A 57,671-nucleotide genomic window follows, 5' to 3' on the forward strand; every position below is an offset into this window, starting at 1 on the left:
GGGCGTTACCGTGATCCCCTGCTTGAAGGAGACCGTTACGGGACCTGCCGCCGACACGTAGTCCTTCGGGCTGGCATAAGCGCCTTTGGTCCAAGTCTGCCCCTTGGCGGGATCCCCATAATAGCTGTCGCACTGATATGCCAATGCATGTACCTGTTCCGGCGTCATGCCGGTAAACCAATACGTTACCCACGGGTAAGACACGGAAGCGTCCATCGTTTCGCCGATAGCATCATAGAGCCAACGCATCTTTGCTACAAACTCCTGATAGGAGCCGCTTCGACGGACACTTGCAGGCTGCTCCCTGCCGGCGACGGAAACGTACCCGCCGGCATACAACTCGCCGTATGCTTTCGCCGCATCGGCAATGGCGCTGCGAATGGAAACCTTTTTGCCGGAACCGTCGTCAGCGCCGTAAGTCAAATCAAGTTTTGCCGCAGGGATTCCCGTTTTCAACACGTCTTCCATCTTTTCCGGCGCAACGGCAAAGGCCAGATGGTCAAGCTGCCAGATCATCAACTGTTCTTCAACGTCCATAACCGACGTCGTATTGTCAAAGTCGAAAACGGCATACGGACGGTTTTCTATGCGGTAATCAGGCGACGTATTCCCGTACGTTTTCAAAAACGCATTCAGTGCCGTTTTAACGCTCGGTTCAAGATGCGGGCTCGTTACTTCTTTCACCTTTACACTCGCCATAGCAACCGTATCCGCCGTCATCGCTTCAGGCGGCGCGGCCAGAACGGCAAAGCAGTTAAAGGCCATCAAAACGGAAACGGCGCAGACTGCCGCGGCAGCCTTGCAAAATACAGATTTGCGATTCATCGTAGCTGACATAAAAATCCCCTTTCTTTGTACGTAACTTTACTATTGAGTATATCGGCCATTCGTATAAAAAAAGGGATTTTTATGTCAGTTTTCTGTAAAATGAAACGACCTGCATCGCCGCTTCCTATCGGCCCGTCACCTTTGCCAAATAACCGGCGGCACGAATAATTCGCACAAAAGACGGCGGTATCTCCCGACGCCCCAACAACTGGCCGATGACCCTGCCCAGGATAACGCCCTTGTTGCTGTAAAGCCAGGCAAAATAATACACCTCCTGCTGAGCCGTGTTGCGGGGATTGACATTCCACAGCAGCCGCGGCGGGTAGTCGTGATAATTCAGATTAAGCTTGCGGCAGGCTTTTTTCAACATATCCGCCGTCGCTCTCGCATGCTCGCCGACAGCACTGTCGGTAATGGCATTGAGCAGTTTTCTTTTATCCTGCTGCAGCAAGGTCTTGACGATATCCATTTCAAAGCAGATCTCATCGGTAAAAAAAACGTATTTCTCCGCTTCCTTGTTTCCTTTAACATCGGCATCGTACAAGGACACCGTAGGTATTTTGAAATAGCGGAGCAGTTTTCTGATCTTGCTGATGGAACTTTCCCCTCTGGCATTGATCAGGCAAATGCCGTAATAATCGAAAGGAATCCCCAAGGTCTCGCCAAACAGCCGGAAACAGCCGTATTCGCTTTCTCCTTCCACGATGATGACGCTCCTTGAATAAAGCGCTTCTTTCACTTCCGGAAAATGCATGATCAGATGTTTTTCCAACTCGCCGTCAAAATGAAAGGTTGCGCCGCAGGCAGCCTGAACCGGCGAATGGGAGGCGCGGTAGAAACGGATGATATTCCGGTAGTCGTCAACCAGCGAATCCGTGGAATGGGTAACGACAAAGATCTGCCCGCGTAACCCGTCAATACCGAAAAGGCCTTTCAGCAATGCCGTAAAAACCTCGTCTTCATTATTCAGTATGCTCTTCAGATATTGCAGAACACCGCGCTGCATATACGGATGGAGATGCACTTCCGGTTCATCGAAGGAAACGAAGAGGGGTAAAAACCGACGGCCGCCGGCGTCTACGATAAGCGTATGTTCCAACGGCACGGCGCGGCTTTTCGCCATCATGTAAATCTGCGTAAGAAGCTTCAGCGCTACTAGAGAAATAAATTTGATATTGTCGGCCCGCGGCAGGTCTTCACGGCTGAAGAGATGGGAAAGGATGAAAATATCGATATAATAAGCGGAATCATAGGCTCCGACTTCTTCTTCATGTCTGATAAACTCTTTGATCTCCGGCGTCAAGGCGCCCAGATCCATTTGCCCATACGTACAGAGAAGCTCTTCCAGTTCTCGATAAACACGGGCCGGAACGTCATCTTCACAATCATGCGCCGGCTCATTGGAAACGTAACGAACACGGCGAATGCTGTCAATAGACAGTCGTTCTCCCGTCGACTCGTCATAAAGACGGGGAAAGAGTTCATCAACTCTTTTTTCAAGACGAATAATGATTTCCTGTCGATGATGCGCCGGCGAGTCGGCAAAGTATTCCGTCTCATTCTCCAAGAGTCGCAGGGAACAATAAATGACGATCGGTTTTGCCGCGTCGCGATAATCTTGTTCCGTAATTACCGCGCCGCCGCTGAGAAGTGACAAGAGCCGCAAAAATCCGCTCTTGCCGATGGCATTTTCTCCGACCAGATAATTTGCCCTTCGATGAAAAGTCATTTCCACATCTTCAAAATTGCGGTAATTTTTAATGCGCATGTATTGGATATACAAAAGATCACCTGCCTTCTTTGCCTCTTTATCTTAATGTATTCGACAAAAAAAGACGACTCCCTGCAAGAGGCGCCGTCTTTCACAAGGCGAAACAAAGCGTTTGTCAGTCCTCAGCGTTTACCCGGCCGTAGCGGTAAGCCAGGGCGGCCAATTTACCGGAATACGGTCTGTAAGCCATAGCCGATGCGAGTTGCCAGCACCAATTGCCGCCGACAATACCCGGCCTGTTCATACGAGCCTCGCTGCCGAGCGACAGTATATCCTGCAACGGCACAATGACCGTTTCGGCGCGCCGGCTGTAAAGGTATGCCAGAATCGCATCCATCAAAGCATCATCGGTAACGTCGGCGGCGCAGCCGAGAGCCTCCCGCAGACGCCGGCGACCGTTCTCATCCAAGTCATCATGATACCAACCCAAGGTCGTATTGTTGTCATGCGTTCCCGTGTAAGCCAGACAACGGGCTTCCGTATCGAAGCTGAACCGCCTGTCGGTCCGTTCCTTGCCATGGAAGTGGAGAACCCTCATTCCCGGCAAGGCCAATTCATTCTTCAACCGGCAGACATCGTCCGTAATGCTTCCCAAGTCTTCCGCAACCAACGGCAAGTCCCCGAGCCGCTGCCGTACGGCAGCAAAAAGATGTCCTCCCGGCCCTGTCCGCCATTTCCCGGCGGCAGCCGTTTTCGCACCGGCCGGAACCGACCAGTACGCGGCGAAACCGCGAAAATGATCGACGCGGATCTCGTCGACATCTGCCAAGGCCTTGGCAAAACGCCGCACCCACCATTCGTAGCCGTCAGCCGCCATCTTTTCGTAATCGTAGAGCGGATTGCCCCAAAGTTGTCCGTCGGCGCTGAAATAGTCGGGAGGTACGCCGGCAACGGCGGCGGGCCGGCCGTTTTCAGCAAGCTGAAAAAACTCTTGATGCGCCCAACAGTCGGCACTGTCATGGGCGACGAACATGGGCATATCACCTAGCACGACAATTCCTTTTTGCCGCGCATACCGATGGACATCGGCCCATTGTCTGTGGACTGCATATTGCAGCAGGCGTACGCGCGCGACGCCGGCATGCAGTTTACCGCTCCAGTATTTGACGGCGGCAGCCTGATGGCGGCGAATATCGTCCGGCCATTGCGTCCAGTCAGTTGTGCCGAAGTGATCGGCGACGGCGACAAAAACGGCGTAATCGTCAAGCCAATAGGCGTTGGCTTCACAGAACGTTTCCACGTCGCGCCGTTCCCCAGACAACGCCGAAAGGGCAGGCAAAGTCTGCAACAGCCCGTCTTTTGCCGCCTGCACGTCACCGCCGCCGGCGGCGCGTTCGTAAAAAGCAGCCAGATCCCGAGACGATATCCATCCCCAGTCCCGCAAGACCTCGAGGGAAATGAGCCGCTCGTTGACGGCAAAAGCCGAACGGCTGAAATACGGCGAATCGCCGTCAAGTGGCGGTGTCAGCGGCAGGATCTGCCATACCGATTGCTTGCCTGCTGCCAAAAAATCGACGAAAGCAAAGGCTTCCTGCCCCAACGTGCCGCTGCCGCATATTGCCGGAAGCGAAGTCGGCTGGAGCAGCACGCCGCAGCGTTTCCGCCGGCTCTCTTCTCCCCGGAGGATGACGGCGGACAGCGGCGCCAAGGTCAGGGTAAAGGCGCCGTTTACCGTTTCCACAATAAGATCGGCGCCCGTCAGTGATCGCAGCGTACCGCCGATCAGCCCGTCGGTATGAACCGTTACCGTGTGTTCTTCCCTCGTACTGCGATTGAGGGCAACGACACAAAGACCGTCAGCCGCAATATTACCGAACACATCTCTGCCGCCTTCAATGGCTCTGGCATAGACTAGCACATCGCCTGTTCCATATAGCGGCAAGTATCGGCCGGTCCGCAGGCAGGCAAGGTCGTTGCGCAGAGCCGTCAGCGTTTTTGTCCATGACAGCAGTTCCGCATCTTCCTGTCCCCAAGGATACGTCCGGCGGTTATCGGGATCTTTACCGCCCAAAAGACCGGCTTCATCACCGTAGTAAATGGACGGAACGCCGGGCAAGGTCATCTGCCAGGCCGACAGCAGGCGGAGCTTTTTCTTGGCCACCGCCGTATCGGTTTCCGTGCCGCCCAAGACGGAAAGGATGCGCTCCACGTCATGACTGCCGATGAGGTTCAGCATGGCGTAGGTGTGTTCGGGAGGATAGTTTTCCGTAAGGTGCATATATTGCGCCGCCGTTTCCGCAGCGTTGCGCACACCGTTTACGAAATCGATAAACATTCGCCGCAAGACATAGTTCATGGCGCTGTCGATATCATACCCGCAAAGGTACTCCCGTTGTTCCCCGTAGCTGATCTTATTCGACGCATCTTCCCAGACTTCGCCGATCAGCACCGCTTCCGGATCCGTTGCCTTCAACGTCTTGTAAAAATCACGCAAAAACGTCTCCGGCAATTCGTCGATAACATCGAGCCGCCAACCGCTGACGCCTTGACGGAGCCAATGTTTCAGCACGCTGTCGTCATTGCGGATAATAAAATCCAGGTAAGACGGTGCCGTCTCGTTAACGTTCGGCAGATCATCGACACCCCACCAGGATTCATATTCGTCGGGATAGTTCTTAAAGCGGTACCAGTCATAATACGGCGACGCCTGCGATTGAAACGCACCGACGCTTTCGTAGGTGCCGAAGCGGTTGAAATAGCGGCTATCGGCGCCGGTATGGCTGAAAACGCCGTCAAGAATAATGCGGATTCCCTTTGCGCCGGCGGCGGCGCAAAAGGCGGCAAATCCTTCATTGGTCCCCAAGAAAGGATCGATATTGTAATAATCGCCGGTACCGTAACGATGGTTGCTGGCACTTTCGAAAACGGGATTCAAATAAATCGCACCGATGCCCAGTTCTTGTAAATACGTGAGTTTTTCTTCCATTCCCGCCAGGTTGCCGCCGAAAAAATCATAATAAACGATGGCCCCCTTTTCATCCTTGCAGTAATAGGGGCGGTCATGCCAATCACTATGTATGACGGCGCCTTTTTTCCCTTGAAGTCGGACTGCAGGATCATGGCCGCGACAAAACCGATCGGGAAAGATCTGATAAACAATCGTGTTTTTAAACCAGTCGGGCGTTTTCATTTGCCGGTCATAAACGGTAATCTGATAAGACGGCGGCGGCTCCTTCCGAAGTTCGCCGACGCCGCCAAGATTATCGCGATTATTGCCGTAGTAGAAACGATCGCCGCCGGCTTCGATCACAAAATAATACCACAGGAGGCAACCTCGCTCCGGCACAGTCAGCATACAGCCATACCCGCTACCGTCAAAGGCCATCGGCACCAGCTTTTCACCGCCGTTACTCTGCCAAAGCCGCAGCGTCACCGTCGCCGTTTCACCGCCTTTTGCCTCCAGCCTGATACGCACCCTGCCTGCCGTCGGCACGGCGCCGAAAGGATGTCGGCAGCCGCTATTCCATGAATCATGATAAAAAAACGTATTCATAGCCATCTCCTCTTTGTAAAATCCCCTGCAGCAACAGGCCGTCGCGCAGGGGATTTTTCACAACTTCAATTTTCCGAAACCTTTTCATATAATGCGGCGTACGCGGCAGCTGAACGCTGCCAGCCGTAATCACTGGCAGCGGCATTTTTGACCAGCTGTTCCCAAATAACGGGCACCTCATAATAGCCTAACCCCTGCTTGGCCGTGCAGAGAAGTTCGTGGGCATTAAAGTTCAGAAACGACAACCCGTTTCCCTTCCCCGTATACTTATCGAAGGGAATGACCGTATCCTTCAGCCCGCCTGTCTCACGAACGATGGGAACGGTACCGTACTTCAAAGCAATAAGCTGGCTCAGGCCGCACGGTTCATAGCGCGACGGCATGAGAAAGAAGTCGGCGGCCGCATAGACTCGGTGAGCCAGCGCTTCATGGAAGAGGATGCGGACGGCCATCTTCGTCGGATGACGCTGCGCCGCCTGGCGAAAGGCATTTTCATAAGCGCTGTCACCGGTACCGACGAGAACGAATTGAATGTCTTCACTCAGCAGTTCATCAATGATACGCAAAACCAAATCCATTCCCTTATCTTCAATGAGCCTGGTGACGATGGCAAAAAGCGGCACATTCCGCTCCGGCAGACCGAGTTCCCGCTGCAGCCGCTGCTTGTTGCCGCGCTTGCCGCTTTGCAGCGTCGCCGGCGTATATTGCACGGGAATGAATTCGTCATTCTCCGGATTGTACATATCCTCATCAAGACCGTTGATAATCCCGGTCAGACGCGCCTTGCAAGTACGGATATAACTGTCAAGCCGTTCTCCGAAATAAGGATACGTGATTTCTTCGGCATACGTCGGGCTGACCGTCGTGATCTGGTCAGCATAGACCATGCCCGACTTCATGTAATTTACCGCGCCGTCACATTCCAGTTTGCCGCCGCTGAAAAGCGCATACGGCAGACCGATCACATCATTCATGACAAAGGGATCAAAGATCCCTTGATATTTCAAATTGTGGATGGTGTAAATAACCTTCATTTGCACATAAAAGGGATCGTGAATAAAATCTTCCTTCAAGAACGCACCCAGCAGCCCCGTATGCCAATCATTACAATGAACGACATCCGGCTTGAAGCCGATTTTCGGCAACATCGCCAACACGGCGCGACAAAAATAAGCGAATCGTTCAGCGTCGTCGCCGAATCCGTACAGCTTATCACGCTTGAAATATTGCTCATTATCAATAAAGTAAAATCTTACGCCGTCTTTCCTGATTTCTTCGACACCGTAATAAAGCTGACGCCACGCAAGATTGACTGTGCCTGTCGTGACTTCCTTCATTTCCTTCAGCCATGTTTCACCGATCTGACTGTACTTGGGAATAACGACGCGAACATCCATTCCCCTGGCAGCCAACGATTTGGGCAGCGCCCCCATTACGTCGGCAAGGCCGCCGGTCTTGACAAACGGCACGGCTTCTGATGCTGCAAGTAGTACTTTCATCATACGCTTTCTCCCCTCTGTACCTTGTCTGCGGCAGCATCTTTAGTGGGAATCTGCCGTTTTTCCCTTTTTCCCGCGGGCCGCAACATTTTTTTGCGAACTTGCGGTTTTTCCCCGCCGCCGGGGAGACGCGGACTTTGCCGCCTCCCCTTTTCCGACTTGCGTCTCTGTCGCCTTTCTCGATGTCCGCATGCGCCCTGACGCCGTTCGCTTCGTCCGCCCCCCGCCGCTAAGGGCTGCCTGCTCCTTTTTTTCTCCCCCGTCCTCCTTCAGCTTCAGATAAATCGTCGCCAAAGGCGGCAGCGTCAGTGCCAGCGATTGTTTCATGCCGTGCAGCGCAATGGGGTCCGTATCGAACGCACCTTTATTGAGGACATTGGACCCGCCGAAACGATCGGCGTCACTGTTAAAGACCTCGACATAGGTACCGGCCTGCGGCACGCCGATGCGATACGCCTGCCGCACAACAGGCGTAAAATTGCAGAGAACGACAGTCAGCCCCGCTTCGTCGCCGGCTCTGTAAAAAGCAACGGCGCTGTTATCGCAATCATCACAGCTGATCCAGGAAAATCCGTCCCAATCGCAATCCTCTTCCCATAGTTCACGGTTGTCCAAATAATAGGCGTTCAATTCCCGCACGTAATCGTGCATGCCTTTATGCATGGGATATTCCAAGAGATGCCAATCGAGACTGTCGTCATATTTCCATTCTATAAACTGCCCGTAATCGCTGCCCATAAAGAGAAGCTTTTTGCCAGGATGCGCCATCCAATACCCGTAGAATGCGCGAAGTCCGGCGAATTTTCGCCAATAATCTCCCGGCATTTTATCCAAAAGCGACTTCTTGCCGTGCACAACTTCATCATGGGACAAGGGCAGGATAAAATTTTCGGAAAAGGCATAGCAAAGAGAAAAAGTGATCAGGTTATGGTTTTCCTTGCGGAAAAGCGGATCGAGCGACATGTATTGCAGCATATCGTTCATCCAGCCCATATTCCACTTATAGTTAAATCCCAAACCACCTACTTCGACCGGTTTCGTGACCAGCGGCCAGGCGGAAGATTCCTCGGCAATCATCAACGCGTGCGGATATTCTTTAAATACGGCCGTATTCAACTGCCGCAGAAAAGCGACGGCTTCCAAATTCTCCCGACCGCCATACTTATTGGCCTGCCAGCCGCCGTCTTTATGACCGTAGTCCAAGTAAAGCATGTTGGCTACGGCATCGATGCGGAGACCGTCGATGTGAAATTGGGAAAACCAGAATAATGCGCTCGAAATCAGGAATGACCGCACTTCAGTCCGGCCGTAATCAAAATTCATCGTATCCCATTCCCGATTTTCCGCCAGCGTCTGATTGCCCGACTCATAGCAAGGTTCGCCGTCAAAATGCCGCAAGCCGTGTTCGTCACGGCAAAAATGGCCGGGAACCCAATCAAGAATAACGCCGATACCGCTGCGGTGGCAGGAATCGATGAGATACATCAGTTCTTCCGGAGTACCGTAACGGCTCGTCGCGGAAAAATACCCCGTCGCCTGATACCCCCAGGACCCGTCGTAGGGATATTCGCAGAGAGGCAGGATTTCAATATGTGTATAATGCATATTGCTGACGTAGGCGACCAGCTGTTCCGCCAGCTCACGGTACGTCAACATGCCGCCGTCCGCATTGCGGCGCCATGAACCGAGATGCACCTCGTACGTCAACATCGGCCGCTTGTATGAATCATACGTACTGCGGCTTTCAAGCCATTTTTTATCATGCCATGTATAATGAAGCTTGGTCAGTTTTGAAGCCGTATTCGGGCGCACCTCCGAAGCAAAGGCATAAGGGTCGCTCTTCAAAACAACTTGCCCGTCCTTCGTCGTCACGGCATATTTATAGATATCGCCTTCCTGAAGTCCTTCAAGATAAGCGATCCAAATACCGTTCCCCTGCTCACTGCGAACCATCGGCGATGCGGCCGGATCCCAGTTGTTAAAATCGCCGACAACGCTGACCTGCGCCGCATGCGGCGCCCAAAGAGCGAAACGAACGCACCCTTTGTGCTTCAAAACCGTAAAATGGGCGCCAAAGAGGCGATAACTGCTGTAATTCGTCCCTTGATGATAGAGATAGGTACTATACGCATCAACAGCACTGATTTTCATTGTCTGGTCTCCTTATGAATCAAACCTTCACACCCTGAATATGCCAAATGTCGGCGGCATATTGCCGAATCGTCCTGTCGCTGGAAAAATACCCCGATTGAGCGATGTTGACGGCGCTGGAATGCAGCCAGCTCCGTCGATTTTTGTACCGGCGCACGATCTCCCGTTGTCCGCCGCAATAGGCTTCAAAATCCTTAAGCACGAAATATTCGTCGTTTCGATCAAGAAGAGATTCGTAAAGCATACCGAAGATCTCATGGTCCCCGATGGAACCGTTAATAAGGGAATCCATCACCTTCCGTATGTTTTCATCGCTGCTGTACACTTCCCAAGACGAATATCCGCCATGAATATAGTAATTCATGACCGCGTCGGCCCGAAGTCCGAAAATGACGCAGTTCTCATCGCCGACACGACGGCGGATCTCTATATTGGCGCCATCCATCGTGCCCAAGGTAAGAGCGCCGTTCATCATGAATTTCATATTTCCCGTCCCCGACGCTTCTTTGCCGGCAGTGGAGATCTGTTCGCTCACATCGGCTGCCGGGAAAAGAATCTGCCCGAGAGAAACATTATAGTTTTCGAGAAACATGACGCGCAGCATCTTGCTGATGCGTCGGTCGTCATTGATCATACGGGACACGATGCTGATCAGGCGAATCGTCTGCTTGGCTTCATCGTAGCTGGCTGCAGCCTTACCGCCGAAGAAATAGGTCCGCGGCGCGATAACAAGAGACGGATCGTCTTTCAGACGACGGTAAAGATGCAGAATATGCAGAATATTCAAAAGCTGACGCTTATAGAGGTGAATCCGCTTGATCTGTACGTCAAAAATCGAATCGACATCGACAGATACCCCATATTGCTTCAACAAATAGCTGCCCAGAATACGCTTCCGCTCCCGTTTGACCCCGTCCAAACGCTCAAGGAAAGAAGCGTCGTTACAATAGGCCATCAACTCCTCCAGCCGTTCGGGGCTGCCGTGCCAATCCGTACCGATCGTATCATCAAGGAGCGCCGCCAGTTGCGGATTAGCCTGTATCAGCCAGCGGCGGTGGGAAATGCCGTTCGTCTTATTGCCGAAACGTGACGGAAAGCAAGTATAAAGTTGATGCAGCGTTGAATCCTTCAAAATCTGCGAGTGAATTTCGGCCACACCGTTCGTGCTGTGACTCCCCAAGACGGCCAAATGCGCCATGTGAACTTGACCGCCCCAGAGGACCGCCACATCACGCGCCTTTCCCTCATCGCCCGGGTAAAGAGTCCGAACCTTCTTCAGCCAGCGCTCGTTCAGTTCTTCAAGGATCAAATAGATGCGCGGCAACAGTGATTTGAACATGGGAATGGACCAACGTTCCAAGGCTTCCGGCAAAACGGTATGATTCGTATAGGCCACGGTGCGTACCGTAATCTGCCAGGCCTGATTCCACGAAAGCCCTTCTTCATCCATAAAAATTCGCATCAGTTCAGGAATAACAAGAGCCGGGTGCGTATCATTGATATGGATGCCCATATAATCGGCAAAAGCGGTAAGTGGCGCTTTGTATTTCTTTTTATAATGGCGGATAATACTCTGAACTCCGGCGGACACCATAAAATATTCCTGCATCAGGCGCAACCGCCGTCCGTCTTCCGTACTGTCATCGGGGTAAAGAAAGCGGGAAATGCGTTGCACGCTGTCTTTGTACAGAAAGGCCTGATGGCGGTCGCCTAAGGATAATTCGCGATACACATCGTCGCGGGAATATTCTGCGCGCCAGAGCCGGAGCGTATTGACCGTGTTATTGCGATAACCGATAATCGGCACATCGTACGGCACGGCGCGAACGTAGGACGCGCCTTCATAGACGCATTCCAATTCGCCGTTGTCGGCAGGACGCATATAGGCATTGCCGCAAAAAGCGACATGAACGGCCTTATCAGCCCGTTTTACTTCCCAGGGAAACCCGTTGACCAGCCAATTATCCGGCAATTCTACTTGATAATCGTCAACCATTTTCTGTTTGAAAAGGCCGTATTGATACCGCAAACTGCAGCCGTGCCCCGGCATTTGCAGCGCCGCCAACGAATCGATAAAGCAAGCCGCCAATCTGCCGAGACCGCCGTTACCGAGACCGGGATCCCGTTCTTCCGGCAGGATATCCGCCAATTCCCAGCCCAGATCCCGCAGCCCTTCCCGGCAAACGGCTTCCCCGTCAACGCCGATCAGGTTCGATTCCAACAACCGGCCTAAAAGGAATTCGATGGAAAAATAATAAATTTGTTTCGTCTTTTTTTCAACATAGGCCTTATTCGTCCGTATCCAATTGTCACTTACCAAATCGCGGACCATGTACGCTATGATCTGATATACCTCGCTGCGTGTCAGATCGTGGAGTTCCTTATCATAGAGTATGCCTGCCTTTTTAGTAAACGCCGACTTGAATTCTTCCTTTGTATGCCATGTTTTCATTTCTCTTTCCAATCCCCTTTTTAAATGACCCTGCATTTGCCGATGCACATCGGATGCCCCTGGGTTCCCGACAGCGTCGCTTCAGGCTGAATAAGGGCATCTTTATCGCAGATGACATAATCCATTTGCGCATCGTCGCCGATAACGGAATGCTGCATGATGATACTGTTGCGAACGACAGCATTCCTGCCGATATGAACCTTGCGGAAAATGATGGAATTTTCCACGCGCCCTTCGATGATGCAGCCGTTGGCTACCAAAGAATGGCAAACCGAAGATTCTTCCATGTACTTTGCAGGCGTTACGTCCTTGATCTTTGTATAAATATGCCGTTGATACTGCTGAAACATCTTCCACCACGTATCGTGATCCAGCAGATCCATATTCACCTGGTAATACGATTCAATGGAACTGACCCGTTTGGCATACCCCTCGTAAGGATAGCCGAAAACACGAAGTCTGTCGATATTTCGCTGTAAAACATCGCTGATAAAGTAATGATATCCTTTACCGTAGGCCTTGCGAATACATTGCTGGAATACGGCGGAATCGATCAAAATGCCGCGCTGATACATATTATCACCGGCGGCAACGGCAGCTTTGGCATAAATACCGACGACCTTATTTTGTTCATTGACCTGAAGGACATGGGCCTCTCCGTTGAAAGCTTCCCGCTGTTTCTGATAGATCATGGTCACGTCGGCATTATGATGACGATGAAAATGCAGGACTTCATCATAATCGATATTCTGGACCATATCGCCGCCGGTCAGCAATATATACGGTTTCGACGAATGTGAAACAAAAAGCAGATTCTTATAATAAAGCCGAATATCTCCTTCCACCGGATTATTTACATCTTCCCAATCTACAGGCAAATAGAAAAGTCCGTCCCCTTTACGGGCCAATCCCCACTCTCTGCCGGAGCGGACATGATCCAGAATGGAACGTGCCTGGAGCGGCAGCAAAATGCCGACATTGTTGATCCCCGCATTAACCAGATTGGAAAGGGTAAAGTCGATAAGGCGAAACTTTCCTCCTATCGGCACCGTAGCCAACGGACGTTCTTCATTCAATTCCCGCAACGAACTGTCACTTTCCAAATTGATCAAGCCTATCATATCGCTGCTCATGCTTCCGCTCCCCCTTTACACGTTTTCTTCGCCTCTTCTTTTCTGCCCATAACCGCAACGGAGCCGTCTTCATTGTGAATAACGGCATTCTTGTAAATCGTGCAGCGCTCGCCGATGATCGCCTTGTCGACGACGGCGTTTTCCTGCACGACCGTTCCGGGCATAATGACGGAATTGGTTATGCGCGCACCTTTGCCGATAACGACATTATAGAAAATAACGGAATTGACGACGGCGCCGAAAACGGAGGAGCCTTCGGCAATCAATGAACTCTTAACGCTGCCTTCCGGTCCGATGAAATGAGGCGGCAGATTCTGATTGCCGGAATAAATGCGCCAATGAGGATCGTTCAAATTGAGCAGCGGTTCGTCGGCAAGAAGGTCCATATTGGCTTGCCAGAGACTGTCGATCGTGCCGACATCCTTCCAGTATCCTTCAAAGGGATAGGCGTAAAGCTCCACGTTATCCGCCAACATGGCCGGAATGACATTTTTGCCGAAATCATGTTCCGACTCTTTATTTCTCGCATCGGCAGTCAAATATTTCTTCAAAACATTGCGGTTGAAAATATAAATTCCCATGGAAGCCAAATTGCTTTCCGGTTTTTGCGGCTTCTCCTGAAACTTGTGGATCTGCATATCGTCGGCAGCGACCATGATGCCGAAACGATTCGCTTCATCCCACGGAACGCGAATCGTGCCGATCGTGACGGCAGCGCCGTGCTTTTTGTGAAAAGCCAGCATCTTCGCATAATCCATTGAATAAATATGATCACCGGAAAGGATCAACACGTAATCGTCGCCGATCATGTCAATGAAATTCATATTTTGATAAATGGCGTCGGCAGTGCCGCTGTACCAGCCCGAGCCGTTATCGCTCGTATATGGCGGCAGAACGAAGGTGCCGCCGCCGTCCGAATCCAGGTCCCACGAGCCGCCGTTGCCGACGTACCAATTCAATTCCAGCGGCTGATACTGCGTCAAAATACCGACAGTGTGAATTCCCGAATGGCGGCAATTGCTGAGAGGAAAATCAATAATCCGGTACTTACCGCCAAACAGCAGACCCGGCTTTGCCTGATCTTTCGTCAATGCGCCCAGACGGCTGCCTTTACCGCCGGCAAGAATCATTGCCAAACAATTTGATTTCTTCATAGCATATCCTCCTTTGCGAAAGGATGTCCGGCATGATTCAGGATACATGTACCAACACTGCTGACACCTCAAACAATCCGGCTCCATACTTTAGAATCAATAATTATATTTATTATACGACATCATACGTAAAAAGCCTACAGCACAACGGCACATGAAATTAATAATATTTTCTCTTTTCTTTTTCCAATAACAAAAAAAGCCTTTTTTACCGTAAAGTAAAAGGCTTTTCTCTCTATTTCCTAATAGTTTTTCCTTCTGCGCTCTTTGTAATAATCTCGTAAGGAATAAACTCCACTCGCAACGGCACGGCAGCCAAAATTTCTCTTACCAGCGGCGCCGTATCCCGTGTCGTTCTGACAAAACCGATACCGGCTCTGCCGTCCCAGGCCGTAACGACACCGAGATGTGCGAACCCCTCCATCAGTCTCGTCACCAACGTCATGGCAGCCGGATCGACGCGGAAATATACCCAATCTTTGTCAAGCACGCCTCTTCACCTCACCGTCGCATCATAGCCTGCGCCTGAAGGGGCTCATCAATATAAATACCGATTTCTTCCTGGGGATGCGGCGCGGCGGCGACAGGATTTCCGGCGGCGTCTTCCATTCTTTCGATCCGATGTGTAATGACAGGTCCTTTCGGCTGCAAAAACTCCACTTCATCACCGACTTTGAAATGATTCCGCTGTTCTACGTAGGCAATCTTCCGCAACGGATCATACCGCTTTACCAATCCGATAAAATCATAGGTCTGCATAGTCCCGGAACTGCCGTATACCTGATCGGCCGCTGTCGGTCTGGAAACGGAAAAGCCTTTCGTGTACGGCCGGTGAGAAATTTTTTCCAGTTCCGCAAGCCAGGCCGGATCGACACGGTAATGATCCGGATCCGCTTCGTAAGCATCAATCGCGTCACGGTATACTTTGACGACAGTGGCCACATAGTGGACACTCTTCATGCGGCCCTCTATTTTCAAACTGCTCAGCCCGGCAGCGTAAAGTTCGGGAAGGTACGGCAACAGGCAGAGATCTTTAGAATTGAAGATATACGTGCCCCGCTCATCTTCAACAACGGGAAAATACCTTCCCGGCCGCTTTTCTTCGACGACATTGTAGGTGAAACGACAGCACTGCACACACTCTCCGCGATTGGAATCCCGATCATTGTCCGTAAAATAGTTGCTCAACAAACAGCGCCCTGAATACGAAATGCACATGGCGCCGTGAACAAAGCCCTCCAAAGCTATGGGAACGCTGTCATGAATCTTTTTGACATCTGCCAGAGAAATCTCTCTGGCAACTACGATGCGCTCGGCGCCGTGATCGTGCCAGAACTTTGCCGCGGCCCAATTAGTCGTATTAGCCTGCGTAGAAATATGAATCGCCATATCAGGAATAAGCTGACGGGCCATCATGAACACGCCGGCATCGGCAACCAATACGGCGTCAACGTCAATCTCCTGCAAATATCGCAAATAGTCGGGTAAATCATCCAAATCATCATTATGCGGAAAAATATTGACGGTCACATAAATTTTCTTGTCACGTTCATGGGCATATAAAACGGCCTCTTTCAGTTCATCTCGTGAAAAATTATCGCTGAAAGCACGCAGGCCGAAAGAGGTACCCCCTAAATACACGGCATCTGCGCCATATAAAAAAGCCGCCTTCAATTTATCCATATTACCTGCCGGCGCAAGTAATTCCATTTTTCCCATCCCCCTATCCTTTCCAGCGGGAAACGGTCAGACCGTCTCCATTTTCAAATACGACGCTTTGGAAACAGCGTTCATCACTAATGAGCTCCATGTATTCGCGAAGCCGCAAAACGGCCGTCCTGTGCTTATGCGGCAAAACGCCTTCCATATATACCATGTCATGGTAACGGATATTGTCGGCAACGACGATGGCCTGCGGCGACAGCTTCGGCAACAGCAGGCGAAGCTGCCGCACATACTGTCCTTTCGGTCCGTCAAGAAAGACGAAATCCCAAGGTCCGTCCAGTTCTTCCGCCAACGTGGTCCCGTCGCCATGGATGACATCAATGACAACGGCATACGGAGAGCGCCCGATATACGTTTTAGCCAGCTGCACGCGTTCAGCATCGCATTCAATCGTCGTGATGGTTCCGCCGCGACCCAACCGGGAAGCCAACAGCAACGCCGAATACCCGATGGCGGTGCCGATTTCCAAGACCCGACGCGGCGCAGCCGAAGCCGTAATCCGCCGCAACAACTCCACCTCGGCAGTACGCAGGATGGGGATGGCGTTGGCTGCGGCATATGTTTCCATTTCCTTCAGCAATCGTTTCATGGCATATATTGGTGAATATTTTTCATATGATCTTCATAGGTCATGGCAAAATAGTTATGCCCCTGTGCGTCGGCAACAAAATACATATAACTCGTCTCCGGCGCTTTCAAGATACTTTCCATACTCTTTTCACCGGGATTGCCGATCGGCCCCGGCGGCAGTCCTGCATGCAGATACGTATTGTACGGTGAATCGTATTCAATTTCATCCAGATCATAGGCAGATTTATGAGTACCTGTGGCATAGGAAACGCTGGCATCGGACTGCAGCTTCATTTGCGCTTGAAGCCGGTTTTGAAATACTGAGGCGATCAGCAGCCGGTCATCATCGAATTTAGCCTCTTTTTCAACCAACGAGGCTAAGGTGACGAATTGATAGATGGACATCCCCTTATCGGCAATCCCCTTTTTCATTTCCTGCGTCAAATGTTTATCAAAATTATCGAGCATCATTTTGACGAGATCATCGGCCGTATCCGAATTATGAATGAAATAGGTGTCGGGAAAAAGGAATCCTTCCGTTTTGACGCTGACCTGACGATTTCCCTCCATATACGCATAAAGATGGTCCGACCGGTTTGCGGCGGCAAGAAAGTCAGCTTCCGAAATGATCCCCAGCCGGTCAACCTCTTTTGCTATCTGACGCGCCGTATAGCCTTCGGGAATGACCAGGCGCGCCGCTTCTGATTTGCCGCTTTCCAGCTTTGAGATAATTTCGTACAGACTCATATGAGACCGGATCGTATATTCCCCTTGTTTAAGCGCCTGCCCCTGTCCTGTTGCGGTAACGATAAACCGAAACCAGGTAGGACTGACAATCAATTCCTCATCATGAAGCTCGGCGGCAATATCCGCCGCCGTCATCTGCTCCCGGACCTGGACATACGCTTCCCTATCAGGCAGCCAGAAAGTCGGCACGAAACAACTGGTTCCTAAAAGGAAAATACAACAGGCGCACACGCAAAAAAGCCCTTGTAGAAATAGTTTCTTTTTCAAGGGTTTCGATCCTTCACTGCCTATTTGGTTTTCAGCGTCTTTTTTTTGCTCCACATGCGCTACATCATCTTTTTGTTTAATATCCATTTCTTCATTATACAAGAAAAGCCTGTAAAAGAAAAGGCTCAGCGCCCTTCTTTTACAGGCTTCCAGATCATGAATTTTTATCGCTGTGCTGAGGACACATCAGCTCTCTGATTTCATTAAGACGTTCCGAGGAGATTCCTGTTGACGCCGACATGTCAGCCAAGAATTGCTGCGGATCGGGGCGATTTCTGTCATCTGTATCCGTCCGCGCCGACATATTTTCCGCACGCTTCGTGAAGAATGCGTTCAACGCCTCCGCTTCCTGTTGCGTTATTTTTCCCTGTTCAACCAATTTGTCCATAGCCGCCTTGGGATTATCGTGGCCACGCCCATGCCGCGGTCTGAACACTTCTTTCAGCGTGCTTTCGGAAATCCCCGTCTTATTCGGCAAAGAATCAAAAAACGCTTTCCGTTCACTGCGCTGTTTTGCCGAAAATTCTTTCAACGCCGCCTTCAGCTTCTCCCCTTGTTCACTCGTCAGCTTTCCTGCCGTGACCATATTGTCAATATGTTTATCCTTATCGACCTGATGCGCCATATTTTCTCGCGGCGCTCCCATCATAGGCGGCGCCGGCGGGTTATCCGTATCGGCGGCAAAAGAAGATGTAAACGGCACGGCTGCCAAAACGGCAACGGCGGCACCGGCCAACAGTGTGGCGGAAAACTTTCTTTCTATGTTTTGAATTCCTCTCATGATACTCAACTCCTTTTCCTTTGATGCCTATTACTATACACAAAAGATGTTACAGCTTCATATCATAAGCGTTACAGGTCATCATAAAAACAGCTTCAGTTTGTTTGCCACGTACGGCTGTGCTGCGCCGCTTCTTCCGCATCCAATACGGCTTGGGCCTGTTTTTCTTCCTCATATTTCGCCAATGCCGCCTGCCTCGCCTGTTCCAGCTGAGGGTTGATCTTTACGGGAGCAGTGCCCGCCTGCCCCTGCTTCAACTGTGCTTCGGCAGCCTGCTTCTTGGCTGCCTCGATCGCCTTAACGGCATTATTGTAATTCTCCTGAAGACGGTTCAATTCACGCTGCCGCATGCGCTGCCGCTGCTGCGCTTCCAAGACGACATCCGGTTGATCGTGAACATCTACATACACTTCAAACAATCGATTCCAAGGAAATGTCACCTGAATCGTCCTGGGATCAACGCCCAGGTAATCTTCGGCATATCGCTGTACCTGCATCTGCGTCAAGCTCTGCAGCTCGCCCATAACGGTCGGATAATACCGCCGGATCTGATTGCCTTCGATCTTCTGTTTCATTCGTGTCGTATAGTCGCGGACATTGGCCTGATAGGCCCAATTGTCCAAATATTGTGTCGTCAGCATCTGGGCGTGGCGCTCCGGCGTCATATAGCGTGCCAGAATCCCCTGTGACAAGCCGTAACCGACGGAATTGCTAGCCGTGTTCCAGCCGTTATAGCCGGCCAATCGATACAGCATTTTGTCCTTGTACAAGCCATAGACCAAGGTATTGTCGGAACCGTTGGAAAAAGCCATATCGACGAGGCTGACCGGAATATTATCGGCAACGGCGCTCTCTATTTGCTGAAGGAACGCTTTCGTAGATTCCAACATAATCGGGAAATTCTCAAAACTTGCCGATTCTCCTGTCGATGTCGTCAGCGGTGTATTGACAGCCAGCAGCAGATCAGGCCGCCCCGTTGTCGTAAGCGTACCGCCGACGGCCTCAATATGAGCGGCAATCGTCTTACCGATCGCCTGCCCGTCATAGCTGGGAACAGTCTTTTCGGCCCCGCCGAGAGGGTAAATAACGGCAACTTTCGGATGATACTGATTAAAATCGTTATTGGCCCGCGTGATCAGGAGCAACCCCAGTTGATCGGCTCCCGGGAAGGAACCGAAAACCTTCTTGGGCACTTCTTTCCCCGCCATCTCCAGATATTTCGCTTCCAACGAAGACTGCGTATGGGCGGAGTTGTCATCGTGCCCGAGACTGTAGTATGCAAACACGCCTTTTTTCGCGTCCTCAATGAGCCGATGATTAATCGCCATATTTTTATTGCGGCGATTAAACCAGTCCTGCAAATATTCCAACGGCACACGCCGCATGATGGCAAACCAATTGCTTCTCTCTTCCGGATTCAGCCCTTCTTCATCGAGCTTGTTTTGCAAACCTGCCAACTCATAAATATCGCTGCCGAACTTTAGATAATAATCTGGCTCAACGCCTTTGCCGCCGGCCCAGGGGCTGCGCATGACCGTGCTGAAGGCATATATGGGCACAGACCCGTACCGTTCATGTATCGCTTCTACCGCCTTCAACCGGCTTTCAAGGACCGCCATCGACAAATTATGCTTTCGCGAATCGACCAGTCCGCCGTAAACCAGCGAGTCGATCGACAGGACCATCGCGTCGGCTTCGCCTGCATGGGTATTTACCCAATTCAGCAAGTCTTCAGGCGAGCCCTGAAAATTCGCTCCGGAAAGATATTTTTCCGGCGGCGTGATCACCGTATACCCGGCATCGGTCGCCGTGGAAACGGTATAAGCGTAATCGACGGGACGGTTGTCCTGCGGCACATAGAGAATCGTCTTACTGCAAGCCACGGGACCTACTGACAAAAGAACGGACATAACGGCGCAACTGATAAACTTATGTACTGAATTCAATCTTTCACCTCCGAAGAGATGCATGATACCATCTCTTTCAAAGCCTAACATCACATATTTCTCTAATAAGCAGGCAGTTTACCTTACTGCCGTCCGCCTCAGCATATCGGCAAGGTTATTCTCGGAACTGCTGTATTCGGATGTACAAAATCCACTGCGAGGCAGCGCTAAAACGCCTTATGCGAAAAGCATTCCTTTCCGTAAACAGCATACCACAAAAAAGGAGCTACCGTCCATCTATCGGCAACGATTTACCCGGCGCCTATAAGAAAAATGGCTGAAAAGGATTTTACGCCGGCAGAAAGACAAGAACATGATTCGAACCGGGGCAGAGAAACGCTTTTTCCGCCTGTCTCGTTTCTCCGTCATTTACAAGTTGCCTTTCGTTCCGCCTTTCCTTCAACACATTAGCTGCCATGCGTTTGAATACGGCTGCGACAGACTCATCGGATAGCCCTATCTTTGTATACCGCAACACGACGTTCTGACGAAAAAAACGATGCCATATACATTAAAAAAATTGGCTGTTTCGTTTCTTTTTCACACGCGGCAAGTTGAACTTAAAGGATATGGCCAACATGCGGATAGTAACGGTAATAATAAACCCCAGGAAGGCGGAGGATACGGCCGATTGCTCCAGGCAAACATAGGAAAACTGCAAAGCTATCGCCCCGGCAATAGAGGCGGTCGCATAAATATCGTGTTTAAATAATTTGGACACGCGTCCTGCCAACACATCGCGGACTACGCCGCCGCCAACGGCGGTCAACGTCCCGAGAGTAATATCAAACATCCAGTGATCAGGAAAGTAATAGCACCCCATGAGAGTTCCCGTTACCGTAAAAGAGCCCAATCCGACAGCATCACAAAGCAAATAAAACAGCAGCGAATAATGCATTACATTCTGGCGGAGCCTGGTATCAAAATAACGGATACCTATACTGGTAAGGGCAATCGTGAAAATGATAATGGCAAAATATATATCTTTCTGGAAGGCAATAGGCGGAAAATTCCCTAAAATAATATCCCGCATAATCCCGCCGCCAATCGCTGTTGCCGCAGCCAAAACAAAAACGCCAAAGATATCCATCCGCTTGGAAATGGCCACAAGTGTTCCTGACAACGAAAAAGCCAACGTCCCCAAAATATCAAAGATTTGCCACCATAACGAATCCATCTTTATCCTCCCGTATTATTAATACATTCTCATTGCCTAAACGACGCAGGTCCTGTAGAATAATCGTAACGCTCTTGATAAAATACCACGAAACGGAGGGAGAATCAACAACCGGTATGACAAAAGATGAATTCTATATGGGAAAAGCCCTGGCAGAGGCCAAGAAAGCATTTGATTTGGGAGAAATTCCCATTGGCGCCGTCATCATTTATCAGAAAAAAGTGATCGCCGCCGCTTATAATCTACGGGAAAACTTACCGTCCGCAACGGCTCATGCCGAACTTCTCGCCATCGAAAAAGCCTGCCGTCAACTGCATCGGTGGCGCTTGACAGGATGCACGCTTTATGTGACGGTAGAGCCGTGCCCCATGTGTGCCGGCGCCATTGTCAACAGCCGTATTGATCGCGTCGTATATGGCTGCCCCGACAGCAAAGGCGGCGGTTGCCGTTCTGTTTTCGCAATCGCCGACAGCCCCGCACTCAATCATCGTGCCGAAATAACGACGGACATCCGAAAAGAAGAATGCGCCCAACTGATGAAAGATTTTTTCCGATGGAAAAGAAAAAAGATTGACAATTAGCCTACGCCTCTTTATGCTTGGCTCGTCTTTATAAGCAGTTCTTATGTTAATGTAACTGAACAGCTCTTACGTAAATTCATAAAATATTCGGAAATGACGATTTGCTTATAGCTAGGCATGTTCCCCCGTTGAAAACGGTACTCACTTACCTTCGATACAAAAAAAACTCGCCGGCAGCAAGAACGACTCGCTCCTTTAAGCCTATAAAACGCATTGGCGTATCAAGAACAATGCCGTTCTCGATACGCCAACATTTTTTGTTCATGCCATGATTTTCGTGTAAAAATCTTACGCCCACTCACGGAAAGAGATATTCTACTCTGTTAACTACCTTTCCTCCCTGAACATAGACACGCGGCACGCGTCGATTGATATTGCAGGTTATTTCATGAACAATAGTTCCCACCTTAGCGGCAATCTCTTCAATCGTAATGGCGGCTTCCCCTTGCGACCCAAAAAGAACGACCTCGTCTCCGATCTGGACGTCAGGAATGGAGGAAACATCGATCATGCATTGATCCATACAGATATTTCCCACTTGAGGAACCCGTTTGCCGTGTACGATCACATCCGTTTTATTGGACAACAATCTCGGGTATCCGTCGGCATATCCGATTGGCAACGTTGCAATCTTTGTCGGCCCCTGGGCTGTAAAATGCCGTCCGTAACTGACCGTATCACCGGCTTCGATAATTTTTATATGGCTGATACAACAATGCAGCGACATGACCGGTTTAATGTCCAACGCGCCGATGCGAACCTCATCAGACGGGTCATAGCCGTATTGTACAATTCCCGGACGCACCATATCACAACGCATATCAGGCAATTCCATCGTGGCCGCGCTGCTGCAACAATGCCGCACATTAACAGCAACGCCTTCTTCCCGCAGCCGATTACAAAACCACGAAAACCGCTTAAATTGTTCCTGTGTAAACGTTTTGTCCTTCATATCGGAAACGCAGAAGTGGGTAAAGATGCCTTCTAAAATGAGTGACGGCAAGGCTGCTATTTTTTTAATTTCGGCAATGCTTTCTTCTGAAGGTCTATAGCCGATTCGCCCCATCCCCGTATCCGTAGCGATATGAATACTGGCCGGACGATTCAGTTTCACAGCCATATCGGAAATCAGTTTCGCGTCATCAAAATGAAATACGGCAACGTCAACGCCGTATTGAATCAATTCTTCCGCCCGTTCCGGCGCCGTATGACCCAATACCAACATCTTGGCGGAAATACCGGCATGCCTGAGCTCCACCGCTTCATCCAAGCAAGCTACAGCCAGTCTATCCGCTCCGTTTTTCAAAAACGTTTTGGAAAGCTCCACCGAACCGTGTCCATACGAATTGGCTTTGACGACAGCCGTAATTAAGATATCCTTGCCTACCAGTTCGCGCAGCTGTCTCATATTGCCGGCAGCCGCATCCAGATCGATCTGCGCCCATACGGGACGACGCGAATAATTCATTGTCAATTCCTTAACGTCCATACCATTCATCTTCCTTCTTAAAAAAACGGGACACCTGTTAAATAACAGATGTCCCGATACCAATTATATCTGTTTAACAGTTTAATCAGTGACTATCTTCTTCTGTTGATGATCAATGATTTGAAGGATCCGCATCATCACCCTGATAACGGGCAAATTCAACTCTCTGCAGTTTTTTGTTAAACCCAAGAGCGTAGTACACGATAATCAAGGCTGCGATCCAGACTGCCGTAGCGATGACCCCGACAAAAGTATTGCCGTTAAAGCAAGCGGAAACGATAACGATGACGAAGAAGGCAAAGGTTAAGTAGTTTGAAAAAGGCGAAAAAGGCATCTTATATTTAATATGGGCTCTTTCTTCTTCACTCAGGCCTTTACGATAACTCATCTGGCAAAACAGAATCATCATCCACGTAACCATGCAGGCAAAAGCACTGACAGCCGTAACGATTTCGAAGACCGATGCAGGCAAGAAATAGTTGAAGGCTACACCGATCAGCATGAAGAATACGGAAATGCCGATGCAGCGATACGGCACTTTATTGCTGTTTACGACACTGAAAGCCTTCGGCGCCGTACCTTGGAGAGAGAGGTTGTACAACATACGTCCAGTACTGTAAATACCGGAGTTGCACGAAGATAACGCGGCTGTAATAACGACGAAGTTAATAATATTTGCCGCACCGCTGATACCGAGCTTTTCAAAAACCATGACGAAGGGGCTGCCTTGATGTCCCAGCTGATCCCAAGGATAAATGGACATAATGACGAGTAACGCTAAGACGTAGAACAACAAAATTCGATACAAAACTTTGTCAATGGCTGCAGACAATGTCTTTTCCGGATTTCGAGCTTCGCCTGCCGTGACACCGATAACTTCAATCCCGACATAAGCGAACAGTACCATCAGTAACGTATCGAACACACCGCCAAAGCCATGGGGGAAGAAACCGCCGTGTGACACCAAATTGGAAATGCCCACAGCTACGCCGTCATTGCCAAGGCCGAAGAAAATCATGCCGCAACCTGTCAAAATGAGGAAGATAATAGTAATAATCTTAATCAGTGCGAACCAGAACTCAAATTCCCCATATGCTTTAACAGAAATCAAATTGGCACAAGTCATTAGCGCCAACGCACATAAGCAGGATATCCACTGCGGCAGGTCAGGAAGCCATAAATGAACATAAACGCCAACAGCCGTAATTTCCGCCATACACGTAACGACCCATACATACCAGTAATTCCATCCCGAAATATAACCGGCCAAAGGATTTAAGAATTGATAGGCATGAGCACTGAACGACCCGGAGATAGGATATTCAACAGTAATTTCTCCCATGGCCCGCATGACGAAAAAAACGGCAATACCGGCGATAATATACGCAGCAACGACACCGGGACCCGCCTTTTCAATAGCTGAAGCCGAACCCAAAAACAGACCGACGCCAATGGCCCCGCCTAAAGCGATCAATTGAATATGCCGCTCCTGCAACCCGCGATTTAAATCCTCATGAACAACTTGCGTCTTTTCCTCACTCATAAAATTCAACTCCTTTACAAATAAAATGAACGGTTACGATAACACTGCCCTCTCCTTTCCGATGAATTCGAAATGATAATTTGCGTAAAATATACACTTGTTGTCAATATCGAATATTCATCATGCTAAATTATCATCCTTTCATATTATATTGCAACTATGATAATAAGTCGATATTTTTTTATGATTTCTCATTGTAAAATTAATTTAAACCCGAAACAAAACAGCTTTACTTTATATCCCATTAACACGTTAAAATTTACTGCCAACAACACTAATAATTCTTAAACTTAACAAAATTTATTTTCTTAACTCTTTATCCTCAGTTTCATTATGATTTTAAGACATTATTAATTGTATTTTTATCATAGAGAAGTATTGTCTGTATCAATAATGACAGTTTGCAGTCCGATCTGAACGGCATCATATTATCAAACAATAAAACTACGTTTCCTCGTCAAAGGCTTTCATCGACAATTTTCGAATTCAATCACGGAGCATTAACTCTTTTCCAAAACAAAAAAAACAGCCGCGCTAAATCTCGGATTTAGCGCGGCTGTCTCATATTCCACATAAGATAAGCTAAGGTCTACATTGATACTCTTAGCCGACAAAGATTCCCTTACCAATATACGCCATGACACCGGCTGCAACGATGAAGAGAATAAAGTAAACTGCCACATTTCGCATGATAGAGCTGGGCTCAATGCTTAAACGCAACTCATCAGCCTTTGCCTTTTCTACGTTATTCGTAGAAAGATACGCTTCCAAAGCAGGCGCAACGGCACCGATACCGATAGCGATGGATTGCGGGGAGAACATCTTGCCGATGCCGGCACCGGCAGAATTGGTGGCCGCTAACCAAAGAGCCAAACTGTTGTTGCCGGCTTCCATCTGGCCTGCCGCAGCAGTCTGCAAGGGCCCGAAAAGAACGTTGGCGTTTGTTCCGGAACCGGTAATGAATGCACCTAACGCACCGACAAGCGGAGCAAAGGCAGGATAAAGCGAACCGGTAGCTACAACGAGCGCATCGGCGATGTTGGCTGTCATGCCGCTGTAGGTCATGAGTTTAGCCGTTACAACGACGGATATAATTGTAATATACGTAAATTTTAAACCTTTGAACGTATTTCCCAATACGCCCAACATTTCACCGAACCCGGCCTTTTGAATGGCGCCGCCAATGAAAGCGGAAAGGAAAATCATAATCCCCGGCGTAGCAATCCAAACAAACGTATACGGCTTAGCACCGGCACCCATGTAAATAGGAACAGACGTTTTAATCGAACTGAGCGGTACGTTAATGGCCGGTACCAACTTAGACGTAATGATCAGAAGAACAAAAATCAGGATAAAGGGCATTGCCGCAATAATAGCTTCGTGACTGGAAACCTGGCGAACATCCGCTTCAACCTTGTATTTCGGATTGTCGGTTTTAAAGATTTTTGCACAAATCGCAACAGCCCCCATAATGATCAGAGACGGAACGATAACAGAGAGCTCGGGACCAGCTGCCATGTTAATCGCCAATTCGGGAACAGCCAGGGCAAGGCCGGAAATTAACGTCGTTAAGAATACACCTTTAAGGGCCTTGAAGCCGCCGCCCATAATGGCGACAACAAAGAAAGGCGTAACGATATTCAAGATAAAGAGCTGAATAGAAATGAATTGACCAAGCGCGGCGGAATCAAGACCGGTCAACATAGCCAATGTAGTCGTAGGAATGGCGATAGAGCCAAACGTCGTCGGTACAGAATTGGCGACCAAACAGGCTAGAATGGATTTAAGCGGGTGGAAACCAAGGCCGACCATCATAGCGGCAGGAATGGCAACAGCCGTACCGAAGCCGGCCATGCCTTCCATGAAAGCGCCAAACCCCCATGCCAGGAGCAAAGAAAGAACGCGCATATCCGGGCTGACAGAGGTGAGGATGGTTTTGATCGTTTCCATCGCCTTCGTATGAACAACGAGATTATATGTAAAAATAGCGGCCGTAATAACCAATAAAATAGGCCAAACGGCTAAAGCGACACCTTCCACCGCACCGGAAAGCATAATTCCGGGAACCTTATTGTAGGCTTCCAGCGGCAGGACAGCAACAATAAAAGAAATAAGAGCAGCAGCCATACAAGCCTTCCAAGCAGGCACTTTCAAAATGGACAAGGCTATAATCAGCCACAAAAGGGGTAGCACGGCCAAAAATACGGTCATATTAAATTCACCTTTCCCTCCAACAAAAAAAAGAGACAACACAAAAAATTACATGCAACGCGCTGTAGTTCCGAAAATGAAAACCTGATCTCCTATTACCTGCATTGATTTCACTGACACAATCTGTTATACATAATTTCCCGTCAACTCAACCCTCCCTATTCATTTTTTTTTGCATAACAAAACTGACCATCAAAACAATCCCTAATATCAAGCATTTACTTTCGATTTTCATAAAGAACATACAAGCAGTGCCGCAGTAAGAACTTGTTATTATTATACCTTGTATAGTAAGTGCTGTAAATTGTATTAATACCTATTAGTCATACTTATTTTAGATTGGACTGCCTTTTCTCTTTCCTAAAGTGCACATGTATTTAACTTATTAATAATTTTATCTGCAATTCATAATATTATTTATAATATTATTTATAATATTCTTTCTTATTTATGTTTTAAAACTATTTTTATAATTACAAAAAGTCATTTACAGATTGCATAAAAAACAGGCCCGATGTAAGATCGAGCCTGTTTTCTTCGCATATTTATGCTTCTAAAATTGTAATCAGCAATTCATTTACAGCCGCCGGATTTGCGCGCCCCTTCGTTTCTTTCATAATTTGTCCCACCAAGAACCCGATCGCCTTTTTCTTGCCTGCCCGATAATCCTCTACGGACTGCGGATTCGCAGAGACAACTGTTTTTACGATTTCTTCCAGTTCACCCGTATCGCTGATTTGCACCAGTCCCTGTTCTTCAACGACCTGACCGGCGGACTTGCCGGAAACCCACATTTCAGGCAAGACCTTCTTCGCAATCTTACCGGAAATAGTCCCCTTGGCGATTAAACCGATCAGTTCCGCCAAATTTTCCGGAGAGACAGGCGCATCTTTAGCGGACAGCCCCTCATCATTCAGTTTCTTGGCAAATTCACCGAGCAGCCAATTGGCGGCCGCCTTGGGGTCGCTGCCGGCATCTACTACGGCTTCAAAATAATCTGCCGTAGCCTTTTCCAACGTCAATAACCCCGCATCGTATTCGGTTAAATTCAACGTATCGATGAAGCGTCGACGGCGTGCGTCCGGCATTTCCGGGAGTTCTTTGCGGACCTCTTCGATCCATTCCGGCGAAATTTGCAACGGAATCAGATCGGGCTCGGGAAAATAGCGGTAATCATTGGATTCTTCCTTAACACGCTGACTGATCGTCACGCCCTTATTTTCGTCCCAACCACGCGTTTCCTGTACAATCCTGCCGCCTTCTTCAAGAAGCTGAGCCTGACGGACAGCTTCGTATTCGATCCCCTTCTGTACACCCGTAAAGGAGTTGATGTTCTTGATTTCCGCTTTTGTGCCCAACGTATCCGTACCGACGGGGCGAACGGAAATATTGGCGTCGCAACGCATACTGCCTTCTTCCATACGGCAATCCGATACTTCCAAATATTGCAGAATAGAGCGGAGCTTTTCCAGATAGGCTTTTGCTTCTTCGCCGCTGCGTATATCCGGCTCCGACACAATTTCCAGCAGCGGCACGCCGGTACGATTGTAATCGACATTGGATGAATCGGAGGTACCGATCGTCGCGCCGCTGTGCACGAGTTTTCCCGCATCCTCTTCCATGTGAATGCGCGTCAAATGGATACGACGTTGTTTACCGCCGACTTCAATATCGACATAGCCGTTCAGGCAAATCGGCAAGTCGAACTGCGACGTCTGAAAATTTTTCGGCAAGTCGGGATAGTAATAATTTTTGCGATCGAACTTGTTGTAAGCCAAGATATCGCAATGCAGTGCCAATCCCACTTTAATGGCAAAATGCACGACTTCTTTATTAAGCACCGGCAAGCAGCCCGGCAGTCCCAGGCAGACAGGGCAGACATGGGTATTCGGTTCGGCTCCGAATTCCGTGCTACAGCCGCAAAAAATCTTTGTTTTGGTTTTTAACTCGGTATGCACTTCCAAGCCGATGACAGATTCATATTTCATCAGAATTTAACCTCCCCCATTGGCAACGGTTTCCGTAAATCCGTACGTTCCTGTTCAAAGGTGTACGCAGCGCGCAGCAGCGTTTCTTCATCAAGGGCTCTGCCGATGAGCTGCATGCCTACAGGCATGCCGTCCTTATAGCCGCAAGGTAAGCTAATTCCCGGCAAACCAGCCAGGTTCAAGGTGACCGTACAAACGTCACCGAGATACATGGCCAACGGGTTATCGCTGTTTTGGCCGATTTTGAATGCCGTGTCCGGCGTCGTAGGCGTCAAAAGGATATCGCAAGTTTCCAAGGCCTTGTCATAATCCGCTTTGACGAGTGTACGCACCTTCATGGCCCGCAGATAATAGGCATCGTAATAACCGGCGCTGAGCACATACGTACCCAAAAGAATACGGCGCTGCACTTCAGGTCCGAATCCCTGTGAACGCGTCTTTTTGTACATATCGACAATATCCTTGCCCCGTACGCGCAGACCGAACCCGACACCATCATAGCGGCCGAGATTGGAGCTGGCTTCGGCGGGAGCGATAATATAATAGGCCGCCAACCCGTATTTCATATGAGGCATTTTCACGCCGATGATTTCAGCGCCGAGCTTCCTATACGTTTCAATCGCTTCATTCAGAGACTTGCGGCAGCCGTCATCAAGCCCTTCGGCAAAAAATTCTTCCGGAATCCCGATTTTCATGCCCTTCACATCACGGACAAGCGCTTTTTTATAATCCTTTTTTTCCTGCCGAATCGATGTCGAATCCTTGACGTCGTGACCAGCAATCGCATTAAGGACGATCGCGCAGTCTTCCACATCATTCGTCAACGGCCCGATTTGATCAAGGGATGACGCAAAGGCGATAAGTCCGAAACGAGAGACAAGGCCGTACGTCGGTTTCAACCCGACAAGACCGCAATATGCAGCCGGCTGACGAACCGAGCCTCCCGTATCGGAGCCGAGACTCCAAACGGCGGCGCCGGAAGCAACGGCGGCGGCGGAACCGCCGGAAGAGCCGCCGGGCACGCAATCCCTGTTCCACGGATTGGCAGTCACTTGAAACGCGGAGTTTTCCGTTGAACTGCCCATGGCGAATTCGTCCATATTCGTCTTGCCGAGACTGACGTAATCGAGGGCGCGCAACTTATCAATAACCGTCGCATGATAAGGCGACCTGAAGTTTTCCAGTATTTTCGAGGCGCACGTCGCCTGTTCGCCCTTGATGCAGATATTATCCTTAATAGCGCCGGGAATACCGGCCAGATCGGCAATCTCTTCATGGGCGGCCAGCTTCCGGTCAACAACGGCGGCCGCTGCCGCCGCACCTTCCCTGTTATCCGATAAAAACGCCTTGACTTGCGGTTCGACAACATCCTTATGCGCCAGATACTTGGCCGTCAGCTCACAGGCTGAAATCTCGCCTTTGATCAATTTTTCATGCAGTGCATGGATCGTCAATGCTTCCACAGTACCCCTCCTCAGTCTTGTATCACTTTCGGAACCTTGAAGTAGCCGTCTTCCCGTTCCGGCGCATTCTGCAACGCATCTTCGTTGGACATGGAAGGCTGCGGCACATCTTCGCGCATAACGTTAAACATGGAAACGGCGTGAGCCGTCGGTTCGACATCACTGATATCAACTTGACCGATAAGCTCCATGTACGTCAAAATATCATTCAATTGCTTGCCGACAGATTCCAGGTCTTCGTCTTGCACTTCCAATCGAGACAACAGTGCGATCTTTTTGATTTCTTCGGCACTAACCTTCATAGCGACACTCCTTATTGAAAATGTAATTACCAGCACAGTAGTTCACAACGTATAATTATATCATTTTCTTTTTTTTTTGAGAAATGCTATCCGCGCTCCAGCCATTCCGCAAATTCCCGCTCCGTAATGATGTGAGTTCCCAACGATTTGGCCTTTTCATACTTACTGCCCGGTTCGGCGCCGGCAATAACCAACGTCGTCTTCTTCGTCACTGCAGCGGTACATTTGCCGCCGCGCCGTTCGATTGCATCTTGTGCTTCTTTTCGTCCCATGAGTTCCAGCTTGCCTGTCAGAACGACAACCTCTCCGTCAAACGAGGCGTTGATCAGTTCCCGTTTCTCCGCCGTTAAATCGACGCCGCGTTCTTGCAGCGCGCGAATAAGCTCCCGGTTCTTCGGTTCACGCAAATACGCGACGACCGACTCGGCAATGCGCGGCCCGATCTCTTTGATAGCCGTCAGCTCCGTCAACTCCGCCGCCGCCAGCGCTTCCATGGAACCGAAATGTTCGGCCAATATCCGTCCCGCTTTCGCGCCGACGAAGCGGATCCCCAGCGCGAACAGGAGCCGCGCCAACCCGACGTTCTTGCTCTTTTCAATAGCCTGGAGAAGATTTTGCGCCGATTTTTCGGCAAACCCCTCAAGCCCCAGCAATTCAGCATGCGTCAACGAATAAATATCGGCTACGGAATGAAGCAGCTGCCTCTCGACAAGCTGCCGAACGCTGGCCGTACCGAGGCCGTCGATATTCATGGCATCACGGCTGACAAAATGGGCAAACTGTTCGCAGAGCACGGCGGGACACGCCGGATTAGTGCAACGTGTCGCCGCTTCCCCGTCACGACGTACGACAGGACTGCCGCAACTCGGACAGACCGCAGGCATGCAAAAAGGCGTTTCCCGCCCCGTTCGCTCTTGCGGCAGCGAACGGACGACTTCAGGAATAATCTCGCCGGCCTTCTGGATAATGACCGTGTCGCCGACGCGAATATCCTTATCGCGAATATAGTCTTCGTTATGAAGCGTCGCCCGTTTAACCGTCGTTCCGGCCAAGCGAACCGGCGCCAAATCAGCAGCCGGCGTCAGGACGCCGGTACGGCCGAGGGAAAGAGAAATTCCGAGCACCTTCGTCCTGGCCTGCTCCGGCGGAAACTTATAAGCAATCGCCCAACGCGGAATTTTAACAGTGTTGCCGAGCCGTTTCTGCTGGGCGAAGGAATTAACCTTGACGACCATGCCGTCTGTCGCATAAGGCAACGTACGGCGCCCCTCATCCCACGTATGGATAAAGTCGATGACGCCTGTCATATTCGTGAAAACGGCCGATTCGGGATTAACGTGAAAACGGAAATCACGCAGGCGTTGCAACAGTTCCTGCTGACTCCCGATCGCCATTCCTATCGTTCCGCCGACGGCGTAGGCGAAAAAGGCAAGCTTGCGCTGTGCCGTGATCTGCGGGTCCAACTGGCGCAGCGAACCGGCGGCGGCGTTACGGGGATTGGCAAATGGTTCAAGCTCATCTTCGCGCCGTTGTTCGTTCAAAGCCTCAAAAGCGCGGACGGGCATATAGACCTCGCCGCGCACTTCCATATGAGGCGGCGCGTTGTCGATATGCAGCGGAACCGTTCGAATTGTCCTGATGTTATTCGTAATATCTTCGCCGACAGTACCGTCACCTCGTGTAACGCCGCGAATAAAGCTGCCGTCTTCATAAATCAAGTTGACGGCGAGACCGTCGATCTTCAGCTCGACGACATATTCCGGCGCTTCACCGTCAAGATCCTGCCGCACGCGGCGGTCGAAATCCATCAGTTCGGCATCGTTGAACACATCTCCCAAGCTAAGCATCGGCCGATCGTGTGTGTATTTTTTAAATCCGCCGGCGATCTTATGACCTACACGTTGCGTCGGAGAATCGGCGGTGATCCATTCGGGATGCGCTTTTTCAATATTCTCCAGTTCCCGATAGAGCATATCATATTCATAATCGGTAATTGTCGGCTTGTCGAGCGTATAATATTGATAGCCGTAAAAATCGATGGTCTCACGCAGTTCCTTGAGGCGTTGCGCCATTTCCTTATCAGTCATACCGTACCTCCGTCCCTATAGTTTTTCAAGGGGTGCATATTTAACGACGACCTGACGTATCCCCTGCGTAGGAAATTGTATCCTCATCTGCATTCCCGCCCCTTCGCCGATAACATCCAAAACCGTGCCGGTCCCCCAAACCTTATGGCGAACCCGGTCCCCTTTCTGCCACGAAGAATCGACAGCGCGGCTTTTCGGCAGCGACGTCGTCACCGGTTTTGTCAAAATCGAAAGGCGCTGCTTCCCCGGTACGTCCCCTTCACGCTGCGATGGCAAGGCGGCGCGGCGATGAAATTCTTCGATTAACCCGTCGGGAATTTCCCCCAGGAAGCGGCTCGGCAAATACGCGGCGACGCGGCCGTACATCGTCCGCGTCGCCGCATTGGTCACATACAGCTGACGTTCCGCCCGCGTAATGCCGACATAAGCCAGACGCCGTTCTTCTTCAATCTGCGCCGTATCCAGCAAGGTGCGGCTATGCGGAAAGAGCCCCTCATCCAGGCCGGCGAGAAAAACGACGGGAAACTCCAGTCCCTTAGCGGCATGAAGCGTCATCAGCGTAACCTTGGAATCGTTGCTTTCAAAATCGTCAACATCGCTGACCAATGCGATATTTTCCAGAAAATCCTGCAAACTGCCGCCTTCATTCGTATCCATGTAATCCTTCGCAACGGAAAGAAATTCGCCGACATTGTCTTTACGGCTTTCGCCTTGCGGATCATGAGCCGCATCCTGATCGAGCATGGCGCCGTAGCCCGTATCGGCGATAACGTGCTCGATCAGCGTCAACAGATCCCATTCTGCCACATGGCTGAGCAAGTCAAAAATCGTCACGGTAAAATCTTCCAGCGCCGCCTTGGCACGCTTCGTAACAGGCAGATTCTCTTCCGACGAAAGCGCCTCAAAGAGAGAGACTCGTCTCGCTTCGGCAAAGTCGGTCAAATGCTCCAGCGTCGCCGCTCCGATATTCCGTTTCGGCACGTTGATGATACGGATCAAGCTCAAACTGTCCTCCGGATTGTAAAGCAGACGCAAATAAGCCAATACATCTTTAATTTCCTTGCGGTCGTAGAACTTCGTGCCGCCCACCATCGTATAGGGCACGCCGTAACGGATAAGCTTTTCTTCCAAGACGCGGGACTGGGAGTTCGTACGGAAAAGAACGGCCATATCACCGTAGGGCTCGCGACTGATCTCGTGACGATTATACATCACGCCGGCAATGTAATCCGCTTCATCATGCTCTGTCTGCGCCGCGTAATGGATAATCTTGCCGCCTGCGGCATTTTCGGTCCACAAGACTTTCTTCGGCCGTTCTTCGTTATTTTCGATAACCGCATTAGCCGCATTCAAAATCGTCTGCGTCGAGCGGTAATTCTGTTCCAGTTTGATCGTCGTGCCATCGGGGTAGTCGCCCATGAAGTCGATAATGTTCTGAATATCGGCGCCGCGCCAGGCATAAATACTCTGATCCGCGTCGCCGACGACGCAAATATTCCGCCACTTGGCAGCCAACATCTTCGTCAGCATATATTGCGCCTTGTTCGTATCCTGATATTCATCAACCAAAACATAGTGAAAACGGTCTTGGTACTTTTCTCGTATTTCCCGTCTTTCCTGCAACAACTTGACGGCTGTCAGCAAAAGATCGTCAAAATCAAGGGCGTTGTTTTCCTTCAGTTTCTTCTCATATAAGGCGTACGCCTCGGCGACCTTCTGCTCGTAAAAATCGCCGGCCCGTTCGGCATATTCCGCAGCCGTCCAAAGCACATTCTTGGCACTTGAAATCGTCCCCAGAACGGAGCGCGGTGGAAATTGCTTATCGTCAAGATTCATTGTTTTCAGGCAGTCCTTGATGAGCGTCAGTTGATCGGCGCTGTCGTAAATCGAAAAATTGCGCGTGTATCCGCTGAAGCCGTCGATTTCAAAGCGAAGCAATTTGGCACAAAAAGAATGAAAGGTGCTGAGCCAGATTTTTTCCGCCGTCGTACCGACGAGATGCTGCACACGCTCACGCATTTCCTTTGCGGCCTTGTTAGTAAAGGTAATCGCCAGAATCTGATACGGCGCCGCACCTTTTTCCAATAAGTGAGCAATACGGCAGGTCAGGACCTTCGTCTTTCCCGATCCGGCGCCGGCCGTAATCAACAGCGGCCCTTCCGTATGCCGCACGGCCTCAAGCTGCCTGTCGTTTAAGGTTGCAAAAATGGGGTTCATACAAGCTCCTTACGTCTATACAGAAGAAAAGGGCCCACACCGCATGATGAGGGCCTTGATAAAAGCGCAACATTTACATTGCCGAAAGGATCGGCGGAATAACCTGCTTCTTACGGCTCATGACCTGCGGCAGGAATACTTCCTTATCAAGGACGTCGGCAGCAAAAGCCTTGGCTACGATATCATCCATGTTGCCGGCAAAAATCAGATTCGTCGATTCGTCGATAATGCTCGTGATCATCAGGAAGGATGCGACATAATTCTTTTCGGCGCGCATTTTTTCCAGCGCGCTGAGAAGGACTTTTTTCTGAGCCAGCAAGTCCGTCGTATCCATGACCTGCACCTGCGATACCGTAAAAGTCTTCCCGTTGCCGTTGAATTCCTTCATATCGTTATGAGCGATCTGATCCGGCGTCAAATCGGAAACATTCGCGCCGGCCTTGAGCATTTCCATACCGTATGTCTCGATATCGACACCGGCGATCTCCGCCAACTTACAGGCCGCCTGTTTATCCTCTTCCGTGCAGGTAGGCGAACGGAACAAAACGGTATCGGAAATGATCGCCGAAAGCAACAGTCCGGCGATATCCTTGGGAATGGCAATATGCGCCGCTTCATACTGTTCCGTTACAATAGTCGCCGAACAGCCGACGGGCTTGAAAAGGATAAAGATCGGACCGGCCGTCGCTAAGGTGCCGCCGATGCGATGATGATCGAGAACGCCGATGATTTCAGCTTCGTCAATGCCGTCGATGATCTGCTTTTTTTCATTGTGATCGACGAGAAATACCTTCTGCTTCTTCACCTTGGCTACCGCTTCGGCGCAAACCAAGCCCACATACTTACCGTCATCCGTTACGGGATATGTCCCTTCGGCAGGTACGTCGTGGCCGTTATCGCCGACGGCGAAAGAAAGCGCCGGATCGTGAGCCAAGGCCTTAATCGTACTGAGTTCTTCGCCGCGTACGGTCTTAATAAATTCTTCAGCCAAGGCGGCGCGGTCAACAACGCCGACAAACTTGCCGCCGTCCGATACGGGAAGTATATCCGCAGCGTGGCCGCGGAACCAGTTGGCGGCATCCTTCAGGCTGGCGCTGACAGGCAGCGCCGCCATATCGGTATAAACGGCGTCGCCGACCTTTACATAAAAATCCGTAACCAACGGCTGCAATTCCACGTGAAAATACTGCAAGGCGAAAAGCGATTCCTTGTTCGGTTCACCGGCGCGGACGGCTACGGCGTCAAAGCCTTGGAGCTGCTTCAATTTGGCCATTGCCAGCGAAGAGCAAATGGAATCTGTATCAGGGCTTCTGTGCCCCGTAACGAAGATATCGTGTTTCATCAATGTCATCACCTCATAATAAAAATGGACACTTATATATGTCAATATATTATAGCATAAGCATCCCGTAAAATAAAGATTGCAAGACTGCCGCGCTCCTTCTTCGCAAAGGACAACGCCTGCATAAAAAAAACAAGGATCGGAAAATTTCCGATCCTTGCCTGCGTCCCTGCCATTCTTAGCGACGTTCGCGAATCCGGGCAGCCTTGCCTGTAAGTCCGCGCAGATAATGCAGCTTTGCGCGGCGGACAATACCGCGGCGGGAAACTTCGATCTTTGCCAGTCGGGGAGAGTGCACCAGGAAAGTACGTTCAACACCGACACCGTAAGAAAGCCGGCGAACGGTGAAGGTTTCCCGAACGCCACCGTTCTGGCGGCCGATGACGACGCCTTCAAAGACCTGAATACGTTCCCGGTTGCCTTCGACAACCTTTACGTGTACCTTTACGGTATCACCGGGGCGGAAGTCGGGAATGTCGCTGCGAAGTTGTTCCTGTTCAAGTACGCTGATGATATTCATTTTCTTTTTCCTCCTATAAGACATTCATGCCTTCCGTGGTCCGTCTCCATACCGGCCATCGTCTTGCAGACAGAGGAGTGCCTAAATTAACGTATAGAGTATATCACAAAAGAAATTTGTTTGGCAAGTCGTAAGTAAAATTTTACAGAGACTTCGGTTCGACGGCTCCTGCCGGCACAAAGGTTTCGGTCATATGCTGCAGAACAGGCCGGTACTGCGCTTCCTGGCTCGTCTGGTAAATGACGGAAAAGGCCGCATACGTATTGCTCTTCTTATTGTAGCTGAACACATGGTAATACGACTTCCCGTCCTTATTCCAGGACACAGTAAAGGAGTCGCCGGTCCGTGTATTCGTCGTCAATGCGGGAGAACCGTTGATCCCCATATCCATCGTATATAACTCATCGACAGTAAAATTCAGCCGGTTTACGGCTCCGTAGACAAAAATCGTCACCGTATCGGCAGGATCCTGAAAATAAGCGCCGTCTCCGTACGTCGTGGATTCCATCTGCGTAGCCGTCTTCGGCACTTCCAGCGAATATCCGTACGTCTTATTGAAATACGTATAATAGTTGCTGTCGCTGCTCATATAGACTTCAACGGCATTGTCGCCGGCGGCGTCGCCAACGGCAAAACCGGGAGATTCGGCAAAAACGGTAATCCCTGTCAGCAGTGCAAAAAAGGCGACGAGCAAGGCAAGTTTTTTTCCATTCAACATGACAATCACGCTCCTTTTACAATAATTTTTTAATATTTCCCAGCGGCCTGATCAACGCAAAAACGGCGGTCAGCAAGTGCAGCCGATTCCTTTTGACCGATTCCTTTTCATGCATGACCAAAACGTTGTCAAGGAAGGCGTTGATCGGTTCGACACCTTCGGACAAAATGGCGACGGCCGCCGTATAATCACATGTCGAGTAGGCTTGCGACAAACGGCCGGACATGGCTTGGCAGGCAGCGAAAAGCGCCGTTTCTTCCTTACTTTCAAATAAGGAGGGATCGACAGCCGTATCGTCGGCATCTTTGACCATATTGCCAACGCGAGTATAGGCTTGCAGCAATTCCGTCTGTTCCATAACGCCGGCGGCTGCCAATGCCGCCGCGCGCTTGGCAGCCGCGGCCGCATTCAGTGTGTCAGATTGTAAAACGCAATCAATAATGCGGTAATCAAACCCCTGATCTTGTAAAATATTTTTCAGACGAAGAGCAAAATATTCGTTAAGCTGACCCATGACGGCTTCCCGATCGTTAAAAGCGACATGCAAAAGCTCCAGGATGTACGCGAAAACTTCCGTACAATTCAAATTCCAGTCCGCTTCCATCAGGATATTCAGAATGCCGATCGTCTGCCGGCGCAAAGCAAAGGGGTCCTGCGATCCCGTCGGAACCAGGCCCAGGCTGAACGAACCGGTAATGGTATCGAATTTATCGGCAACGCCGAGAATTTTTCCCATTATCGTCTGCGGCAGCCCGTCTCCGGCGAAGCGCGGCAAATACTGTTCGTTAATCGCTTCGGCTACAGCCGCCTTTTCTCCGTCAAGAAGCGCATACTCCTTCCCCATGACGCCCTGCAATTCCGTAAATTCCATAACCATCTGCGTCAATAAATCGGTCTTCGCCAATAAAGAAAGACGCTGCAAATCGCGGTTATCGACGGGCAAATCCAACTTATCCTTCAAGAATACCATAATGGCCGCCAGGCGTTCGGCTTTATCACGAAGCGTTCCCAAGCCGTCTTGGAAAACGATTTTCTGCAAATCGTCAATACGGTCGGCCAATTTTTTCTTTTTATCTTCTTCAAAGAAAAATTTGGCGTCGTCGAGCCGGGCCCGCAGTACGCGTTCATTACCGCGCCGGACCGTTTCCAAATACGCGGTATCGCCGTTGCGTACGGTCAGGAAAAGATTCATGAGCTTGCCGTCCCCGTCGCGCATCGGAAAATAACGCTGATGATCCTTCATCGGCGTGATGATGGCAGCTTCCGGCAACGCCAGAAATTCTTTGTCAAAAGCGCCGCAGAGGACTGTCGGGTACTCGACGAGATAAACGACCTCTTCCAGCAGCTCTTCATCTATCATGACCCTACCGCCCTTTTCTTCCGCCAGTTCTTGCAGCCCTTTGAGAATCATCGCTTTCCGCTCTTCCGGGTCGACGATGAGAAAATGTTCCTTCGTTACCCGTTCATATTCACGCATGGAAGAAACGGTAAAATCCCCTGTCCCCAAGAAGCGATGACCGCGGCTGACCTTGCCTGCCTGAACGCCGGCCAGCGAAAAAGGAATGACGTCGCTGCCGAAAAGACCTACGAACCAGCGCAGGGGGCGAACGAAACGAACATCCTGATTTCCCCATATCATGCTCTTCGGAAAAGATAAGGACAGGACGAGCTCTTTCATCATTGCCGGCAAAAGGCTCGCCGTCGCGGCGCCGACAGTCGTCACATCGGCAAAAACGTAGCCGTCTTCGACGATCAGATCGGCAACATCGACTTGCTGCCCGCGAGCAAAACCTGCAGCCGCCTTTGTCGGCTTTCCTTCGCCATCAAAAGCGATCTTGACGGACGGCCCTTTATTTCTGGCCGAAACGTCGGCCTGTTTTTCCGCGACACCGGCTATCAGCAAAGCTACACGGCGCGGTGTGCCGAGCACTCTGATCGCTTCATGGCTGATATGGGCTTCCTTGAACTTCGCTGCCGCCAATTCCTTCACCTGTCTCAACAGGCTCGGCATATAATGAGCCGGTATTTCTTCCGTGCCGATTTCCAGTAATAAATCTCTGCTCATTTATTTATCCTCCTTCAACATCGGGAATCCCAATTTCTCACGCTGCTCCAAATACGTCTTCGCACAGGCCCGGGCCATATTGCGGACACGACCGATAAACGCGGCGCGCTCGCTGACGCTGATAGCGCCGCCGGCATCCAAGAGATTGAAGGTATGCGAACATTTCAGGACGTAATCATACGCCGGAATGACGAAACCGGCCTGAATAACCCGCATGGCTTCCGCTTCATAGAGATCAAATAGATGAAACAGCAATTTCGAATCGCTCAAGGTAAAGGCATACGTCGACTGCTCCACTTCATTTTGGTGGAAAATATCACCGTACGTTACGCCCGTCGTCCACTCCAGGTCATAGACGTTATCTACGCCCTGGATATACATGGCCAGTCGTTCCATGCCGTAGGTAATTTCTGAAGACACAGGCTTGACATCAATACCGCCGACTTGTTGGAAGTACGTGAATTGCGTGATTTCCATGCCGTCAAGCCATACTTCCCAACCGAGTCCCCAGGCGCCGAGGGTCGGCGATTCCCAGTTGTCTTCAACGAAACGGATATCATGCTCCTGCGGATTGATGCCGAGTTCTTCCAGGCTCTGCAAATACAACTCCTGAATATTGTCCGGTGAAGGCTTGCAGATAACCTGGAACTGATGATGCTGGTAAAGGCGGTTCGGATTATCGCCGTACCGTCCGTCTGCCGGGCGCCGTGACGGCTCTACGTAGGCGACATGCCACGGTTCCGGCCCCAAGGTACGCAAGAATGTAGCCGGATTCATCGTACCGGCGCCCTTTTCCACATCATACGGTTCCTGAATGATGCAGCCTTGGGAAGACCAAAATTTCTTTAATGCAAAGATCATTTCCTGAAAATTCATCTGTTTTCCCTCCTGAAATACAAAAAAAGTCCCTGTAACATGTCCTGTTACAGGGACGAGCTTACACCCGCGGTTCCACCCCGATTGGTCAAAAGACCCGCTTAATTCATGAGCCATACACATTTCACGGAGAAACTTCCGACTCCGGCCTTCGGAACGCCTTTCAGCACTATGCGATAAGCTCTCACCGTCCTTATCTCGCTGCTCTTGCGCCTACTCCCTTTCCTGCATCGCCGATATTGCGTTTATCATAGCAAAGAACGGGCGAAAAGTCAATTTATGCCAAGCCCTTTTCCGGAAGAGCCGCTCCTTCTCCCCAATAGCTACTGCAACAAATCCTGAACAGGCCGCAGCAGTTCGGGATGGCGTACCATATAGCGGGTAAGGCTTTTGAAGGCCAACTGTTCTTCCTTGTACGGAATGTCACCTTGCAGCAATTCCCCTTCGCAATGTTCTTTCCCCAGCGGCTGGTAAAAATCATGGTCATAGGATCCGATCGCATCCCTGCGCAGCCAATGATACGGCGAAACGATATGATCTATCTTCTCCGTCAGCGCCGGCAACAGCGAATAATAGGCAAATCCCTTGGGTGCAATCAATTCCATAATCGTCGGCATAATATTCATATGACTGGCAATCGTATTGCCGGCAAACATATCCTTCGTCAGTTCGCAGTGATTGATCATCAATACGGGACAATGCTGCTCCCGGAAGCTGACAGCCCGATTAATGAGGGACGTTTTACTGAACATATCCAAATTAATGGCGTGATCGCCGGTCAGAATAAACAAACTGTCCGGAAAGAGACGGCGCATCCGTTCAATGAATTTGCCGATTGCATGGTCCGCAAACCAGAGAGCGCTCATATTTCGCTGTATATCTGAATCACGCTTGACATCCTGCGGCGCCTCCGGCATGACTTCATCCAGCTGATAGCCGTACCGTTTTACATCAATCTTAAAGGGCGCATGATACGACGTTGTGTAGATGAAATGGAATTCAGGAGCGGAGAAGGAACTGCCCTCAATAAGCTCGGCTGTTCTTTTAAGGAAAACATTATCATAAACACCTACCCAGGTCCGCGGCGCATCGGGCGCACAGAACTCAACGGCCGTCAATGCCCGATCGAAGCCGCAAGCCGGCGCAAAGCGATCAAAATTACCGGATTTCAGACTGCCGCCGTACCAATAGGCTGTCCGATATCCCAGCTTCTTCAACTGCAGCGGCAAGGACGTCGGAACCGTACCGTTCCAGAAACTTTTCAGCTCGTTCAGCTCCAAACCCATGTCGAAAATGCCGGACATCAGACTGACGATAGACGGACGAGACACCACCCCTGCCGATAAGGCGTTGGCAAACGATAAGGTATCTTCATCTTCCCGAAACCGTTTGCCGCCGCTGACGACATGCAGACAATCATATGCGGGATCAAACAGCTGCTGCAAATAGCTCTCGCCGACAAACAAAAAAATATGCGACGGTTTTTTTATACGCGCCCCCTTCGACACGCGCTTGAAAGAATACAACGGGTTTTTATCCGTTTCAGCCGGCTCGCTTACCGCCACCGTCCGGATAACCGCCAACGCTTCCGCATCCGATTCGTTCCTGCGCCCCTCTGCCGAGCGGGCAAACACGCGTTCCAAAATAAGCAGATCATCGGCCGCGGCGTTGGCAAAAAAGAGTTCCTTTTTTACAATCCCCGGCATCGTCGCCCACGTTTTCTTTTTCCGCGGATTCAAGGTGCCGCCCCATTTGAAGAAGAAGAACCCTAGGACAAGAGCGCCGAGTATGCCCGTATTGAACAGATACGCAACCGGTAAAGACGAAAATGACGCATACGAAAAACTCGGCAGGAGCAGAAAAGAATGAATGCCGTAAGCGGCGGCAACACTGTACGGAATCAGACTGAACAAGAGAAACGCGCCATGGTCCTGGTGAAAAAAGATATCCAACAAATTATGCTTTTCCGCATGTCTGACCAAGGGCAGGTTATGATTATAAATATCATGGAAATGACGATAAAAAATGAGTTTGCCGACAAACGCGATATACAAGACAACTGCATAAATGCATCCCATACTCAGACGCAAGCTGTCGCCAGCTCTCCCCACTTGCGGGAAAAAAAGTGACGGCACCGTTATACACAAAAAGGGAATCAAAAAAGCATATGCATTGTACGTCATGCCCCACCAGAACCCATACCGAAAACAACGCCGGACTATCGTCCCTTTTCCATTGAGCACCTTATACGGGCTATATATTTTGATAAACAAATACCGGAAAATGGCACATAAGATCGGAAAGAAGATAAACAACTTGATATCCTGCTGCACCGACAACACCAATTGCTCAAACACGGATACACCCCTTTTCCCTGCACCGAAAATACACGCTTCTTGTATTAGTATAATCGCCGATACGGGTAATCACAACGCCTTTGCACGGTACGGAAAAAAACTTTACACCCCAACCCGACAACCAGGCCATGAGCCGCATTTCTGCATAATTATTTTTTACATTATAAAAAACCGATAAAGAAAACGGAACAGCGACGGCAAACGCTCCTCAAATGCGAAAAAACACCCACATCAGTGAGTGCTTACGCCAATGCGATTACGAAAGTATTGAGATCAGGCTGCAAAAGCATTATCTTGGAACGCTTTATTCCTACACCCGGCAAGTGGCGGCAACCGCACCGGGCGAAGATGAAAAACCATTGCAACAGTATTTCACAAATAAAAAGGTCGCACAGAAAAGCCGATAAAGCTCTTCTGTGCGATTAGTTGCATGGCGGAGCGGGTGGGATTCGAACCCACGAGACCTTTCGGCCTAACTGATTTCGAGTCAGCCCCGTTATGACCACTTCGATACCGCTCCATCTAAAGACTAATATAGAGTATCATGTTTCGGCAAAACAGTCAATATGAAAACCTATTGTGAAAGGCTAATCGTCTTTCCCTTTTCTGCCATTAAGATGAAAACAACTTTTTCAAGCGTTGTATACCATACATGGACTTACCATAAAATCTGGAAATCCACGGCGCGTGTAAGGCCCCATAAAATAAGAGTTCATATTTTAATCCCACTCTCGGTCTGTCAGCCTTTTTTTCTTCAGCAGCTAAGTAATTCAACATATCCTGCCGCTGATCCATAGTTAATAAAGGATTGGCAAAATTCAGTCCAATACCGCCGACAGCGCTTCGAATAGCCCGATATCTGCAATAAATGCTATATTCTTTCATGCCGTTTTCTATGGACAAAGGAATCCTGGTCTCAAAAGATTTAAACAATCCGTATTTCGACTTAGGACTAATGTTATGTGTGATGGACCCATTATTATCGCCATTATAGTAATATAACGCTTCATCTAACAAATAAAAGCTCTTGACCTTCTTGATAACGAACGGCATGACAAGTAAATCTTCAAAATCAGTATTGCCTGCCATGCGTGTATCCTGCCACAATTCACTTTTATAAAATTTATTCCAAACATAACAAGGAATGCTGTCTTCAAGGATCGCCTGATAATACGTGTCCCTGTTTTGAAGCAAATGTTTCTGTAATGACTGCATCGTTTCTTTCCCATTTTTAATCGTAAATGAGTTAAAAGTAACGATATCTGCATTATATTTTTTCACCGCTTCGATACAATGGAACACTAAGTCCTTATGGATATAATCATCGCTGTCCACGAATAAAACATAATCTCCGCTCATTTGATCAAGGCCGGTATTCCTTGCTCGACTGACACCCTGATTCTTTTGATGAATAACTTTAATACGAGTATCCATCTGATACATATCGCATATTTTACCGCTGTTATCGGTAGATCCGTCATCAATCAGGATAATTTCCAAATTATCATAAGTTTGATTCCGAATGCTTTCAATACATTTTTTTATGTACGGTTCCACGTTATACACAGGAACAATAACCGAGACCAAAAATGATCCGTCATTCTGTGCTGCCATTTTCTATGTACCACCTTATAACCACATAACAACTGACAATAATTTCATTTTTAGCTTACACTGCCTTAATTCGTTTATTATACCGATAAAACACTTAATAAAATCACAAATAACAGACGCCCCCTCTCTTCCGCATTTAAATTACGCACGGCCACGTATGTTCTTATGGATAAAACCCGGCGTTGCTGTCTATCCGTGCTACTTTAAAAGGGCCTTTAAAAAATTAGCTGCGCTAAATTCCTGATTGACGTTAAACAGATTGGCTTCATAAATTGGCAGTTTTTCTCGATATGTATAAATAAATTCATGTATTTGTTCAGATAATACCCGCAAATCATCCAATTGAACTGCTTCGCCTATTTTATAGCGGGCCAATACTTCGGGATTTAACACGGCAGTCGTCAAAACAGGCTTACACAACGCCATTGCATTAAAATAAACGGCACTCCAATTGTATACGTATCGCTTATCTTGATACGGCAAAAAGAGAACATCAACCGCTGACAACGCGTCATACCACCCTTTTCCATATAACTTGCCTTTGATAAATGACACATTGGCCTCGTTATCATATTTCTTCATAATGGCTGAGGCAGAAGCAATATCTGCACTCTCCGTAGGTGCAAGTTGAACGACAAGATGCGCCATCCCGTCCAATTCGGCCTGAACAAATGCCTGAATAATCTTGTCAATATTTTTTTCACCTTGCCGGTAATGTCCAAAAAAACCGATACGAATCGGTTCCCGATAGGTTAAATGAGAAGCTGCGGACACTCCTGCAGGGCGAAGAACGGGCGGTTGAATAACCTCCACATTAGAAACATTGTCCTGCAAAAAATCGTTTCTTAATGAAGTTACCTTTAAACGAATATTTTTATAGTCCTTACACCGTTCGGCTTGTACTAAAAATTTCGGTTTTTCTTGCGGATTGACGCCCAAAAAAATAAAAATAACCGGTATGGGACTCTCTTTCAACTTACTCTTATGAAGTGACCGTAAATATCGATACGTCGCCGTCGTCAATATAATAGCGTCAAACTCTCTGCGGGCCGCTCTTTCATATGCAGAATTAAACCAACGGATACGACGAGCTTCCCGTTGTAAAGAAAGCCATCTTTTTTTAAATTTTCCCGCCCCTTCATACGATATGATACTGCCGCCTTGCAAGTATTCTATGGACACATCGAAATCTACAGATAAACTGCTGTTTTCCGGTAACAGCAGGAGAGGTTCGTGTCCTTGACATTGAAGCTCATCAATAATTAAGCGGTCAAATTCCTGCTCAAATCCTCCATTAGTTTTAACCGTTTCCAAAATAGCTACACGCATATTTTTACTCCCAGTTCCGAATATGGTATAAATTCCAACACGATAGTACAACATTACTGCTTAACCAGCTACTGTCATTGACATTATGCATCGCCCTGATCGCTGTTTTCAGTTTTGTCGATAATGCCTCTATTTTCCTTTTCATGGTTCAATTCGTATAATTTTAAATATTTTAACAGTTCGTAAAAGAAATGGTTAAAACACATATACGTTCCCATCCAACCGTCCAGAAATCCTCGCCTTAACATAAACATTTTGAAAAAACCGCCCAAAGCATGCCCCAATATTCCGCCCTTACTGATCGTTTTACCATTTTCAAAGGCATTTTCAGCCCAAGCCGTCGTATAAAGACAAAGTTTTTTCTCCCACTGTTGCCAATTTTTGTACGTATGGTGTTCCATGTATCCGGATAAGATTTTTGCCGTCAAAACACAGTCCGGCCGCTCATGCACTTTATTGACCCATACAACAGATTGCCGCGGGAACAACCGCATGACCGTATCCGGATACAACACTCCGTAAGTAAACTTTTTGCCGAAAGCCACAGACTTACGTTTCATGCCATATTGTTTGCTCTGATCATCTACCTCTACTACCTGCCGTATTTCTTCAGCAAGCTTCACATCTATTCGTTCATCTGCATCCAAATATAAGATCCAATCTGCAGTTGAACTGTCTCTTGCAATATTTCGTTGTTTGGCAAAATCATTTTCCCACTCATGATAGATGACACGGGCGCCGCAGGCTTTAGACATAGCAACCGTGCCATCCGTACTGCCTGCATCGACTACGATAATATCACTCGTACACTGTCGCGCACTACCAATGACAGCCGTCATATTTTCTTCTTCATTTTTGGTCAAAATTAAAACGGATAATGTACTCACGCTGTCCTCCATGTAGTATACTTATTGATCTATTATATCATAGGAAGACACAACAAACTATGCGCCTGCAGATGCCTCAAGACGCTGTTTTAACAATTGGCGGCCCCACCGTCTTACCATAAAGAACCGCTTCAATAGGCTCAATAGCGCCAGATACACACTTATTTAAAACGCTGATAAAGCTTGAAACGATATCTTATCTTTTCAGGCCTACTGCAGACTTCCGCCAATCAGTATATGCAAAAGCAGCCTTTCCTGCAAGGCTGCTTCGTATTATTTATTCATGATTTTGGCGATTTTCTTCAACTCAATCGACAGGGTGCCGTCAGAGTTCGTGATAAATTGAATAAATTCCGTATTTTCAATATATGCTGACGGAAAGGTGATTTCAATACCCGTATCGGTTTTGATCTTGTGCATCGTACCGGTTTTGCGGGCGTATTCTTCTTCCACTGCAACCGTTTCAGGCAGGCCGGCCGCTGCCGCCTGTTCCGAAAAAGCTTCCTGCAAAGGCGGACTGTCGGCAAAGACACACGTTCCCATTTCTCTCGGCGAAAATTCATCAGGCAATTCGGCATTGGCGGCAACGTATTGCTTGGCCTTGGATAATACCCTAATCGGGTCGGCGCCGAATTCATCGGCAACGGCAAGAGCTATCTTATTGGCTTTCTGCACAGCCTCTTTGCCGGAAATGACGGCTGTGCATTGAAGCAGCCGCTCCGGCAAAATCAGCAGTTCTTCACCGTTGACGCGGCGCTTTTTGTCAACAAAGGTTACGGACAGGTCATGCAGTCCGACAATCGCATAGGCGTCGACTTTCTGCGTCGTATTCGGCAAGATGGCGTAATGCTTGATCAGTTTGCTGTAAACGCTGCCTTCGTCGTCGAGAATCTGATGGGTATAGGCCGTTTTGTTTTCCAGCAGAAAGATGCCGATCCGGTTTTCTTCATGATCATCCCGAAAGGCGACGAAAAGCAGATCCAACGATATCGGTTCATCCCATAGAGACAGGATATCGTACAGTTTTTTCGCCGTCTCCGAAGCGACTTCGGCAAAATCGGCAGTGCCCGCCAAATAACGCTGCAACAGTTCCTGATAATGACTTGTCGCATAAAACACGCCCGTTTGCCGGGACGGATCGTGGAGAACGCGACTCACCTGTTTATCGACATACTCATAAACGGTCTCATTCGTGAAATCGAGCGGCTTTTGTGAAAGGATACAGGCATTCGTATGGAAATCGAGCACATGCAAGACGGCTTGTTGTATCATCATGGCCGGCGACCTCCGGTCAGCGTGTAAAGCAAGGCGTTGCAAATTGCGGCGGCAATATTGCTGCCGCCTTTACGGCCTACTGCGGTAATATACGGCACGCTGCAAGCCATGATCCGTTCCTTGGCCTGCACGACGTTGACGAACCCGACAGGCACGGCGATCACCAAGGCCGGTGCGACGGCGCCGCTGTCGATGAGCTCGGCCAGACTGAAAAGCGCTGTCGGCGCGTTGCCGACGGCAACGATCAACGGGCCTGCCAACGCCGCCGCTTTTCGCATCGCCGCCGCTGCCCGCGTCGTACCGGCCGCTTTAGCGGCGGCGGCAACGTCGACGTCAGCCATAAAGCAGACCTTGCGACACCCCAGCGTATGCAACGCGCCCTGGTTGATGCCGGTACAGGCCATGTTCGTATCGGTCACGATGGTGCATCCCTGCTGTAGTGCCGCCAAGCCGCTTGCTACGGCGCCGCCGCTGAAACGGAGCGTTCTGGCGTATTCAAAATCGGCACTCGTATGAATGACGCGCTTGACGACAGCCAGCTTTTCCGGCGCAATCGTAATTTCGCCCAGTTCTTCATCGATGATCTCCATGCTGCGCCGTTCTATGTCCTGAGGCAACACATGTTCTATTTCCATGACATTCCTATCCTTTCTTTTTTCCACGCTAAGGCTTTCCGCAAAAACCGCGCCGCCCACTGCGGCCGGCTGTACAGATGCAGATGGGGATACCCGGCCAGAAGATTGCCGCAGCTGTAATAGGCGGGCCAACTCCCTTTGCCGGAGGCTTTCACCGCCGTAAAAGCAGTGCCGTCACTGTCGCTTGCAGAATAGTGAAATTCGTGAGCTGTAATCGTTTCTCCTTTTCGGCAAAGAAGCGTATCTTCCTGCGCCGTCAATTCGATATAGCCGAAATGGCGCAGCTTGTCTGTCAGCGTACATTCCGTCGGGATAGCGCTAACCCAGGGAGTGAAGGCCGTCCCTTCTCCGAATCCCTGTTGGAGATACATATAGCCGCCGCATTCGGCAAAACACGGCAGCCCTTTGCCCAAGGCGTCCCTGATGGAACGACGCATAGACGCATTGCCGCTCAGCGCCGAAGCATGCAGTTCCGGATAGCCGCCGCCCAGATACAGGGCCTCGCAGTCCGGCAACGCCGCATCGTGAAGGGGGCTGAAAAAGACGAGTTCCGCTCCCAAACGGCGCAGCAAATCGAAGACGTCGTCATAATAAAAGCAGAAGGCTTCATCCCTCGCTACGGCTACGCGAACCGAACCGACGGGCGAAAGGGTAAGGGGCTCAACGGCAACAGCCGGCGCCTGTTCCGCCAAACGGCACAGGCGCTCCAGGTCTAACGTCTCACCGGCAACTCGGCCCAGTCTGGCGACAATCTCGTCTATAGTCGCAACTTCGGCGGCGCCTACTAATCCTAAATGACGGTTCTCGAGACGGCATTCCGGCAAAGGCGGCAGATAGCCGCAACTGCAAAGACCGCTCTCCTGCTCCCAACGTTCCCGATAGTACGCGTATACCGACGGCTTGACATGATTGACGATAAAGCCGGCGACATGACTGTCATGGCGAAACGACGCCAAGCCCTTCAACGATGCGGCAAGCGATAATGCCGATCCTTTACCGTCCACAACGAGAATGACCGGCGTCTCCGTAACGCGAGCCAAGTCATAGGCCGACGCCTCCGCCGTCAGGCCGATACCGTCGTAATAGCCCATTGCCCCTTCGATAACCGCCATGTCGGCGCCAGCGCCATGCTCCGCCAAGATGCGGCGTACAGCAACGGCCCCGGCTTCATGCCGCCCCAAGAGAAAAAGATCCAGGTTCCGCGAAGCCGTACCGGTAATACGGCGGTGAAAAGCGGGATCAATGTAGTCCGGGCCGCTCTTGAACGCTACGACCCGTTTGCCGCGCCCGACCAAAGCACGAAGCAGGGCACAAACAACTGTTGTCTTGCCGCTGCCGCTCTGCGGCGCTGCCAGCAAAAGCCGCGGCACAGCTACAGTGCTCATGATTCGCCGCCTTGCTTGACGGCGCGCATAACGTAAACCGGATTTTGTCCGATCATCATCGTATACGCGACAGCCTGTCTGCCTGCGGCAACAAAGAGGTTGACGATATCGAAACGATAGCCGTCTTTATCCTTATAATAGGCGATTGCTTCGCTTACCGTTTCCAATGTGACCGCCGTTATGACGACGCGGCAACGCTCATTTTTTTCGTAAATACGGTCCAATATGGCCGCCAACCGCCCCTTTGTACCGCCAATAAAGGCGCAGTCGCAAGGCGGCAGCGCAGCGATATGTTCCGAAGCCTCACCGCTGACGATATGCATATTTTCCACGCCGAAACGCGCCTTATTGGCTTCAAGCAACTGCAGCGCCGCCGCCTTGACCTCCAAAGCGTACACCTTTCCTAACGGCGCCTGCAACGCCAATTCGACGGAACAGGAACCGGTACCGGCGCCGACATCATAAATCGTATCGCCGACACGGGGAGCCAACTTGGAAATGGCGACGGAACGCACTTCCTGTTTTGTCATCGGCACGTCGCCGCGCAAAAAAAGACGGTCATCCAAGCCATGCACGCCTTTACCGATAACTGCCGACGCTTCGTTGAGAATCATCATAACCGCCAAGCTGTCAAAGTGCAGAGCCGCCAATTCCGACGCCGTACCGGCGCGGATCCGTTCCCTGTCGTACGACAAGTATTCCCCGACGTAAACCTGCAGCCCGCCCAAACCGGCAGCACAGAGTTCGCGGCACAGCACCTCGGCCCGATCAATGTCGCCGGTAAGGCAAAAAACCTTGCCATGCTGCAATACGGCAGGAGCCAGCGCCTGCTTGCGGCCATGACGGCTGACGACATAAACATCTTCCCAGGACATGCCTAATTGAGCGGCAAAATAGACGAGACTGCTGATACCGCAATGACGCTGAACGGTGCAATCCGGAAAATCGCGAATTGCTTTGGCCAGGCTGTAGAAGCCGACATCACCGGAAACGACAATGCCCAACACATCGTGTTCGTGATCCAGCGATGCCGCCAACGCACGCAGCGCCGACGGCCTGGTCAACGGCTCCCGACGCACGGAATCCGGTACGGCTTCGAGCAGACGCCGATCGCCTGCCACTACCGTGCAAGTTGACAACGCCCGCGCCGCCGCCGCCGTCAGCAACTCTCTGTTGCCGGGCCCCATGGCGATCACATGAATGGGAAGCATAACGATTCTCCTCTCTTATCTTTGCAAATACGCGGTAAGAACGGCGATCATGTCCTCCGTACGTTGACCTGTCTCTTCCTGCCGGCCAATGACCAGCAGCCTGGCTCCTGCCTTTTCCGCCGCCACCGCCTTCTCTTCATAACCGCCGATTCGCCCCGAATCTTTGGTGACGACGAATGTCGCCCCGCACTGCAGGAACATGGCCCTGTTCAAGTCTTCCGAAAACGGTCCCTGCATGGCGATAATGCGGGAAGGATGATACCCGAGATCCAAAGCCTTCCGCAACGAATCCTGAACCGGCAGGATACGGACAGTAACGCGTTCGGCATACTGCGGCAACAGCGTAAACGCCGCCAGATCCTTGCTGCCTGTCGTCAGAAAAACGTTGCCTTCCCGCTGCAGCAGCCATTGTACGGCGGCAGCGGCGGACGACACGACGACAGCGGCGTCTTCCTCTTCCGCAGGCCGCACGATGCGGTAACGGACAATATGTTTCGCCGCACAGAGCTTGCGTATATTTTCCGTTACGACCAGGGCATACGGATGCGTCGCATCAATGATCATATCGGGATGAACTTGCTCCGCAAAAGCCGCCATCGCCTCATAATCTAAACGTCCGCCCTGTATATTGATGTTGTCCGCCTGCGGCAGCAGGGACGCGCCGTAAGCCGTCGCAGCCGAAACATAAACGGTCGCCGCTTTACCGGCAAGCCATTCGGCAAGCTGCCGGCCTTCCGTCGTTCCGGCCAGAAGCCAGATCGTCGGATTCATAACCGATACCCCCGCGGCGTCACCATCCGCCCGTTAATCACCTGCGTCCGGCTATTGCCGATAAACACGGTCGTAAACATGTCGACATCTGCTCCGGCCAAGGCTTGTAACGTACTTAACAGAGCCGTCTCTCCTTCTCTGCCGATATTGCGGACAATCCCCGCCGGGGTTTCGCCGCTGCGGTACTTTCCGATAATCGCACAGGCCCTGGCAAGGTAATCTTTTCTTTTTTTACTGCCCGGATTATAAAGGGTAATGACGAAATCGGCCTGCGCCGCCGCTTCCAGCCGTTTGGCGATCTGTCCCCACGGCGTCAGCAAGTCACTCAGTGAAATGAGGCAAAAATCATGGATCAGCGGCGCTCCCAACAAAGCCGCCCCTGAGCATGCCGCCGTAACGCCGGGAATGACGGCAATCTCGAGGTCGTCATAGGATGCAGCCACCTCATGCAAGATGCCCGCCATACCGTAAACGCCGGCATCACCGCTGGAAATCAGGGCAACCTTCTTACCGGACGCGGCCGCCTCAACAGCCAGTCGGCACCGCTGCACTTCACTCGTCATCGGCGTGGCGATATATTCCTTATCGCCGTAATCGCCGCGAATCAGATCGATATACGTCGTATAGCCGACAATAACGTCACTGTCAGCCAACGCACGAGTTGCGCGTAAAGTCATATCCTCTTTCGTCCCGGGACCGATACCGACAACATACATTCTGTTTTTCATAACATTCCTTTCTTACGCATCTTCCGGAAATGAAACGACAAAGTCTTCCACTGCCAGCGCCATCGTCACCCCGTCGCCGGCAGTCTTAGGCAGCAACAACGTACCGCCGCTGCTGCGCAACGCCGCCCGCTCGCAGACGTTGTCAACACCGACGGTCTGCGCCACGAAGGACGAAGGCGAAATACTGCCGTCAACGGCTCGCAGCGATGCCGCTGTATAAAAGCGCAGCGCCAGCCCGGCTTCGGCAGCAAAGGCCAGGAGACCGTCCTCATCCTGCTTGATATCAAGTGTCGCAATACCGGCAATGACCGTCGACGACAGATCCAAACGGCGCAGCTCGCGCCGCACGAGCCGCCGGATCTGCGCGGCAGAAATTCCTCTGCGGCAGCCGATGCCGAGATGAACGATACGAGGCCGCAAGACGACGGTATCGGCAAAAGGATAACATGACTTCTTCAAGGTAACCGCCATTCCCACCGCTCCTGAATCGGCAAACTTCACACCGGCCGGCAATGGACCGGCAACGGGAAAATCGCTGTAAAAACCGACAGGCCGCGCCGCCAACAAAGCCGCCGCAAACCGTTTTGCCGCCGTCAGGGAAAAAAGCTGCAATCCCCGCTGCGCAGCCCATTCATCCACAGCAAAGAGCCGGTTGACATCCGTTGCCGTCGTAATCACCGCCGTACCGCCCAAAAAATCGGCAAGCTGCCGCGCCAATCGATTGGCGCCGCCAATGTGGCCCGAAAGCAGGGGAACGACGAATCGCCCTTTTTCATCGACACCGATGACGGCGGGATCGCGGCGTTTATCGGCAACATACGGCGCGACGGCGCGTACGGCGATGCCAACGGCGCCGATAAAGACCAGCGCCCGGGCGTCACGAAATGCCGTCGCCGTTGCAGCCTGCAAATTCGGCCGCAACGACAAAAGGCCGTTTGCTGCAGCCGCATATCGTTCCACTGTCATCACCTGCACGGCAAAGCCGTTTTTCCGCAAGCATTCACGTACATGCAGGCTCAGTTCGGCGCCGGCGGCGGTAAAGGAAAATACGACGGCCTTCATGGCTTCGCCACAGCCATGCGGCAACCGTGTGAGAACGTCGGATCGTAAAGCCGGCTCCGCTCATAGGCCGCCTGCAAAAAAGGGCCGACCAAGATCAGCGCCGTCTTGCAGATCCCGTTCGCCGCCGCCGTTTCCGCCAAAGAAGCGACGGTGCAGGGAAGCACTTTCTCATCCGGCCACGAAGCCTTGTAGACGATCATTGCCGGCGTTTCCGCGTCATAGCCGCCGCGCAGCAGTTCTGCCGTCAGCGCCGCCAACAGAGAACTGCTGAGAAAAATGACCATCGTCGCCTGATGAGCGGCGTAATCGGCGATCTTCTGTTTATCCGGCACCGGCGTCCGCCCTTCCATGCGCGTAATGATGACCGACTGACTGACCCCCGGCAGTGTATATTCCGCACGTGCCGCCGCGGCAGCCGCAGCAAAAGAACTGACGCCGGGAACGATATCGTAAGTAATGCCTTTTTCTTCAAGAATATCCATTTGTTCGCGAATAGCGCCGTAAAGGGACGGGTCTCCCGTATGTAAGCGGACCGTATGCCAGCCCATTTCTTCCCCTTCGGCCATTGCCGCCGTAACCGTTTCCAAAGTCATGGAAGCGCTGTTCAGGATACGGCATCTCTTTTTTGCATATTGCAGAAGTTCCGCATTGACCAGCGATCCGGCGTAAATGATCTGATCCGCCGTTTCCAGGAGCATTTTGCCGCGAACCGTGATCAGATCGACGGCTCCCGGCCCTGCGCCGACAAAATGAATCATCCTCTTCCCTCCTCATGCACCAGAATAACGGAAAAATAGGTATTTTCTTCGGCGTCGGCCAAAGACGGATAACGCCGTTCACCCGGCAAGCCGCAACGTTCGACCATGGACGCGCCTGCCAACTTGCCGGCGGCTGTCAGTTCCGCTTTGATCGCCGCCAACTGCCCTGCCGGCTTCATAATCACCGTATTTCCCGGCATCTGCAACAATGCCTGCCTGTCGGCCCGACCGCCGGGAAAGATCACGAGAGGTTCTTCTTTTTCACAAAGGGGCTGCTGCAACGCCGCAGCGGCAGCACAAAAACTGGGAACGCCGGGAACAATCTCCGTTTCGTAGCCGTCGTCGCGCAGACGGCGGTGAACGTAAATACTGGACGCGTATACGGTCGGGCAACCCAAGGTGAAAAGGGCCACATCTCGCCCGGCCTCAAGATGAACCGCGATCGCCGCCGCTCCTTTCCGGTGCGCCGCGGCCAGAACGGCCCGGTCACGAGTCATGGGAAAATGCAGCGTAATAATTTCCTTCTTCTCCGGTTCCACCCCGTCTATACCTTGCAGCGCGTCCAACAGAATACTTTTTGCCGTCAGCTTTTCCGTATTTCCCTGCGGCACGGCCCAGACAGGACAACGTTTACTGTATTTCACCGCTTTCAACGTCAAAAGCTCCGGATCTCCCGGGCCGACGCCGATGCAAAAAAGCTTTCCCTTCATTCTCTTACCTCCTTCGGTGACAGGCCAGCAACGCGTCCGCTCCCACCGTCTTGCCGAGAACGCCGTATTCATTGGAAAAGGCGATGGCAGCGACGGGGATTTCTCCCTGTACGCGGGCAGACAGATACTGTTCTATCTTTTCCATGGCCTGCGCCATAACGGCCGGCAAAAGGCCGTGAACGCGCAAGATGCGGACCGCCTCGTCCGTCGTCAGCGCCGCGTAAATCTCCCGCGCCGTTTGCGCATCGGCGCCGGCAAAGACGGCGGCCAACGCCAGGAAGGTCATTCTGCCGTCGCCGTAGCGGGAGTGGGTATTCATGATCCCTTGTGCCAATTTGATCACCTTCCCCAAATGGCCGATAAGCAGAACATCGGCAAAGCCGCAATAAACGGCATAATCAAGAAGTTCGCCGACATAATTACTGCATGTAATGCGCCCCGTCACGTCGAGACCGAGCTCATGGCGGCTGAAATCGACGCCGTAATTACCGAAAAAAGCCAGGCAATGGCGTTCTCCGGCGGCACGGCGCGCATTCATTTCCGTTCGGATCGTGTCGACCAGAGCCTTTTCACTCATGGGATCGACAATACCTGTCGTGCCGAGGATAGAAAGACCGCCTTCAATTCCCAAACGGGGATTAAAGGTCTTTTTGGCAACTGCCGCACCGCCGGGAATAGCGATCGTGATCTGCAGACCGCCGCCGTAACCGCAGCGGGCGGCGATCTGCGCCGCGCCTTCGCGGATCATGCGGCGCGGCACGGGATTGATGGCCGCTTCGCCGACAGCACAGGCCAGTCCTGCCTTTGTCACGACGCCGACCCCTTCGCCGCCGCAAATCGTAATACCTGACGGTGTTTTTTTGACGGAAGCGAAAATAAGAAGGCCGTCCGTAATATCCGGATCATCACCGGCGTCTTTACGGACGGCACAGCTGACCGAATCCGGTTCTGTTCGTATCGCTTCCGGTTCCAGGATCAGGCGCGTGCCGTCCGGCGTCGTGAGGCTCACGGCGTGAACTGCGGCGCCGGTAAGCAGCATTTCGACAGCAGCCTGCGCCGCCGCAGCCGCACAGGTCCCCGTCGTATAACCGCGCCGTAACCGTTTTCCTCGTTTTATTGCGTACGAATCCAGTACCATATCCAATCAGCTTTCTGTTAATTTTCGGCAGACACGTTCTTCGTCAGCCCGTACTGTCATTATACAGGACGGATCAGTCTTTTTCCAGTGCCTGCCAGGCTTCGTTGGCCCGTTCGACGAACATCTTGCGGACAGCTTCATTTTCACCTAAACCGTGAATGTACGTGGAAACGGTAAAGCCTTCTTTTTCCAAAACGCTCTTGTGCGAATCGCTTTCGGCGCCGGCCATATCATTATTGGCATGATCGCCTGCTACCATCATCATCGGCATCAGGACCACATGCTTGACACCTTTGGCCTTGAGCTTCGGAATGACCGTATCCAAATGAGGCCAGCCTTCGACAGAATAAATGAAGACATTACCCAGCGCGGCATCATTGAGGCGATCCTGCACAACCGAATAATAGGCGTTGCCGGGATGAGGGGTGCCGTGTGCCATGAGCAGCAACGCTTCATCATCTTTCAATTTCGGGAACTGCGTGGAAAAGGCGCCGACGAACTCCTGCAAATCATCGCGCTGTCCTTCCTGCCCCATCCAATAAAGAATCGGCGTGCCGATCGTCATTTTTTTGAAATTCTCTTTGTACAGGTTATACACAGCCGTATCATATGCGTATTCCATGCCGGGAATGACATCGAGAGACGTAATGGCGATTCGTGTATAGCCGTCCTCTTTCAGCTGTTCCAGGGCCTGTTCCGGCGTCGGAATGGCCAG

The 57,671-nt window shown here is 50.7% G+C and carries 43 protein-coding genes, 1 tRNA gene and 1 pseudogene (1 of these 45 running past the window's edge); 1 reads left to right on the forward strand and 44 read right to left on the reverse strand.

Annotated elements, in window-relative coordinates; genetic code table 11:
* The 15 genes and pseudogenes from HMPREF1250_RS01965 to HMPREF1250_RS02035 all read right to left on the reverse strand — a co-directional run.
* A pseudogene (locus HMPREF1250_RS01965) lies at positions 1-837 on the reverse strand (hypothetical protein); the annotation flags it as partial.
* 115 nt (positions 838-952) lie between these two features.
* Positions 953-2,611 carry an ATP-dependent nuclease gene (locus HMPREF1250_RS01970; RefSeq protein WP_023052972.1) on the reverse strand — a complete coding sequence of 553 codons (1,659 nt, stop codon included), beginning with the start codon at positions 2,609-2,611 and terminating at the stop codon, positions 953-955.
* Positions 2,612-2,714: 103 nt separating this feature from the next.
* Complete coding sequence (malQ, locus tag HMPREF1250_RS01975; protein ID WP_023053055.1) at positions 2,715-6,092, reverse strand: 4-alpha-glucanotransferase; 3,378 nt, start codon at positions 6,090-6,092, stop codon at positions 2,715-2,717.
* A 65-nt stretch (positions 6,093-6,157) separates the two neighbouring features.
* Positions 6,158-7,594 (reverse strand): glycogen synthase GlgA, encoded by a 1,437-nt coding sequence (gene glgA, locus HMPREF1250_RS01980; RefSeq protein ID WP_023053081.1) that lies wholly within the window; start codon positions 7,592-7,594, stop codon positions 6,158-6,160.
* A 39-nt stretch (positions 7,595-7,633) separates the two neighbouring features.
* Positions 7,634-9,742 carry a 1,4-alpha-glucan branching protein GlgB gene (gene glgB / locus HMPREF1250_RS01985; protein ID WP_023053054.1) on the reverse strand — a complete coding sequence of 703 codons (2,109 nt, stop codon included), beginning with the start codon at positions 9,740-9,742 and terminating at the stop codon, positions 7,634-7,636.
* A 19-nt stretch (positions 9,743-9,761) separates the two neighbouring features.
* A complete protein-coding gene (locus HMPREF1250_RS01990; protein WP_036242365.1) occupies positions 9,762-12,194 on the reverse strand; it encodes a glycogen/starch/alpha-glucan phosphorylase in 2,433 nt (810 codons plus the stop codon).
* 20 nt (positions 12,195-12,214) lie between these two features.
* The gene (glgD, locus tag HMPREF1250_RS01995) at positions 12,215-13,327 is read right to left on the reverse strand and encodes a glucose-1-phosphate adenylyltransferase subunit GlgD (protein WP_023053040.1); all 1,113 of its coding nucleotides are present in this window, start codon (positions 13,325-13,327) and stop codon (positions 12,215-12,217) included.
* Complete coding sequence (locus HMPREF1250_RS02000; protein WP_023052953.1) at positions 13,324-14,481, reverse strand: glucose-1-phosphate adenylyltransferase; 1,158 nt, start codon at positions 14,479-14,481, stop codon at positions 13,324-13,326. The genes glgD and HMPREF1250_RS02000 overlap by 4 nt, the downstream gene beginning before the upstream one ends.
* A 235-nt stretch (positions 14,482-14,716) precedes the next feature.
* On the reverse strand, positions 14,717-14,971 hold the full coding sequence (locus tag HMPREF1250_RS02005; RefSeq protein ID WP_023053029.1) for a DUF4911 domain-containing protein: 255 nt from the start codon (positions 14,969-14,971) through the stop codon (positions 14,717-14,719).
* Between the two features lie 11 nt (positions 14,972-14,982).
* A complete protein-coding gene (locus HMPREF1250_RS02010; RefSeq protein WP_036242368.1) occupies positions 14,983-16,191 on the reverse strand; it encodes a peptidase U32 family protein in 1,209 nt (402 codons plus the stop codon).
* Positions 16,192-16,204: 13 nt separating this feature from the next.
* On the reverse strand, positions 16,205-16,774 hold the full coding sequence (locus HMPREF1250_RS02015; protein WP_231391266.1) for an O-methyltransferase: 570 nt from the start codon (positions 16,772-16,774) through the stop codon (positions 16,205-16,207).
* A 17-nt stretch (positions 16,775-16,791) separates the two neighbouring features.
* A complete protein-coding gene (mltG, locus tag HMPREF1250_RS02020; protein WP_081696479.1) occupies positions 16,792-17,877 on the reverse strand; it encodes an endolytic transglycosylase MltG in 1,086 nt (361 codons plus the stop codon).
* Between the two features lie 67 nt (positions 17,878-17,944).
* Positions 17,945-18,571: a hypothetical protein gene (locus HMPREF1250_RS02025; RefSeq protein WP_023052930.1), complete on the reverse strand. Its 627-nt coding sequence runs from the start codon at positions 18,569-18,571 to the stop codon at positions 17,945-17,947.
* Between the two features lie 95 nt (positions 18,572-18,666).
* Complete coding sequence (locus tag HMPREF1250_RS02030) at positions 18,667-20,481, reverse strand: DUF4127 family protein (RefSeq protein WP_419177269.1); 1,815 nt, start codon at positions 20,479-20,481, stop codon at positions 18,667-18,669.
* A 547-nt stretch (positions 20,482-21,028) separates the two neighbouring features.
* Positions 21,029-21,694, reverse strand: a complete 666-nt coding sequence (locus HMPREF1250_RS02035) for a trimeric intracellular cation channel family protein (RefSeq protein ID WP_023053033.1) — start codon at positions 21,692-21,694, stop codon at positions 21,029-21,031.
* Between the two features lie 116 nt (positions 21,695-21,810).
* On the opposite strand from HMPREF1250_RS02035, the gene tadA reads away from it, so the two are divergent.
* On the forward strand, positions 21,811-22,275 hold the full coding sequence (gene tadA / locus HMPREF1250_RS02040) for a tRNA adenosine(34) deaminase TadA (protein ID WP_023053111.1): 465 nt from the start codon (positions 21,811-21,813) through the stop codon (positions 22,273-22,275).
* Positions 22,276-22,573: 298 nt separating this feature from the next.
* Here the strand turns inward: tadA and alr are convergent, their stop codons facing one another.
* The 29 genes from alr to HMPREF1250_RS02185 form a co-directional block, all read right to left on the reverse strand.
* Positions 22,574-23,764, reverse strand: coding sequence for an alanine racemase (gene alr, locus HMPREF1250_RS02045; protein WP_023052945.1), 1,191 nt, complete (start codon positions 23,762-23,764; stop codon positions 22,574-22,576).
* Between the two features lie 112 nt (positions 23,765-23,876).
* Positions 23,877-25,307 carry an amino acid permease gene (locus HMPREF1250_RS02050; protein ID WP_023053101.1) on the reverse strand — a complete coding sequence of 477 codons (1,431 nt, stop codon included), beginning with the start codon at positions 25,305-25,307 and terminating at the stop codon, positions 23,877-23,879.
* A gap of 603 nt (positions 25,308-25,910) precedes the next feature.
* Complete coding sequence (locus HMPREF1250_RS02055; RefSeq protein WP_023053032.1) at positions 25,911-27,518, reverse strand: L-lactate permease; 1,608 nt, start codon at positions 27,516-27,518, stop codon at positions 25,911-25,913.
* A gap of 545 nt (positions 27,519-28,063) precedes the next feature.
* Entirely contained in the window at positions 28,064-29,506 is a 1,443-nt protein-coding gene (gatB, locus tag HMPREF1250_RS02060; RefSeq protein WP_023053093.1) for an Asp-tRNA(Asn)/Glu-tRNA(Gln) amidotransferase subunit GatB, read from the reverse strand.
* Positions 29,506-30,969, reverse strand: coding sequence for an Asp-tRNA(Asn)/Glu-tRNA(Gln) amidotransferase subunit GatA (gene gatA / locus HMPREF1250_RS02065; RefSeq protein WP_023053005.1), 1,464 nt, complete (start codon positions 30,967-30,969; stop codon positions 29,506-29,508). The genes gatB and gatA overlap by 1 nt, the downstream gene beginning before the upstream one ends.
* An 11-nt stretch (positions 30,970-30,980) precedes the next feature.
* Positions 30,981-31,271, reverse strand: coding sequence for an Asp-tRNA(Asn)/Glu-tRNA(Gln) amidotransferase subunit GatC (gene gatC, locus HMPREF1250_RS02070; protein WP_023053115.1), 291 nt, complete (start codon positions 31,269-31,271; stop codon positions 30,981-30,983).
* An 86-nt stretch (positions 31,272-31,357) separates the two neighbouring features.
* Positions 31,358-33,358 carry an NAD-dependent DNA ligase LigA gene (gene ligA, locus HMPREF1250_RS02075; protein ID WP_023053010.1) on the reverse strand — a complete coding sequence of 667 codons (2,001 nt, stop codon included), beginning with the start codon at positions 33,356-33,358 and terminating at the stop codon, positions 31,358-31,360.
* A 15-nt stretch (positions 33,359-33,373) separates the two neighbouring features.
* Complete coding sequence (gene pcrA / locus HMPREF1250_RS02080) at positions 33,374-35,575, reverse strand: DNA helicase PcrA (RefSeq protein ID WP_023053114.1); 2,202 nt, start codon at positions 35,573-35,575, stop codon at positions 33,374-33,376.
* Positions 35,576-35,648: 73 nt separating this feature from the next.
* Positions 35,649-36,917, reverse strand: a complete 1,269-nt coding sequence (locus HMPREF1250_RS02085; RefSeq protein WP_023053021.1) for a manganese-dependent inorganic pyrophosphatase — start codon at positions 36,915-36,917, stop codon at positions 35,649-35,651.
* A 178-nt stretch (positions 36,918-37,095) separates the two neighbouring features.
* Positions 37,096-37,437: a 50S ribosomal protein L19 gene (gene rplS, locus HMPREF1250_RS02090; RefSeq protein WP_023052955.1), complete on the reverse strand. Its 342-nt coding sequence runs from the start codon at positions 37,435-37,437 to the stop codon at positions 37,096-37,098.
* Between the two features lie 142 nt (positions 37,438-37,579).
* A complete protein-coding gene (locus HMPREF1250_RS02095; protein ID WP_023053013.1) occupies positions 37,580-38,155 on the reverse strand; it encodes a hypothetical protein in 576 nt (191 codons plus the stop codon).
* Between the two features lie 16 nt (positions 38,156-38,171).
* Positions 38,172-40,220: a glycine--tRNA ligase subunit beta gene (glyS, locus tag HMPREF1250_RS02100; protein WP_023053075.1), complete on the reverse strand. Its 2,049-nt coding sequence runs from the start codon at positions 40,218-40,220 to the stop codon at positions 38,172-38,174.
* On the reverse strand, positions 40,221-41,096 hold the full coding sequence (gene glyQ, locus HMPREF1250_RS02105) for a glycine--tRNA ligase subunit alpha (RefSeq protein ID WP_023053105.1): 876 nt from the start codon (positions 41,094-41,096) through the stop codon (positions 40,221-40,223). It abuts the gene before it with no gap.
* Between the two features lie 323 nt (positions 41,097-41,419).
* The gene (locus HMPREF1250_RS02110; RefSeq protein ID WP_023053047.1) at positions 41,420-43,453 is read right to left on the reverse strand and encodes an LTA synthase family protein; all 2,034 of its coding nucleotides are present in this window, start codon (positions 43,451-43,453) and stop codon (positions 41,420-41,422) included.
* Between the two features lie 431 nt (positions 43,454-43,884).
* Positions 43,885-43,973 (reverse strand) — tRNA-Ser (locus HMPREF1250_RS02115).
* Positions 43,974-44,065: 92 nt separating this feature from the next.
* Positions 44,066-45,067, reverse strand: a complete 1,002-nt coding sequence (locus HMPREF1250_RS10850; protein WP_023053052.1) for a glycosyltransferase family 2 protein — start codon at positions 45,065-45,067, stop codon at positions 44,066-44,068.
* Positions 45,068-45,265: 198 nt separating this feature from the next.
* On the reverse strand, positions 45,266-46,396 hold the full coding sequence (locus HMPREF1250_RS02125) for a glycosyltransferase (protein WP_023053098.1): 1,131 nt from the start codon (positions 46,394-46,396) through the stop codon (positions 45,266-45,268).
* An 83-nt stretch (positions 46,397-46,479) separates the two neighbouring features.
* Complete coding sequence (locus HMPREF1250_RS02130; RefSeq protein ID WP_023053011.1) at positions 46,480-47,283, reverse strand: glycosyltransferase family 2 protein; 804 nt, start codon at positions 47,281-47,283, stop codon at positions 46,480-46,482.
* Between the two features lie 273 nt (positions 47,284-47,556).
* Entirely contained in the window at positions 47,557-48,558 is a 1,002-nt protein-coding gene (locus HMPREF1250_RS02135; RefSeq protein WP_023053084.1) for a nucleoid-associated protein, read from the reverse strand.
* Complete coding sequence (locus HMPREF1250_RS02140) at positions 48,555-49,193, reverse strand: precorrin-8X methylmutase (protein ID WP_023053022.1); 639 nt, start codon at positions 49,191-49,193, stop codon at positions 48,555-48,557. Before HMPREF1250_RS02140 ends, HMPREF1250_RS02135 begins: the two co-directional genes overlap by 4 nt.
* Positions 49,184-50,578 carry a cobyrinate a,c-diamide synthase gene (locus HMPREF1250_RS02145; RefSeq protein ID WP_023053102.1) on the reverse strand — a complete coding sequence of 465 codons (1,395 nt, stop codon included), beginning with the start codon at positions 50,576-50,578 and terminating at the stop codon, positions 49,184-49,186. Before HMPREF1250_RS02145 ends, HMPREF1250_RS02140 begins: the two co-directional genes overlap by 10 nt.
* Positions 50,575-51,789, reverse strand: coding sequence for a bifunctional cobalt-precorrin-7 (C(5))-methyltransferase/cobalt-precorrin-6B (C(15))-methyltransferase (locus HMPREF1250_RS11300; RefSeq protein ID WP_023053018.1), 1,215 nt, complete (start codon positions 51,787-51,789; stop codon positions 50,575-50,577). Before HMPREF1250_RS11300 ends, HMPREF1250_RS02145 begins: the two co-directional genes overlap by 4 nt.
* Before the next feature lie 15 nt (positions 51,790-51,804).
* Positions 51,805-52,560: a precorrin-6A reductase gene (gene cobK, locus HMPREF1250_RS11305; protein ID WP_023052944.1), complete on the reverse strand. Its 756-nt coding sequence runs from the start codon at positions 52,558-52,560 to the stop codon at positions 51,805-51,807.
* On the reverse strand, positions 52,557-53,288 hold the full coding sequence (gene cobJ / locus HMPREF1250_RS02160; protein WP_023053053.1) for a precorrin-3B C(17)-methyltransferase: 732 nt from the start codon (positions 53,286-53,288) through the stop codon (positions 52,557-52,559). The genes cobK and cobJ overlap by 4 nt, the downstream gene beginning before the upstream one ends.
* A 12-nt stretch (positions 53,289-53,300) precedes the next feature.
* Complete coding sequence (locus HMPREF1250_RS02165; protein WP_023053073.1) at positions 53,301-54,350, reverse strand: cobalt-precorrin 5A hydrolase; 1,050 nt, start codon at positions 54,348-54,350, stop codon at positions 53,301-53,303.
* Positions 54,347-55,108, reverse strand: coding sequence for a precorrin-4 C(11)-methyltransferase (cobM, locus tag HMPREF1250_RS02170; RefSeq protein ID WP_023053006.1), 762 nt, complete (start codon positions 55,106-55,108; stop codon positions 54,347-54,349). The genes HMPREF1250_RS02165 and cobM overlap by 4 nt, the downstream gene beginning before the upstream one ends.
* Entirely contained in the window at positions 55,105-55,818 is a 714-nt protein-coding gene (gene cobI / locus HMPREF1250_RS02175) for a precorrin-2 C(20)-methyltransferase (protein ID WP_023053088.1), read from the reverse strand. The genes cobM and cobI overlap by 4 nt, the downstream gene beginning before the upstream one ends.
* Before the next feature lie 4 nt (positions 55,819-55,822).
* Positions 55,823-56,956 carry a cobalt-precorrin-5B (C(1))-methyltransferase CbiD gene (gene cbiD, locus HMPREF1250_RS02180; protein WP_023052989.1) on the reverse strand — a complete coding sequence of 378 codons (1,134 nt, stop codon included), beginning with the start codon at positions 56,954-56,956 and terminating at the stop codon, positions 55,823-55,825.
* Between the two features lie 73 nt (positions 56,957-57,029).
* Positions 57,030-57,671, reverse strand: the 3' portion of a protein-coding gene (locus HMPREF1250_RS02185) for a sirohydrochlorin cobaltochelatase (RefSeq protein ID WP_023052943.1). The gene runs 360 nt beyond the window's last position; only the last 642 of its 1,002 coding nucleotides appear in the window; its start codon lies off the right edge, out of view; it ends in the stop codon at positions 57,030-57,032.

This window comes from Megasphaera vaginalis (ex Srinivasan et al. 2021) (genome assembly GCF_000478965.1).
GTDB lineage: Bacteria > Bacillota > Negativicutes > Veillonellales > Megasphaeraceae > Megasphaera > Megasphaera vaginalis.

What these genes read in the sequence shown, in the direction of transcription:
- glgA (WP_023053081.1), bottom strand. Translation starts at nt 7,594, where the DNA reads ATGATGAAAGTACTACTTGCAGCATCAGAAGCCGTGCCGTTTGTCAAG.
- glyS (WP_023053075.1), bottom strand. Translation starts at nt 40,220, where the DNA reads ATGAGCAGAGATTTATTACTGGAAATCGGCACGGAAGAAATACCGGCT.
- glgB (WP_023053054.1), bottom strand. Translation starts at nt 9,742, where the DNA reads ATGAAAATCAGTGCTGTTGATGCGTATAGTACCTATCTCTATCATCAA.
- ligA (WP_023053010.1), bottom strand. Translation starts at nt 33,358, where the DNA reads ATGACTGATAAGGAAATGGCGCAACGCCTCAAGGAACTGCGTGAGACC.
- HMPREF1250_RS02055 (WP_023053032.1), bottom strand. Translation starts at nt 27,518, where the DNA reads ATGACCGTATTTTTGGCCGTGCTACCCCTTTTGTGGCTGATTATAGCC.
- HMPREF1250_RS02140 (WP_023053022.1), bottom strand. Translation starts at nt 49,193, where the DNA reads ATGGAAATAGAACATGTGTTGCCTCAGGACATAGAACGGCGCAGCATG.
- gatB (WP_023053093.1), bottom strand. Translation starts at nt 29,506, where the DNA reads ATGAAATATGAATCTGTCATCGGCTTGGAAGTGCATACCGAGTTAAAA.
- HMPREF1250_RS02125 (WP_023053098.1), bottom strand. Translation starts at nt 46,396, where the DNA reads ATGCGTGTAGCTATTTTGGAAACGGTTAAAACTAATGGAGGATTTGAG.
- glgD (WP_023053040.1), bottom strand. Translation starts at nt 13,327, where the DNA reads ATGAGCAGCGATATGATAGGCTTGATCAATTTGGAAAGTGACAGTTCG.
- HMPREF1250_RS02135 (WP_023053084.1), bottom strand. Translation starts at nt 48,558, where the DNA reads ATGATGATACAACAAGCCGTCTTGCATGTGCTCGATTTCCATACGAAT.
- HMPREF1250_RS02050 (WP_023053101.1), bottom strand. Translation starts at nt 25,307, where the DNA reads ATGAGTGAGGAAAAGACGCAAGTTGTTCATGAGGATTTAAATCGCGGG.
- malQ (WP_023053055.1), bottom strand. Translation starts at nt 6,092, where the DNA reads ATGAATACGTTTTTTTATCATGATTCATGGAATAGCGGCTGCCGACAT.
- HMPREF1250_RS02010 (WP_036242368.1), bottom strand. Translation starts at nt 16,191, where the DNA reads ATGGAATTACTTGCGCCGGCAGGTAATATGGATAAATTGAAGGCGGCT.
- alr (WP_023052945.1), bottom strand. Translation starts at nt 23,764, where the DNA reads ATGGACGTTAAGGAATTGACAATGAATTATTCGCGTCGTCCCGTATGG.
- cbiD (WP_023052989.1), bottom strand. Translation starts at nt 56,956, where the DNA reads ATGGTACTGGATTCGTACGCAATAAAACGAGGAAAACGGTTACGGCGC.
- gatC (WP_023053115.1), bottom strand. Translation starts at nt 31,271, where the DNA reads ATGAAGGTTAGTGCCGAAGAAATCAAAAAGATCGCACTGTTGTCTCGA.
- HMPREF1250_RS02165 (WP_023053073.1), bottom strand. Translation starts at nt 54,350, where the DNA reads ATGAAGGCCGTCGTATTTTCCTTTACCGCCGCCGGCGCCGAACTGAGC.
- cobJ (WP_023053053.1), bottom strand. Translation starts at nt 53,288, where the DNA reads ATGAAAAACAGAATGTATGTTGTCGGTATCGGTCCCGGGACGAAAGAG.
- HMPREF1250_RS11300 (WP_023053018.1), bottom strand. Translation starts at nt 51,789, where the DNA reads ATGCTTCCCATTCATGTGATCGCCATGGGGCCCGGCAACAGAGAGTTG.
- pcrA (WP_023053114.1), bottom strand. Translation starts at nt 35,575, where the DNA reads ATGAACCCCATTTTTGCAACCTTAAACGACAGGCAGCTTGAGGCCGTG.
- tadA (WP_023053111.1), top strand. Translation starts at nt 21,811, where the DNA reads ATGACAAAAGATGAATTCTATATGGGAAAAGCCCTGGCAGAGGCCAAG.
- HMPREF1250_RS02000 (WP_023052953.1), bottom strand. Translation starts at nt 14,481, where the DNA reads ATGAAGAAATCAAATTGTTTGGCAATGATTCTTGCCGGCGGTAAAGGC.
- HMPREF1250_RS02145 (WP_023053102.1), bottom strand. Translation starts at nt 50,578, where the DNA reads ATGAGCACTGTAGCTGTGCCGCGGCTTTTGCTGGCAGCGCCGCAGAGC.
- HMPREF1250_RS02015 (WP_231391266.1), bottom strand. Translation starts at nt 16,774, where the DNA reads ATGGAAACATATGCCGCAGCCAACGCCATCCCCATCCTGCGTACTGCC.
- cobK (WP_023052944.1), bottom strand. Translation starts at nt 52,560, where the DNA reads ATGAATCCGACGATCTGGCTTCTGGCCGGAACGACGGAAGGCCGGCAG.
- HMPREF1250_RS10850 (WP_023053052.1), bottom strand. Translation starts at nt 45,067, where the DNA reads ATGGCAGCACAGAATGACGGATCATTTTTGGTCTCGGTTATTGTTCCT.
- HMPREF1250_RS02035 (WP_023053033.1), bottom strand. Translation starts at nt 21,694, where the DNA reads ATGGATTCGTTATGGTGGCAAATCTTTGATATTTTGGGGACGTTGGCT.
- HMPREF1250_RS02025 (WP_023052930.1), bottom strand. Translation starts at nt 18,571, where the DNA reads ATGAGAGGAATTCAAAACATAGAAAGAAAGTTTTCCGCCACACTGTTG.
- glyQ (WP_023053105.1), bottom strand. Translation starts at nt 41,096, where the DNA reads ATGAATTTTCAGGAAATGATCTTTGCATTAAAGAAATTTTGGTCTTCC.
- HMPREF1250_RS02030 (WP_419177269.1), bottom strand. Translation starts at nt 20,481, where the DNA reads ATGTCCGTTCTTTTGTCAGTAGGTCCCGTGGCTTGCAGTAAGACGATT.
- HMPREF1250_RS02085 (WP_023053021.1), bottom strand. Translation starts at nt 36,917, where the DNA reads ATGAAACACGATATCTTCGTTACGGGGCACAGAAGCCCTGATACAGAT.
- rplS (WP_023052955.1), bottom strand. Translation starts at nt 37,437, where the DNA reads ATGAATATCATCAGCGTACTTGAACAGGAACAACTTCGCAGCGACATT.
- HMPREF1250_RS01990 (WP_036242365.1), bottom strand. Translation starts at nt 12,194, where the DNA reads ATGAAAACATGGCATACAAAGGAAGAATTCAAGTCGGCGTTTACTAAA.
- cobI (WP_023053088.1), bottom strand. Translation starts at nt 55,818, where the DNA reads ATGAAGGGAAAGCTTTTTTGCATCGGCGTCGGCCCGGGAGATCCGGAG.
- mltG (WP_081696479.1), bottom strand. Translation starts at nt 17,877, where the DNA reads ATGGATATTAAACAAAAAGATGATGTAGCGCATGTGGAGCAAAAAAAA.
- HMPREF1250_RS02095 (WP_023053013.1), bottom strand. Translation starts at nt 38,155, where the DNA reads ATGTTGAATGGAAAAAAACTTGCCTTGCTCGTCGCCTTTTTTGCACTG.
- cobM (WP_023053006.1), bottom strand. Translation starts at nt 55,108, where the DNA reads ATGATTCATTTTGTCGGCGCAGGGCCGGGAGCCGTCGATCTGATCACG.